Source organism: Guptibacillus sedimenti, assembly GCF_028610665.1.
GTDB lineage: Bacteria > Bacillota > Bacilli > Bacillales > Guptibacillaceae > Guptibacillus > Guptibacillus sedimenti.
In genome coordinates this window covers 1-57228 of sequence record NZ_JAQQWV010000002.1, presented here as the reverse complement: position 1 = coordinate 57228, position 57228 = coordinate 1, and the positions used below count along the sequence as shown (strand labels likewise).

Here is a 57228-nt window from a genome sequence, read left to right as displayed (position 1 = left end):
AGCGTCACCACTATACAAAAAAACCACACAATAATAACAGTGTGGTTTACCATGATTTCTACTAAGCCGGTGCTTGGTCAATCATGAAATAGTTTTCTTCTATTTGGTTCGATGGAACAGGCTTGCTGTAGTAATAACCCTGTATGCTATCACAGCCTTTTTGAGATAGAAATTCAGCTTGTTCAACCGTTTCAACCCCTTCAGCGATTACATGCAATTTCAATTGCTTGCTCATTGCAATAATGGCACTCGTAATTTGATCAGACTTCACATTTTGAGTCAGCTCATCAATAAAAGATTTATCAATTTTCACCTGATTAATCGAGAAGTCTTTTAAATAACTTAAAGAACTGTGACCTGTTCCAAAGTCATCGATTGATATACTAACTCCAAGGTCCCGGAGTGAAGTGATCATCCAAGACGAACGAGTTGAATTTTCCATTGTCATACTTTCGGTTACTTCAAGCTCGAGTAACGCTGGATCAAGCTTGTAACGGTCAAGCGTTTCTTTTACGGTTGTAATGAGTTCATCACTTTGAAATTGTTTAGGCGAAAGATTAACTGAAACGCGAAGGGAATGACCTTGATCGCTCCATTTCTTCGCTTGTTCACACGCCATATCGAGCACTTGACTTCCGAGCTCGACAATTAATCCTGTTTCTTCAGCTAGGGAAATAAAATCACCTGGGTACCTGAGTTCTCCCTCATTCACCTGCCAGCGCACAAGAGCCTCGACACCTGAGAGTGCGCCATCCTCACATTTCACCTGTGGTTGGTAATGTAAAATAAATTCCTGATTGAGCAGTGCGGTTCTTAACGAACTTTCTTCCACTAATCTTGATTCGCTTTTTTGCCCCATTGCTGTTGAATAGAATTGATATTTCTGACGGTTACGTCCCTTGGCTGAATACATCGCGATGTCCGCACGTTTCATTAAGGATTCCACATCGCTCCCATCAGCTGGCGTTACTGCAATCCCAATACTTGCTGAAGTCGATAGATCGTGTGAACCTACGCGAAACGGCTTCTCAAAAGCTTCAATAATTTGGTTCGCAAGTGCATCAGGATAGATGTCTTTAACACCATTGAGCACAATAACAAACTCATCTCCCCCAAGCCGAGAAAGGAAACCATAGGGGGACACAACAGACGCCAACCTCTCTGCTACTGCACAAAGGAACAGATCTCCTGTATTGTGACCAAGGGCATCATTGATCACTTTAAAGCGATCTAAATCAAGCATCATCACTGCCAGGTCAGCATGTTGATCACTTTTAAGGTGGCCCTCTAAGTGCTCGACAAATGACCGACGATTCGGTAAAGAAGTTAAGGCATCGTAGTAAGCCATCTGATGCGTTTGTCTCTCCGCCTTTTGTTGTCTCGTAATATCCTTAGTCATCGCATAAATCCGATCTAGTTTCTCATTTAAATAGATTGGAACAAACGTGACATTTAGCTCACTCACCTCTTTATCAAGCGTTACAATACTTGTGTTAAAACTGACCGCCTGCCTCGTTTTGTGAACTGTGAGAAAGTACTCTCGTACACGTTCAAGTTCCTTTTCTCCAAAGAAATCAATGGGGTCGATACGACTTAGCTGATTCCTTTTCACTTGAAACAACGCTTCTCCAGCAGGATTCAGCGAACGAATTCTGCCGTCTACTGTAAGTGTTAAAATCGCATCGATGCTATATGTTAAAAGAGAACGTAAACGGTAGTCATTTCCCTTTAACTCGGTTTCCTGTTTGATAAATTTACGTTCGGTGACAATACCGAAAATTAAAATAGTCTGTACACACAGCGTGCCAATGGCAATTACAATCGATAGGGCTGACGTATCTAATCCGTTCATAATGGGTTTATGATATTGCGCCATATAAAAGGTAGCAGCCTCTAGCCCAACATAATGCATGCCCGCGATCGCCATTCCCATCACACTTGCACTACCTAATTTCAACAAAATGATATGACGAATTTTCTTTGGTCTTGAGAGTGTAAAAGATAGTTTCAGCGCTCCAAAAGAAGCAACAATCGCGATTAAAGCTGATAAACTTAGTAGCCAGGGATTATAGGTGATTTCCACCATTTCCATCGCTTCCATCCCAATATAATGCATAGCGATAATAGCACCTGACATAAAAATCGTTGCAACAATGAGTCTTCTTATGGATAGTTGTTTTCCACCAATAGCCACAAGAGCGATCAATGAACCTAAGAATGCTGCTCCTATAGATAAGAAAACGAGCGGTATGTTGTAAGTCATCGGCATCTGCATAGAAAAAGCCAGCATACCGATAAAATGCATGGACCAGATTCCAATCCCCATCGTACCCGCTCCTCCAACAACCCATATCCACTTGCGTATCCCTTTAGCATAAGCTACGCGACCCGCAAGATCTAACGCGCTATATGATGCAAAAACGGCTATTATTAAAGACAGTAAAACGATCCACCAATTGTACTGTCCTGACATTTCAATCATGATTCTGTGCCTCCGACGTTAAAATCTGTTCAGTCTCTTTATCGGCATTAATGAAACAGAGGTTAAGTGTGCCCCCGAATACCAAGCTTTCTTTTCACTTCATGTAATAACGGTTGTGCTTTTGCCCTTGCTTTCTTTGCACCTTCTTCAAGGATGCAGTCAAGTTCATCCTTGTGAGACATATAGTAGCGGAACGTTTCGCGTGGTTCGGTAAGGAAATCATTCATTACGAGAAAAAGCTCTTTTTTCGCTTCACCCCACCCTATTCCTTCTTCAAATCTCTTTCTCATTTTAACCGTCTGTTCTTCACTTGCAAACTCCTTATACAGAGTAAAAACAGTCGAGTCGTTAGGATCTTTTGGATCCGTTGGTCCGGTTGAATCTGTTGTAATGCGATTGATTAACTTCTTAAGCTTAGACGGCTCTTCAAACAGTGGAATCGTATTATGATAACTTTTACTCATCTTTCTACCGTCCAGTCCAGGGAGCACAGATGTGTTTTCATCGACTATGTGATCCGGCATTGTAAATATTTCTCCAAATTGATGGTTAAAAGCTGATGCCAAATTACGTGCAATCTCTACGTGTTGGATTTGGTCTTTGCCTACAGGAACGTATTTGGATCGAAACAATAATATATCTGAAGCCATTAAGATCGGGTAAGTGAATAACCCCATATTCACTCCTTCGTCCTCTTCACGATCTTCCTTACGATTCTTATCGACAATGGCTTTATACGCATGAGCCCGATTCATCAAACCTTTAGGTGCAAAACAGGCCATAACCCATGATAGTTCAAAAATTTCAGGTACATCTGACTGGCGATAGAAAATAACTTTATCCGGATCGAGCCCGAGTGCAAGCCATGTGGCCGCAATCCCATATGATAATTCTTGCATCTGTTTCTGATCTCGAACTTTCGTTAATCCATGATAATCGGCAACAAAATAGACTGGGTCTAGTTCCTCATTACGTGCTTGCTCTAACGCAGGTTTAATGGCACCAATATAATTGCCTAAATGCACCCGTCCTGTTGGTTTAATTCCTGTTACGATCGTCTTCCGCATAAGATCCCCTCCATTTGAATACAACACAAAAAGGCCCCTCATCCTCTAAAAAAAGGACGAGAGACCCCGTGGTGCCACCTTTATTCGTTTACAGACGTAAACGCACTTATCCCCTACAGAAACCCATTTCGATAAGGTGTCTCTTGTATCGGTAAGACGCTCCGCCGAATCCTACTAAATTGTTCAGTTTCGGAAGCTCAGAAGCCCATTCATCTGTCGCACACGCTGATTTCCACCAACCATCAGCTCTCTAAAGTGTCACTCAAGATTACTCTTCTTCCTCATCGCAACGTTATTTTTTCTTATCTTAAATCTTACTGAAGAAAAGAGCAAGGCTTTTTTAACAAATATTGTGTTAATTAAAGCACTTTACTCAAAAAGGCTTTCGTTCTCTCTTCCTTAGGATGTTCAAATAGTTCAATTGGGACATTTTCTTCGACGATATATCCCCCATCCATAAACAACACGCGATCCCCTACTTCTTTTGCGAATCCCATTTCGTGCGTGACAACGACCATTGTCATACCCTCTTTGGCTAGATCTTTCATCACTTCAAGCACCTCTCCAACCATTTCTGGATCCAAAGCAGAAGTAGGTTCATCAAACAGCATAATTTCAGGTTCCATCGCAAGTGCTCTTGCAATGGCAACACGCTGCTTTTGTCCTCCAGATAAAGAGTCAGGATAAACATGTGCCTTTTCATAAAGACCTACCTTACGAAGAAGAGCAAGGCCCTTCTCTTCAGCTTGCTTGCGCTGCCACTTTCTCACTTTCATGGGAGACATCATGATGTTTTCAAGAACGGTTTTGTGAGGAAATAAATTAAACTGTTGAAAGACCATTCCTACATTCGTCCGCACTTGATTGATATTTGTCCCCTTCGCTGTTAAATCCTGATCCTTAATCGATACTTTTCCACCAGTGATCGATTCTAAAAGGTTTAAACATCTTAGAAAAGTAGATTTTCCCGAGCCAGATGGACCAATCACAACGACAACTTCTTGTGGTTTAATTTCGACATTAATTTCTTTCAAAACTTCTAAATCACCAAATGATTTCTTCAGACGTTCGACTTTAATCATGCTGTATCCAATCTCCTTTCGATGTAATTCAATAAATACGTCAACGAAAGGGTAAGGATTAAGTAAATGATTGCTACAGTTAAGTATGGTTCCCAAACGCGATAGTACTGTCCTTGAGCGGCTCTACCCCAGTACATTAATTCTGGTGCTGCGATGATCGCTCCAAGAGAAGAGTCCTTTAATAGCACAATGAATTCATTGCCAAGTGGAGGAATCATTCTCTTAAAGGCTTGTGGCAGAATCACATGACGCATCGCCTGAACATGCGTCATGCCAAGCGATCGCGCAGCTTCCATTTGCCCTCGATCGATTGATTGAATTCCTGCGCGGAATATTTCAGCAATATATGCGGTGGCATTCAAGGATAATGTAACAATAAGAGAAACAAGTGGATTAACTGATTCCATAATTAACGGGATTAAACCGAAATGAATGAGGAGAATTTGAACGAATAACGGTGTTCCTCTAAAAGCATTGATGTACCAGATAAATGGATAGCGAATCCACCATGATTTTGAGATTCGTCCAATCCCCATAAATAACCCCAAAATGCTCCCAATCAGTATTCCAGCTAACGAAGCTCCAACCGTAACCATAGCTCCCTTTAGAAAGAAAGGAAGATACTCCCGAACAATTTCAAATGAAAATACGCCCATATTCGATCTCCTTTGTGATTTTCTGCGATGGTTAACCGACAATGAACTACGGCTGTTGTATCATTTAAGCCGTAGTAAGTCGATTTAGTCGTTTATTTTGCTTGCTCAAGCAACGTATCTGTATTGGGCTCTTTTCCAAACCACTCTTCATAAATCTTAGCGTATTCTCCACTTTCGATTACTTTCTTAATCGCTTCATCAAATTCTGCTTTCAATTCACTGTCCTTAGGGAACATCAAGCCATAGAATTCAGATTCAAAGTTTTCAGGATCTTCGATTGTTTGGAAATTATCATCCGGATTATTCTTCACATATTCATTGACGACCGTATTATCCGTTACTACCGCTTCAACATCATTGTTTTTCAGTGCCATAATGGCAACAACATTGTTTTCAAACTTTTTAATACTAGAGCTCTTATCTCCCATAATCTTCTCTGCTGCTGCTTGTCCAGTTGTTCCGTTTTGAACACCTACTGTCAGCCCTTCAATATCTTTTGCCGTTTGAATATCTGTTCCTTCTTTGAACATCACCATGTGCGTTGATTCAAAATATGGGTTCGAGAAATCAAATGTTTTTTCTCGGTCTTCATTAATCGTGATTCCTGAGATTGCCATGTCTACTTCTTTCCCCTGGCGCACAGCTTCAAATAGCGGATCCCAACCTATATTTTTCGGTTCCCATTCATAACCAGCTTCTTTCATCACAGCATCAAGAAAGTCCATATCAAAGCCAACAATCTCGCCTTTATCCATGTATTCGAATGGGGCAAACGCAGCGTCAGTCCCAACAATTAACTTCTCTTTCTTCTCACTTTCCCCTTCAGAATTGCTTGTCGAACTAGTTTCATTCTGACCACATGCCGTCATGATCGCTAACAAGCACGCTAATACCGTAATCAATAACCCTTTCGTGAACATTCTCATCAAATTCCCCCCTGAACTATTTTTTTAATATTCTAATATTTTAAATTATACACAACGCTTTTATAATAACAATATTGAAATTTGAGAAAAAGTATGATTTTTCGATACTATTCTTCTTTAAAATTAGTCATATCACAAAGTTACACCTTCAAAATGGTTAATTACCTGGTGAAATATCCCACAAATCAATGAAAAAAGGCTATTTCAAAATAAATTGGGCATGCTTTATAAATGTAAAAGACATCCATCAAGACGTTAGTTTATCTCACAGGTTTTTTATTCCAAAGAACAACATCACCAATTCCACAAGTATTAGGAGGATTAAGATGGACGACCTGCATTCATTTAGCTGGTATGCTGCTAAACTTAAAAAGCTTCTTCCACCTGAAGCCTTTAAACCCGTTCCAACTAGATTATTCGGTGGACTTACATATCTCATCATCACGATTACTGTTATTTCACTCATAGGTTTGAACGATTTTCATCCACTTGTTTTGCTAATTTTCTCTATTATCCTTGGTTCCTGTTTTGCCGGCCTAGGTTTTCTTGGTCATGAAATTTTACATGGAACTGTCGTACGAAAAGCGTGGCTTCGAGACCTTTTGGGGGCAATGGCTTTTTGGCCTCTAAACACCGGACCAACGCTTTGGAGAAAATGGCACAACCTCAATCACCATGTTCATACTCAGCATGAAGAAAACGATCCTGACGCCTGGCCAACACTCGAGCGTATATCAAAAATGAGAATGTTTAAGTGGATTTATGGTCTACCTCTGTTTATCCGGTCGTTTTTTGCTTTTGCTTCACTTACAGTTCAATTTAGCGCTCATTCTTTGAAAATGTTTTTTACTTATGTAAAAGAATTCAATCGTAAAAAACAACGTGATATCTGGATGCAAATGATTTTGCCATGGATCTCTTGGCTAAGTCTGATCTTCGTCATTGGTTTTCGGAACTGGCTATTCGCTTATCTTGTCCCCCTTCTAATCGCGAACTTTATTGTGATGGCTTACATTTCAACCAATCATCGATTAAATCCATTGACTCCTGTCAATGATCCACTTGCTAACAGTCTCACAGTAACGGTGCCAAAAATTGTAGATATCTTGCACTTTAATTTCTCGTATCACACGGAACATCACCTTTTTCCTGGAATGAATCCCAAATACTATCCAATTGTAAAACAACATATTAAAGCAATGTGGCCAGAACGTTACCATGAAATGCCAATGACGGAAGCGTTGATTGCACTCTGGCAAACACCTCGTGTTTATCAAATGCACACAAACCTAATTGATCCAAAAAACCGTAAAACCTATGGCTCGCTTGGAAATAACTTAAATTTGAAATCTATTTCCAGGAACAGTGAGCGATTAAAAAAGGCTGTCCTAAAAAATCCTACAAGAAAAGGCTGACTCTATCGATATCAGCCTTCTTGCGCGTTTATTATTCAACCCTTGCTTTTTCAACAGAGTTGTTCTGCCAAATACAGCTTATGTTTTGAGAATTAGTAGCCTCCTCCAACAAAAGCTGCACCTACGATGATAAGGAGAATAAACAGCACTACAATTAGAGCAAACCCACTGCCGTAACCGTATCCCATGGAGTATGACCTCCTTTCCATCATGGATTTAATACATACTATGCAAAAACCACTCTGATGGATGGGCGTTTGTTTAGTTTTGATCGATACTTTTCAATTCCTTCTTCTCATAAGGACCAAAAACTTGTCCTTGTGGTATTGATCTGATTAAATCCCCTTGCATATATAAGCGTATGCTTATATACTGATTCAGGGAGGTGAAGCGATGGAGAAATCAGTGATCGAACTAGAACCAGCAGCTTCTGTTCTTAAACTGCTTGGAGATAAAACGCGTTTAACAATTATGGGACTATTAAAAGATGGCGAATGCTGTGTTTGCGAGTTTGTAGAAGTTCTTCAAATGAGCCAGCCAGCGATCAGTCAGCATTTAAGGAAATTGAGAGACGCTGGGTTAGTGAAGGAACGTAAAAAAGGACAGTGGGTATTCTATTCGTTAAATCCAGATCATGAAGCTATTTTACTGATTGAGCGTATTTTAACCATCATTCCTGACCAAATGGAAAAACTGAATGATCTAGAAAAAAAAGGATTGCGCATTTGTTGCGATTAATGGGGGAATTTGTTTGACCGTTACGCTAGCTATACTTATTTTTGTTTTAACTTTAGTGCTTGTTATCTGGCAACCTAAAAACCTTGGCATTGGTTGGTCTGCATGCGGGGGAGCTATACTCGCTTTGCTTGTGGGGGTTGTTGACTTTCAAGATGTTCTCACAGTAACAGGCATTGTATGGAATGCCACATTTGCATTTATTGCGATTATCCTCATCTCTCTTATTCTTGATGAGATTGGTTTCTTTGAATGGGCTGCTCTTCACATGGCGAAAGCTGCAAAAGGAAATGGGCTACGAATGTTTATCTACGTCTCATTGCTTGGAGCAGTTGTCGCAGCATTATTCGCCAACGACGGAGCCGCACTTATTTTGACACCAATCGTTCTCGCAATGGTACGAAATTTAAATTTCAAAGAAAAAATGATTTTTCCGTTTATTATGGCAAGTGGTTTTATCGCTGATACTACGTCACTACCTCTTGTTGTTAGTAACCTGGTTAATATCGTCTCGGCTGATTTCTTTAACATCGGATTCGTTGAGTATGCTTCACGAATGATTGTGCCGAACTTTTTTTCACTTGGAGCAAGCATTCTAGTGCTTTACCTTTTCTTCCGTAAAGATATTCCGGGGAACTATGACGTCAATGAGCTTCGCATTCCAAAGCAGGCCATTAAGGACATCCACATGTTTAAACTATCCTGGATCGTTCTAGCTGTTCTTCTAATCGGCTATTTCGCAAGTGAGTTTATCGGCGTACCTGTTTCAATCATAGCCGGAATCGTTGCGATCTTCTTTCTTTTAATGGCTAGACGCAGCAAAGCTGTAGAAACAAAGAAGGTCATTAAAGGGGCGCCATGGGCGATTGTTTTCTTCTCAATCGGCATGTACGTGGTGGTTTATGGTCTCCGTAATCAAGGACTAACCGATATTCTCGCAAACGTGATTCAAGCTGCTGCAGACCAGGGATTACTTGTTGGTACGATTTCAATGGGCTTTATCGCAGCGATTTTGTCATCGATCATGAACAATATGCCAACGGTTATGATTGACGCTCTTGCAATTGAAGCCACAACCACATCAGGTACGCTTCGCGAAGCGCTCATTTATGCCAATATTATTGGCTCTGACTTAGGTCCAAAAATCACGCCAATTGGATCGCTCGCAACGTTACTATGGCTTCATGTTCTTTCGCAAAAAGGTGTCAAAATTTCGTGGGGTTATTACTTTAAAATTGGCGTCATCTTAACCGTACCAACGTTACTTATTACGTTACTTGGCCTCTATTTCTGGCTACTCATAATTTAAATTTCGATTCAAAAGGAGTTCAATATGTCTACTAAAAAATCAATCTATTTCTTATGTACTGGAAACTCATGCCGAAGCCAAATGGCTGAAGGTTTTGGAAAAAAATATCTTGGTGACACGTACGATGTTTATTCTGCAGGTATTGAGGCACATGGGCTCAATCCTAATGCTGTGAAGGCGATGAACGAATCTGGAATTGATATCACAACCCAATCATCAGATAAAATTGATATGGAATTGTTAAACAATGCTGATTTCGTTGTGACACTTTGCGGCGATGCAAAAGACAAATGCCCGATGACGCCTCCTCATGTTAAACGTGATCACTGGGGATTTGATGATCCAGCGAAAGCAGAAGGAACAGAAGAAGAAAAATGGGCCTTCTTTCAGCGTGTTCGTGATGAAATCGAAGAACGTATCGCTCGTTTTGCGAAAGAAGGACGCTAATTTAGAAAAAAAGCATGCTGGATGGTCATCCAGCGTGCTTTTTTGTATGAAATAAGTCGTTTATTCCGGGAATCTCGATATTTTTTCTGCAAAAATTGAAAGTTATCCGCGATTTCACAGTTATTTCCGCGGAAATGAAAAGCGGACAACATTGAAGTTAGTCGAGCTTTTTCATTTTATATACTTCTCTACTCTCAAGCAAAGAACCAATATCCTGCCGATACTTTTCATAATGATCCGAGTTAATATGCGTCTCAATGGCTTGTTGATCTTTCCACACTTCATAAATCACGTACGTTGAATCTTCTATGGATTGATGCACGTCATACTGAATGTTTCCTTCTTCATTTCGTGAGCCTACTAACACTTCTTGAAGCACGTGTAAAACAGCTTCTTCTTGTCCTTCTTTTGGCTTTAAAATAGCGGTAACTGCAATTTGCTTCATCTGTTTCTAACCTCCAATGCTCGTTTACGAATAGGATAAGCATAGTGGCAAGAACTTATCAAAGCAATTTTTTTGCTTGCTAGGATTTTATCGGTTTGAAGATTGCTCTCTGTAGTGGCACCCCACCCATTGTTACGTTCCGTTCAATAAACATATACAGTTTCCCATCAATTTTAAACGTTCGGTCACCTAAATAGTCCACGTCTTTCCCCTGAGATCTCAGTTCACTTTTCAAGGCTCTCACGTATTCATTGTAATCCATATAGCGATCGTCCAAATCGATTTGGAGATGGTTTTTCCGATACCCCATCAGCCAATTGAATCCAGTTAAAGAAGCAACAATAACAGCGATCACAAGAAAAAAATTCCACATACAGCATCCCTCCTGTAGCTTATATTCTTAATACGAAGAAGAAACCTATGACGTTTCACTTTTTTGTAAAATAAGGAAGTTAGTACTTTCGAAGTGATCTTAAACAATAAATGTTTAAAAAATGCCAGATCAGTTAATAGTCTACTATCATGAATAAACTGGAGGCGTTGTATATGGCACTTTTAGAAATAAGCGTAACACCTGTAGGAACAAGTCAGACGAGTATGAGTCATTTTGTCACAGAAGCCATTCAAATCGCTGAGAAAGAAGGCTTCACTTACCATATTGGCCCAACTTCAACCGTTTTTGAAGGAAACGTAGATGAACTTTTTGAATTGGCGAGAGACATTCATACGAGTGCGCTTCGGAAAGGGTCAGATCGCGTAATCACGAATATTAAGATTGAGGATCGAGAAGACAAGGCACTTACAATTGATGGGCAAGTAAATGAAGTTCGAAGTTCAATTGGATAAGTACGCAAAAGGAGGTAGCGAATCATCCGCTACCTCCTTTATTTTATTTTATTTTATTTTAAGATGCCCTCTTTCTTCAATACGCCTTCCATTCCCTTACGAGCTTCATTTAGAACTGATTTCTTCCACTCTACGTCATTCGGATAAAACATTGCTTCAAATTCTCCGAGAATCCACTGAATATCTTCAACAGACTCTGCGCCTTCATGATACAAATGGTTTTCTAAAATAATCGTCATAAATTCACGAAGTTCTGCCTGTTTGTCCGTTCCAAATGTTCCAAACTCAAACAGAGCGGAAAGAAGGTATGTTTCCGGATACGCTTCTTCTTTTAGCTTATAGAAATGATTTGTTGAGTCACCTTTTACTTTTTTAGGGGTATATTTTTCGACATTCTTAAGTTGATAAGCGTCTTTTAGTTCATCAACGCTTCTGCCATCATGCTCTGAGATCACCATCGTGATTTCATTCGTTGGTCCTAGAGCCGTATGCCAATCCATATGAATCACGCTCGGATAAGTCCCTAGCATCTTTTCTTGAATACTTTTTAAGAAGACAGCTGACTCTTCAGCCGTAGATCCCCCATAATAGACGCCTCGCTCAAATTCAAATTGCCCCATTCCCTTTGCTTTTTTCAAACCGGCGTATCCTTCTTTTGCGAGTCCTTTCATTAACTGAGCATACAACTTATGCTTTTCTTCTTTTAAATCAGTAATTTTTCCATTCGGTAAAAATAAGTCACTTTCTTTCGCATAATTTTTATTCACGTCTCTGCGAATGGAATTTTCATCATAGAAATAATTTCGGTTAAGGTCGACGTTGTTTTCGGTTACGCGGCGAAAGTGGCGCATTCCCCACGGGTTAATGGCATGAATCAAGCAAATACCTGTTTTGGATGGATCAATTTGATCAAGATAATTTTCAACGAATAGTTGAATAACGGCTGCACCTGCATAGCCTTCAATTCCGTGTTCACCAGTTGTAAAAAAAATCACCTGATCATTTGAAGTTAGTGCTTCTGAATAAATCATATCAATTGTGTTATTTTCTTCTTTTCCAATCGCTTTTGTTGTTAAGGTTGCATCCGGCCACTTCTTTTGAATTTTATCGAGATGACTGCGAAATGTTACTCTGGACTCATCGTAATTTTTAGCAAAGTAATGGTCTGTATCGTTCATAGCGAATACTCTCCTTTATCATTAAGTTGTTCCGAAGCGGAATTAGTTAGCTAACCTTTACATTCCACCCTACTCAAATATCAAACTTTCCTGCTTGAATTTATTATCGTATCTGAAAACACAAAAAAAGATGAAAACCCATTTCAGAGTCTCCATCTTATTTATGCTTCTGGTTATTTTGTTCATGCTGTTGTTTATATTCAGCTAGCTCGACTTCCAAACGTTTCTGAGTCCGTTTCTTATCGACATTTAGAAATAGTGCTGCGACTGCAATGAACCCTATGCTTAACATTAAAAATTGTAAGGTTAATTCTAATGACATTCTTTCATCCCTCTCTTTGTACTGTTGTTTCGATTTCCTTTTTAGGATTTAGTGGGGGACTATATAGTTACCCGTTATTCCCGCACTCTAAACATCCGCTTCAGGCTTAATCGAAACAAAACAAAGTAGAATGGCTGCTACAGCTACAGCTGCAGAGGTATAAAAGACAATTTCATGCGATTGCTTCATAAGAATGGCATAGATCGGTGGTCCTGCTGCTACCCCAAGGAAACGCGTTGAACTGTAAAGCGATGTAATCGTGCCACGCTCTTCTTTTTTCACGCCTTCTGTTATAAGCGCATCAAGGCATGGAAGCGACATGCCTATCCCGATCCCAGCTACAAACAATATTAGTAACATGAACCAAAGTCTTTCCGTAAAAGATACACCTATTGTAGCAGCAGCGAGCAAGGAAAGACCTGCAAAGATACACCATTTCATCGTCGTTTTGTTCTCACCAATTCGTTTTCCAGCGATATAAGAAGTTAAAGATAGTGCCACAAGCGGAATGGCAATGATTGCTCCTTTCTTAACACCTACAATTTGAAACTCCTTTTCCAAAAAGCCGGCGAGGTAGAATAAAATTCCAAATAGAACAAACATGATTATGCCACCGATCGCAAATATCGCTGTCAGCCATTTTCCATCGTTATGAAAAATGTTTTTTAAACACGACAAAAAACACGAAAAAGTTTGCGGCTTCTCATTTTTCTCTGGTGACTCCACAAGGAAAATAACAAGCAATATTGAAATAAGTGAGAAAACCGGAATGGCTAAGAATGGTAAGTACCATAGAAAAGAAGCAAGCAGCGCTCCAAGTATTGGACTAAGTACTTTACCGATTGTATTCGAAGTTTCAATCAAACCAAGTCCTGCACTTACATCTTTATCACTTTTGAATAAATCTCCTACAAGCGGAAGGACAACTGGGGCTGCTCCTGAAGATCCAATCCCTTGAAGAACTCTTCCAATGAGAATCATGCTAAACGGATCTTCTAGAGACCATGATGCCCAACCCGTCACCAGTCCCCCAGCTCCTGCAATAAATAAACTGGGGATAATCACTTTTTTTCTTCCATATCGATCAGATAAATACCCTGCAATCGGAATTAATAAGATAGCTGCGATTGAGTAGACCGTGATGATCATCGATACTTCAAAGGATGTGATGCCTAGCTTTTTTTCAATAAGAGGCAGAACGGGTATAAGCATTGAATTCCCCAGCGTCATCACAAGTGGAATTGAAGCAAGAGAAATCAAATCCCACTTCTTTTTATTGTCCATGAGCATCCTCCATTAAGATCTCTACTTCATATGTAGTTTGCCTGCTCTTGTTAGTGGGTATACCCTAGTAAAACCTGGCTATAATGAAACAACACTTACTCCTACATCAACTTCGCTATTTTATTATTAGGAAAAGAAACCAAACATAGATAATCGTCAAAAATGTGTAACATAACTTACAGTCAGCGAACCACTTTTTTTAGTATACTTAACATGGAGATGAACCATGTAAAATCCGTTTGGAGGTCAAACACATGATTACACTTTATACGTCACCAAGCTGTACATCTTGCAGAAAGGCGAAAGCATGGCTTGAAGAGCACAATCTTCCTTATGAACAGCGGAACATGTTTGCAAAGCCACTCTCTGAGGATGAAATTAAAGCGATTATACGTATGACTGAAAAAGGAACAGAAGAAATCATCTCAAAGCGCTCAAAAGCGTTTGAATCACTTGATAAAGAGCTCGATGAACTGACGCTTCAGGAACTTTATAGCTTAATTAAAGAAAACCCTGGCATTTTGAAGCGACCGATCTTACTTGACACGAAACGTCTTCAGGTTGGTTTCCATGAAGATGAAATAAGAAGCTTCCTACCGAGGAAAGTTCGCGCATTTCAGCTTGAACAAATTCTTCAAGAAGCGCAATAAATGAAAGCGAGAGAGGATTACCCTCTCTCGCTTTTTTGTGGCGCTTGATATGGATCTTCATCCAATCCCTGGATCGTAAATTTCTTCATAAAGTAAAGAATAACGATTAAAATAAACCCATATCTAATAAACATATCAGCTACGTTAAAAATACCTGAGCTCCACTTTACTGAAAGAAAATCAATAACATGACCATATTGAATACGATCAACTAAATTTCCAATCCCACCACTAATCAACAAACTAAAAGCTACTTGCATGGCAAAACGTTTTGGCGTTGCACGTATATACCCGTAAATCAACAGAAGAATGATCCCTGTTTGTAGAAAGAGTAGTAAACCCGTGTATCCTTCTAATAGCCCCATCGTCGCACCAGCGTTATAGTAAAGCTGGAACCCTAAAATACCATCAATCACTTCAATCCGTTCATTGATATTTAGGACAGAGTCAATCCAACGTTTTGTTATAAGATCCATCACTAAAAAGAAGATCACTAAAGGAATCATCCGCTTCAAATCGTTCACACCCTTTTATAAAATGAGGTTGAAGCATAAAAAAACTCCTTAAACCATGTTAAGGAGTCTTTTCATATAAGAAATTCGTTAAATAAGAAGCATCTTCAGGATAAGCATGAGCTAACGCTTCCACTTCTTCCACTGTTTTCCACTCAATTTCGGTTACGTCTTGTTCAGATTTCGGAAGAGAAATCATGCCGCCAACCACATTTACTTCATAATAATAAGTCGTGACATGAAAGCCATTCACATCCTGATCTTTCACAAATAGTGGTTTTTCAATCGCAACCTTATAGCCTGTTTCTTCTTTCACTTCACGAATGCAGCACATCTCAGGCGTTTCACCTTTTTCTACTTCTCCAGAAGGAACGGCCCATTTCTCCTTCTCATTTTGAATCATCAGCAAATCCCCCTGATCATTTGTGCAAACTGCCGCTGCTCCAATCCATTTTCGCATGAACATTCACCCTTTAGTTTAAATCATTATGAACGTATTGACTTGTATGGCTTTTCACTTCTTCTTGTGCTAGTTCGTGATTCGTTCGATTCGGTGCTTTTGTTCCAAAAACTTTTTGGAAGAGAAAGCCAACCACTAGAAACGTTGCAATTGTTCCCCAAAAAAACCATCCGATCAGTGTCATCTACTCACTCCTTAATGAACTCTCTACTCTTTCTACGATTGTGCAAGCTGTTTTGTTTCACATAGTTACTAAAAAGTGCCTACTTATCAAAAAAAATAATCTGTTTTATAATGTCAAAACGCTTAGGTTTACAAAAACGAATTCAGGTGAATCATATCCATATTCATACTAGAGGAGGAATTTAGATGAAAGCTCTTTTACTGAAAGATAAAAATCAATGGGATTCCATGAAAGTGCAAGAAATGGAAACCCCATCTCCCAAAAAAGGGGAAGTTCTTGTTAACATTCACGCTGCGGGATTAAATCCCGTTGATTATAAGACGGCAACAAACGGAAACCCTAACTGGGAATACCCTCATATCCTTGGCCTTGACGGCGCTGGTGTGATCGAGGAAGTAGGCGAAGAAGTAACGGATTGGAAGCCAGGTGATCGCGTTGTGTACCATGGCGATCTCATGAAGAAAGGAACATTTGCCGAATATGCAATTGCACAAGCTCACACGATTGCTAAGCTTCCTGAATCCATTTCTTTCGTTGATGCTGCAGCACTTCCAACCGCAGGATACACTGCTTATCAGGCCCTTTTCCGCAAGCTACACATTCATCGCGGGCAAACGATTCTGATTCATGCTGGTGCTGGTGGTGTAGGTGGCTTTGCGATCCAGATGGCGAAGTATATGGGATTAACCGTCATTACAACAGCGTCACGTCATAATCACGATTTTGTAAAGAAACTTGGTGCTGACTATGCAATTGACTATAAAGAAGAAGACTTCGTGGAACGAACACTCGAACTAACAAACGGTATTGGCGTTCACGCTGTTCTTGATGCTGTAAGCGGAGATAATGCGACAAAATCACTTGAAACCTTAACATTTAACGGGCAAATTGCCTATATTGCCGGTGCCCCAGATTTTCAACAGGGTGTCTCTTTTGCTCGACCACTCTCTTTCCATCAGATCGCTCTTGGAGGCGTGTATCAATCCTCTAACTTAGCAGAACAATCGGACCTTGCTATGATGGGGGATGAAATGATTCAACTTCTTCTAGGTGGCCATCTCGATCCGATGATTTCAAAAACCATATCTCTTGAAGAGGTGCCACAAGCTTTAGTTGAGTTATCGAAGCGTCATGTAACTGGTAAGATTGTTGCGAAAGTTAGCGAATAATTTGCTCTCAAAAACCGCTCTCACTATTTGGAGAGCGGTTTTTTTATTTATTAGGATAATCCCTGTTTTGTAAATACCCCTAGTGGGTAAGGTTTGTATATAGACTTAATACTCCAAGGGGATGATACATTTGAACACACTTCAGCTTATTTCAATTCTTGCTCTTTCCATTGGATTACTCTCATCGTTCGTGATTCTTGTTGATATAATCCGTCATCCACAAATGATGCGAATTATGAACGTCGTTTGGCCAATTAACGGGTGGTTTCTTGGTCCATTTGCGATCTGGTCATATTTTAAATGGGGACGCTTGAAGGCAAAAAATCTGGATTATGACGATCATCGAGGCAAACCTGCAAAAGTGTTTATGTCTACGAGTCATTGCTCAGCAGGCTGCACTTTAGGAGATGCTGTCGGCGTTCCGATCGTTGCCTTAACTGGATTTGCTCTCCTGGGCTCTATTCTTTACACTCACTATCTCGTTGAGTTTATACTGGCATATGGATTCGGTATCCTTTTTCAATTTTATGCCATTTATCCAATGAACAAAGAAGATGGCGCATGGAGTGCGATTAAAGAAGCCGCCAAAGCAGACACGCTTTCCTTAATTGCTTTTGAGGTTGGAATGTTTGGCTGGATGGCCATCGTACATTTCGTTCTCTTTGCCGAACCTCCAAAGCCTAACTCAGCCGTATACTGGTTTATGATGCAAATTGCGATGATTCTTGGATTTGCGACAAGCTATCCAGCAAATTGGTGGCTCGTTAAAAAGGGGATAAAAGAAGCGATGTGATAAGCCAGGCCTATGCCTGGCTTTCTTCATACCATTTTGGAACCATTCGATGAAAACTATCATATGTCTCTAGAACATATCCTATTGCTTCTTCGGCAAGTGAAAGATCTTGTGGAAAGAAATCCGTCGCCCAATTCATATGATAGATAAGGATCTGGGCCATATGTACGGAACGAATTTTCCAGAAAAGTTCAGGAACTTCATCAGAAAAGTATCCTTGAATCATCCCTTTTGAAAAAGGAATGCTCAAGCGACTCGAAAACAATTCAAGCTTATCAAACTCAGAATAAGCCGTGTTTACACCACATCGGTTAAAATCAATCACACCAGCATACTTTCCATGCTGAATAATCAGGTTTCCTGCATGATAATCATGATGCGCAAATACAAGCTTACTCTCTCCAATAAGTGGCAAGTTTCTTCTTACATAATCAATTATCTCTTGATCATGTGGAATACGTGTTTCGAGCTTCAAATACCGGTCGACCGCCTTCTCAAATTTAGTTGTCACAAAAGCCATATGCTCGGATTTAGAGGCAAAGATGGGCAATTCGTGCATTTTCAAAAGATCTACGCCCGCTTCATACCCTGCTCTGTATTGTTCAGCCTCCGTTAAGCTAGGTAACGCCACCTCGCCATCTTCTCCTTCAAGAAAAGAAAAAATCGTGTAACAGAAATTTTCTTCCGGTATCACACCAAAGGCATACACTTCCTGACATCGAACACCACGCTCCCCGAACGCACGCATCTTTGCTACTTTTTCCTGTACGCGCTCACTTAAAGCGAACTCATAGATCCGAAGCAACACGCGCTGTCCTTTCCAAAGTGTTACGTATTTTAAATCATCCGAATATCCTTTTGTAATTGGAATCAGTGTCTCATCAGTCAATTCAGGGATCCTAGTGATGATTTTTTCTTTTGTAAGGTTCTTCATTTTACTACCCGCCTTTCTAAAGGAAATATTATCCTATCAAATATTCAGAAGAAAAGAAAGATTGCCTTAACTATTTTCGTATGCTACTATATTTGAAAATAAGAGGTGAGCGATATGAAACAGTCATTCATCGTACAACTTCATCATCACAGTTAGCCTTGCTATCCGATTGATAAAAAATCGCGTATAGGAAGGCTATTACTCGTAACCGCATGAATTGAGAAGAAATCTTCTCCCATTCATGCGGTTTTTTGTATTCCAAAACGAAAGGATGAGTGAATTGAAAAAGCTTAAAGATCAAAATGTGAAAGGAACAATGGATTATTTACCTCAGGATGAGCGAATACGCAGACAAGTGAGGAGAACCCTTGAAGATACGTTTATCCAATATAACTGTCTTCCATTAGAAACACCTATTCTAAATGAACAAAAATTAATGGCTTCAAAATACGCTGGTGGTGATGAAATCTTAGAAGAAATGTACACACTTAGCGATCGTGGGAAAAGAGAGCTTGCCCTTCGTTACGACCTTACGATTCCATTTGCAAAAGTAGTGGCAATGAATCCAGGGTTACGTATGCCCTTCAAGCGATATGAAATTGGAAAAGTATTTCGAGATGGACCTGTGAAACCAGGGCGATTCCGCGAATTTACTCAATGTGATGTCGATATCACAGGCGTAAGTTCCCAGATGGCAGAAGCTGAATTAATGGAAATGGCACTTGATATTTTCAATCAACTTGGACTGAATGTAACGATTCAATATAACAATCGCAAGCTTCTTGCCGGAATGCTACAGACCCTATCGATCCCCACTCCTCGATTAAATGAGGTCATTCTTACAATGGACAAACTCGAGAAAATTGGGATAGAAGGTGTTAAAAAAGAACTTCAACAAAAAGACATCTCTGCAGACGCCATTCGGAACGTTGAGCGCTACGCGCAAGACTGGAGCGGTCAAGACCTCACTTATTTCGAACAATTTGCCTCCGAGAATGAGAATGTGCAAAAAGGATTAAATGAGCTTTTTGAACTAACATCCTATTTGGATGGACTTAACGTTCTAAAGAATTGTTCCTTTAACCCATTTCTTGCAAGAGGTCTTGATATTTATACCGGAACCATTTATGAGATTTTCCTCAGTGATCAGTCCATCTCATCGAGCATAGGCAGTGGCGGTCGATATGACAGCGCTATTGCTGGTTTACTAGGCAGTGAAGAATCCTTTTCAACCGTTGGCATTTCATTCGGTCTTGATGTGATTTTCACAGCATTAAAAGGAAGGGAGTCATCACTCGTTAAGGATTCACAACCTGATTATATGATCATTCCGATCGATGCCAAGCGTGAAGCCCTAATGGTTGCCTCCGCTTATCGGAAATTAGGTTATCAAATTGAAGTGGATATGAGTGAAAAGAGAATTGGGAAATCGCTTGAACGAGCGAGTAAAAGAGGAATCGAAAAAGTCATTCTTATTGGAAACGAAGAAGTAACGAATAACAAGATTATCGTGAAGTCGTTAAATGAAGGAAAAGAAGAAAGCACCTCCTTTCGTTTTTAAACTTTTAGATGAAAACGGCGGTAAGGTTTTTACCCTTACCGCCGTTACATTCAACCTTGAAAGACGTACGGTACAGACGCTTTGAGTAACGTCTGAATACCCCCTTGATAATAAGGCATCCACTCATCCGCTTCAGTTCGATTCATCCACTTTGCATCCGCAATCGTTTCTGTGTCTTGAATGGCAATCGTGCCGTTCGTGATTCTGCCTTGAAAGGTAAAGAAGTGAGCGTGATGATTTCCTATAAATGCTTCATTAACACTCAACACGGTTCCCACTTCCACCGTTAATCCCGTTTCTTCTCTCATTTCACGACTAGCCGCCTGCACGAGCGTCTCTCCTTCCTCGACAGCACCACCAGGGAGTGACCAATTGTCATGCTTCTTATTTTGAACCATTAACACTTGATCGTCCCTTTCGTTGTAAAGAAGCGTATACACCACGTCCACTCTTATCATATGCTTCCTCCTCATCTGAATCGTTACTATTTTCTACTTCTTTAATTTAACAGATTCGCTGCTTGATTTGGGAGAAAGCGCTCGTAAATCACATTGTTTCTCCTTTTGACACTTCAGATTTTTTCGAACTCGATAAAAACCAACCTCCGATTGCAATGAGGAGCAATACTGCATAGAACGTAACTTTCCATTCGGGTGATTTCGCAAATGATTCAGGTAGAATGCTTAATTCTGGGTGAGAAAGGGTGTAAACAGACAATTTCACACCTACCCAACCAACAATCATGAAAGCAGCAATCTCCAACCCTGGCTTAGCTTTTAAAAGTTTCACAAAATAATTGGCCGCGAATCGCATCACAATTAATCCGATTAGCCCACCAGCAAAGATCACAAGAAATTTCCCGCCGTCTAGTCCACCTATTTGTGGAAGAGGTGTATTGGGAAGCGTAACGGCTAAAGCAACGGCAGCTAAGATAGAATCGACCGCAAACGCAATATCTGCTAATTCCACTTTAATGACTGTTCCCCAAAACCCAGACTGCTTTTTGGTTTTTTTCTCAACATCGCTTTTCCCCTTCTTCATCAGCTGCTTTCGAACGATATGATTAATTGCAATGAATAAAAGGTAAAGCGCACCGATCGCTTGCACCTGCCACACACCAACGAGAAAAGAAATCGCAAATAGGGAGGCAAAGCGAAAAACAAAGGCACCAGCTAGCCCGTAAAACAATGCTTTCTTACGCTCTTCCTCTGGTAAATGTTTTACCATAATCGCCAATACGAGAGCATTATCTGCCGCAAGCAACCCTTCAAGTGCAATGAGAAGTAACAAAACCCATCCGTATTCCAACAACATTGACACATCCATTACTAAATCCCCCTTATTTTTCAAATAAATGATCTTGCATAAAAAAAGACCTTTGCCGCTTGGCAAAAGGTCTTTTGAAACAAATAAAGACCTTTACCGTAAAAGTAAAGGTCTTGCTAACAACACGAGTGTTGCCAACAAAGCCGAGAGCTAACAAGCTCTGGAATGACGACTTTGCTGTAAAAGCTACTCCCCTTTAGGAGTTGCATTATTTAATTAGTTGAAATGATCATAATTCAATTCTTCATCTTTGTCAATTGTTATTTTATGCAGGATATGATTAAAAATAACGGAATACGCTGTCTTCTTTTAAACTCTTCTTCCTCTTGAAAATTCTCTCGTTGTGGCGTTCCTTCTTTTAAGCCCTGTATCGTAAATCCAGCACCCTGAAGGATAAGAAAATAGTCTTCAATCGTCCGATGGTATTTCACCACTTGTTCCCCAATCCATGGTTCAATTCTCTTCCCTGTGTCAAAATAATCATCTACAATCCAATCCGTTCGTTTTCCCGTCATACTTTTGAAAGAAGCTGTCATAACCGGATGAAGAACGCTGAAAACGAACTTCCCTCCAGGTTTTAACGTCTCATATACGTTCTTAACGATCGATTCTAGATCTTCTATGTAATGGAGGACTAATTGGGAAACAACCCGATCAAAAGCACCGGCTGGATAAGAATAGGTTTCTAAGGATGTGTGGACAACGCTTCCTTTCGTCCCTTGTAGCTTTAATTCCGCTTGCTTCACCATGTTCTGAGAGCCATCCACACCGACATATTCTTCACACTGTTTGCTTAGTAATGATTCTCCAAGCGAAGCGTCTCCACAACCGAGATCAAGAATTGTCTGATCGGTAACGTCTCCGAGTAAAGACATTAGCGCAGGATATTCAATCACCTTATTTGGGCTTTCTTCTCGATGGCGCCTAGCCATATATTGCTCATAGAAATCATTATGATCGTACACCGATGATCCACCGTATTCCATACTAAATCCCCCTTGTTTATCTATCTGACTGGCAACTTCATTTTGATTTTATCGCTTTTGTAGCAATAAACGTTTGAGTATAACGATCGATTAGGCGCCTTCCGCCAAAATCATCCTCATAGAAACCAGCGATTAGAAATCCTGCATCAATCTGTCCCTGAATTTGATCTTCTAGCGTATGGCCGAATTCAAGGGCTTGATTGCTTTCCTTGTATAGTTGAAGCTCGGTTTCACTTAATTGATCGAGCGGGGAATACGGAATGCTGTTTTTTACGTCAAGAATCCCTTTCTCCTCCTGCTCATCATCGAAAAGGTAAAGCAAAGGATTTGTAAATCCTGAAATAAGCGTGCCACCGTCTTTTAGTACTCTAGCTGCCTCTTTCCAAACGGGCCAAGTATGTTCCACAAATACATTCGAGACTGGATGAACGATCATATCAAAGGTGTTATCAGGAATAAATGATAAGTCCGTCATATCACCTTTTTCGATCGTAAGCTGCAATTGATCCCTTTCAGCAACAAAACGATCCTGCTCCAATTGTTTCTCAGAAAGATCAACAACAGTTACTTCTGCTCCTGCAGCGGCAAGGATTGGTCCCTGCTGCCCACCGCCAGAAGCGAGACAAAGAATTTTAACCCCTTTTAGCGTAGTGGGAAACCACTCACGTGGAACAGGCTTTTCCGTCGTTACGGTGATGTGCCAATTTCCATTCTTACTTTCTTCAATCATTTCACTTGTGACAGGCTTTGTATATGAAACGCCATCGGCCACTTTTTTATCCCATACAATGCGATTGTGCTCATTGATTTTCATCGATCTTTACTCTCCTTTCATTCCCCTCTCTTTCATTCTTCTTCATGTGATGAAAATCCTTTTCTCATTTATAACCTGCTAGTGACGGGGGAGGAGCATAACAGCTACGCCTATAAGGCAAATCGCACCTCCAATTACGTCATAAAGATCAGGAACCTTCTTATCAATTCCCCATCCCCAAAGAACTGACATCACGACAAACACCCCTCCATATGCCGCATACACCCTTCCGAAATCAGGATAAACTTGCCAGGTGGCAATGACACCATATAGAACCAAAGCAAGCCCTCCTGCTAAACCTAGTAAGCTTGAATATCCTTCTCGAAGCCAAAGCCATATTAGATAGCCTCCACCAATTTCAGCAAGACCCGCTAAAGTAAATAAGAGAATTGTCCTCACCCGCTATCTCCTCCTTCGTAAATAATTGGCTTATCTTATCATCCTTTTTTATAAGGAGCCATTACCCTTCACCTGATTTTCATTCCTCCTTATTTATGGTAAAAACGAACCACCCCATACAAAAGTATGATAATCTATAAAAAACGCTTCAATTTTATACTTCCAATACTTTTTATATAAAGCTATTATCATTATCACCAGGAAAAGAGGATGCCCCATGACGCAACGTGAAACGTACATCAAAAACTCAAAAACCACCTGCGAGCATGTTTACCATATGGATCCAAACTCAGTTCCTGTTCTTCACGTTTTATTAACGGAAGAAGAGTTAAATCAGCGCATGCACCATTACGAACGTGCGCTTTCCATCATTCAAACATTCATGACAAAGCTTTTAAGCTTTCTAACCGATATCCCTACTGTTATCGTAACAACCGATGATCAGGGGTTTGTATTAGATTCCTATGGAGACGAGCGTCTTAAACAAATGACAGCGTCACTCGGCATTCAAAACGGCGTTAAATTCGATGAAGAAACAGCAGGTACGAATGCTATTACCCTTGCACTAAAACACAACAAGCCCTTTCATTTAATTGGAGAGGATCATTACCATTATTGTTTTAGCGAGGTGGCGTGCTACTCGGCACCGTATCGTTATCGTAACGGAGAAGTGATCGGCACCATTTCAATTATGACACCAAAAAAGCACGCCTCACCGCTACACCTTGGCTTGCTTTCATCTTCAATCGATACCATTGAACGAGAAATCCGGGTTCATGAACAAAACGAACAGCTTCATCTCTACAATCAAATGCTGATGAGCACGACACCAATTGGCATTGTTATTTCAGATCAGGCTGGTCATATAAGAGAATTTAATCAAAGCGCCGCTCAACTAACAGGCATGAATAAGCTAAACATGATCGGGTCTCATATATCAGAGGTTTCTGTTCTAAAACCATTTTTCGATCATGTGCTTACGAAAGAAAAAGGAATCGAGGATATCGAAATCACCTTCTCAAGGATTGATGAACGCAAGTGTTTACTTGATATTTTACCTCTATATGATCACAATCAGCGGCTAAGCGGTGCTTTTGCTCAGTTCCGCGATATGACCTCTTATTATCAACTACAAGAACAGGTCATTCAATCTGAGAAACTTTCTGCTATCGGGAAATTAGGGGCTGGATTAGCACATGAAATCCGCAATCCTCTCACATCCATCATCGGCTTTACACAGCTATTGGATGTGGATAAAAAACAAACCCATTATATCGATATTATTAGAATTGAGCTTGAACGTATGAAAAACCTCGTCAACCAATTCGTCATGATGGGAAAACAAACAATTAGTGAACGAAAATCCTGCCAATTATATCCTCTCATATTTGAGACGGTTGAATTAATGAAAAGCAATGCTCACCTACATAATGTGAAGATTAACTTTCAGGCCGAAGAGGAGCAAATAACCGTTTGGATGGATGCCTCTCAAATCAAACAAGTGCTTATTAATTTTATTAAAAACGCCATTGAAGCAATGCCTCAGGGTGGAGAAATTACGGTCTCTTTATCTAAAAAAGATCAACACGCCATCATTGCAGTTAAAGATAATGGCAAGGGGATGAGTGAAAAAGAGGTGAAACAGCTCGGAACCCCCTTTTTTAGTACGAAAAGCAGTGGGCTTGGAATTGGACTTTCAATTTGCTTTGATATTATGAAAGCTCATCACGGAAAAATCGTCATTGATTCTGATGAAGGTGCCGGTACAATGGCCAATCTCTTTCTGCCACTTCACAAGGAAGAGAGCTAAGTGTCTCTTCCTACCTCTTACAACGTCCACACAATGATAAACGTAAAAAGCAAAATTCCAATCGCTAATGCGTCAATAACATACTTTTGTCCTTCTGTTAACGGTTTTCCTTTTATCTCAAGAAACGATGGATAAAAGAACCCAATCACGCGAACCAAAATAATTCCGATCATGATCACAACAGCCGCTAAAATTTCCATATAAAACCACTTCCTTTCTCATCACTTTCCCTTCTACTTTAGAACAAAACAAAGGCTGTCACCCACTTAAGGTGACAGCCTTTTTAGCCTATCCGATTAAAACATTTCAGAAACTGTTTTTGCCTGCATGTGAAGTCCAAGGTAATCTGGTCCACCTGCTTTTGAATCTGTACCGGACATTTTGAATCCTCCAAATGGATGGTACCCAACAATCGCACCCGTACAGTTACGATTGAAGTATAGGTTACCTACATGGAAGTCCATTTTCGCTTGCTCAATGTGTGCACGATTATTCGTGATTACCGCACCCGTTAAGCCGTACTCCGTATTGTTCGCAATCTCAATCGCTTCATCGAAGTTATCTGCTTTCGTTAAGCAAACAACTGGCCCGAAAATTTCTTCCTGCTGCATGCGTGATTTCGGAGCAAGATCAGCAAACACGGTTGGCTTGATGAAGAACCCTTTCGAATCATCGCCTTCTCCACCAGCAACGAGACGTCCTTCTTCTTTCCCAATTTCAATGTAGCTCATGATTTTATCAAATGATGCCTGGTCAATGACTGGTCCCATGTACACATCTGGACCTGTCGTTTCGCCTAGTGTAAGCTCATTTGTTAGTTCAACAACGCGATCACGAACCTGATCATATACCTCTTTCAAAATGACCGCACGAGAGCCTGCAGAACATTTTTGACCTGAGAAGCCGAATGCTGAGACAACGATTGCCTGCGCAGCAAGTTCTAGATCTGAATCTTTATCTACAACGATCGTATCTTTACCACCCATTTCAACGATCACTCGCTTCAGGTGTTGTTGACCTGGCTGTACTTTCGCCGCACGCTCATAAATACGTGTACCGACTTCACGTGAACCTGTGAATGTGATGATCGATGTTTTCGGGTGATCAACGAGATAGTCCCCTACTTCAGCTCCGCTACCTGGCACAAAGTTCAAGACACCTTTAGGAAGACCAGCTTCTTCAAGCACTTCAACAAACTTTGCTGCAACAACCGGAGTTGCACTTGCTGGCTTAAGAAGAACTGTGTTTCCTGTTACAAGAGGAGCTACCGTCGTACCTGCCATAATCGCAAATGCAAAGTTCCATGGTGGAATAACGAGTGCAACACCACTTGGCGTATAAACGTAACGGTTTTGCTCACCAGGGCGGCTTTCAATCGCTTTGCCTTCACCTAGCTCGATCATTTGACGCGCATAGTATTCCATGAAGTCGATTGCTTCAGCTGTATCTGCATCCGCTTCTTTCCATGGCTTACCTGCTTCGTAGACAAGATAAGCAGAGAATTCATGCTTACGGCGACGAACAATCGAAGCAGCGCGGAACAGAAGTTCAGCACGAGAGCGAGCCGACCATTTTCTCCAGCCTTCAAACGCTTCATCTGCAGACTGAATCGCGCGTTCCGCATGCTCTTTCGTTGCCTTTGATACGCGACCAACGATTTGTTCCTTGTTCGCAGGGTTAATGGAAACAATTTTATCTTCCGTGCTGACACGTTCACCATTGATGAGAAGATCGTGATCTTTTCCGAGCTCTTCTTTCACTAGTTTCAGTGCTTCTTCGAAAGCCTTCTTATTTTCCTTAACAGTGAAATCAGTAAACGGTTCGTGTTTGTATGGTACTACCATGAGTAAATTCCCCTTTCAAATATAAGAAGTTTATTTTTTAAAGATTCCATTAAAAGCAAAGGCGATGTTCGCAGGTCGTTCCGCCAACCGCCGCATAAAATACCCATACCAATCGTTCCCATAAGGTAGGTATACTCTTACCGTATAACCTTCAGCTAGAAGATCGAGCTGACTCTGGCTTCGCATGCCGTATAGCATTTGAAACTCAAATTGATCTTTCGGAATATCATGCTCTTTCACGAATTCTTTCGTAAAGTTAATGATGGCATCATCGTGACTAGCTATGGCTGTAAAATTCCCATTCAATAAATGCTTCTTAATCAGCTGCTTCAAATTATGATCCACATCTGATTTCGCTGGAAAAGCAACCTTCGCTGCTTCCTTATACGCCCCTTTCACAAGACGTAAATTCGGCTTCACTTCATTTAAATCATCCAAATCTTGGTCGGATCGGTATAAATAAGATTGAACAACCGTTCCAATATTTTCGTACTTTCTCTTCAGTTCCTTATAAAGCTGAAGCGTTGCCTCTGTTCGTGTCGAATCTTCCATATCGATCGTAACGAATACATCGTGCTTCACCGCTTCTTCCATAATCTTAACCATGTTACGCCATACAAGATCATGGCTAATATCAAGACCAAGTGAAGTAACTTTCAAAGACATCTGAGAATTTAGTTGATGAGCACTAATCATGCGAATTGTATTGATACACTCCTGAGTCCGTTCCTTCGCTTCTGTTTCAGAAGAAACAAATTCCCCAAGATGATCCACCGTGACCCGAAGCCCCTGACTATTCAAATTCTGAATAAGAGGCACCGCATGCTCAAAAGTCTCACCCCCAACAATCTTATCCGCCCCAAACTTACTACCCCATCGTTTGGCGAGCCGATCAAGCGAGGGCCTGCTAGCGAGAAAAAGGAAAAAACTCTTGTTGATGGCTTCCAACTCTACCACGCTCCTTTTCACCCTATATCTCCAATCATTCATCAAGCTTGTGTAATACCCCAAAGAAAGTTTTTGTTTTCTTGTGAAAATTATATCGATTTTAAGGGCCATCTGGCAACGTGGTCAAAGCACAATAGTTCAGCAGAGATTTTGTGGTTTAAACACAATAGGAAAAGCGGAAGTCCCCGTTTAGACACGACAGGCACTGGAAGCCTTCAACTGGAACACGCCCTTTGTGTTCTGGTTGAAGGCTGAAGTGACCAAGTGTCTGGGGACTGCAGCTGGATCAAGGGAAAAGCGGAGACTAGCGTTTAGAAACGGAGATATTGGAACTCTTGAACTAGAACACGCTTTTTGTGTTCTGGTGAAAGAGTGAAATATCGCAGTTTCTGCGAGTCAGAGCTGGATCTCAGGAAAAGCGGAGCGGGCCCGTTTAAATCCGCAGGATGTTGGAGCCCATGAGAGTGAGACGCTTTTTGTCTCATTCGATTGGGTGAAACAGCCGGAGGATTTGGCCCGAGCAGCTGGATCTCAGGAAAAGCGGAAGTGGGCCCGTTTAAATCCGCAGGATGTTGGAGCCCATGAGAGTGAGACGCTTTTTGTCTCATTCGATTGGGTGAAACAGCCGGAGGATTTGGCCCGCGCAGCTGGATCTCAGGAGAAGCGGAAGTGGGCGTTTAGGGGCGACAGGCACTGGAGACGAGCACCCCGGATTTCCGATTTGGCCAATATATTTGGGATTTAGCCAATAAATCTCGAATTTGGCCAATATATTTTGATTTTGGCTAATATATCTCAATTCTGGCCAATAAACCTAACTCGCTCACCTCAAATTAGGCTACTTAACGGATGCAAAAAACTAAAAAAGAAGTTGCACCATGTGCAACTTCTCAAATTGAGCCAATAACTAGCCAGATCTCTGCTTAACTCAGCTATTTCGCCGTACTTTTCTGATCCTCTACAGCGGAAAGGTATCGATTATAGTAGGAGGGGATGTTGTTTAACAACAACAACTCAATATAAATGTGACTTTTCATATTAAAATCATCAAAATCAATATCGGTCAGATCCTGAATTTGCTTCATACGATAATTGAGCGTATTAGGATGGATAAACAGCTCAGCCGCGGTACTTTTTCCTTTACCGTTGTTCGATAAATACACCTCGAGCGTCTTCAACAGACTTGAATGGCTAACAGAATCTTTTTCCATCAAGTTAAGCAAATTTTGATTGTAATAATGCTCCGTATTGTTCTTTTCATAAAGGGCCGCAAGATACCGGTATACCCCGAGCTTTGAGAATTCTCTTGGCATGACATCGGGTCTTGGCCCAATAAAGTCAGCGGTCTCAATTACTTCAAGTGCTTCAAGAAAACTTTTCCTCATATCAATAAGCTCCATGTATTCTTTCCCAATCCCAATTAGAAACGAATAAAACTCTTCATGAGTTAAGGCACTTTTCACGTACTCAACAAGCTCACGACTATTTTCAATTGCCGATCCCTTACGAATTTTATCACCTGAAATCACGGCAACCACTTGAAGATCCGTTTTTAGCACCTGGATTTTGTGACGCTTAAATCGAGACAGAAGCTCGAGCACTTCATTTAAAAGCGATTCTTGAGAAGGCTCTGCAATCGACATGACCAGTACAGAAAACCGCTCAGGCAATGGCAAGCTTGCCACTTGGGCTTTACGCCTCATTTGATTTTCGCTTTCATATTCATGAAGAAGCACGTTCCAAAGCAATTTTTCCTGTTTCCCCTCATGCTCTTTCCCTTTTTGATACGAATCATGAATAAGCTTGCCAATGTGAGGGGTAATTTCAGTAAGAAAATCAACCTCTTCTTCCGTAAGCGGACTATTTGTTTCTTGTACCCAGAGATACCCCATTGTCCGTTCTTCATAGATGGCTTTTACCACCACACGCTGATAAAAACCGATTTCTTCAATAGGGGCAATGCGAATGGGAGCTTCATTGCTTTCAAGCTGTTGTACGATCCCTTCTTTTTTTAAACGATCAATAATAAAAACTGGGCATTTCTTATATAAAATGGTTTTTTGCTGCGTTTGATCAAAACTTTCCGATGCTGTGCTATAGGAAATAAGCTCAAAATTTTTGTTCTCAATAATAACTGGCTTATTCGTCGCAATGCTGATCATCTCAGTTGCTTTATGAATATCCGTCGCTTCTAGAATCCGTTCTTTCGCGTCTACCATCCAATCACCCTCCCTGTACCGACAATTGCTTTGAAACCAAAGGGTTTAGCAACACCAGAATTAGTCATTTTTCATCTTCTTCTATTATATCGGTTTCTTCCTAAAAGAAAAATAATTAGGGAGAGATTCACAAAGAAAAAGAACGCAGTCAGCTGCGTTCCTCTCCACTTTATAGTGCCTTTACAAGTCCACCATCAACAACGAGTGATTGCCCGGTCATATACGTATTTGCTCCTGAGCCTAGGAATACGATCGCCTTTGCAAATTCATCAGGTTCCCCATATCTTTTCATTGGAATGGATTGCTCCGCCTGACTCTTTAATTCACCAGCATTGATGCCTAACTGATCTGCCTTGATTTGATCAAGTTGCTCCACACGATCAGTAGCAATACGTCCTGGGCCTACGGTATTGACAAGAATATTATGCTCTGCATATTCCTGTGAAAGACTTTTTGCTAGTCCCACAATCCCTGCTCGAAATGTGTTCGACAGAATCAAGTTATCTAGTGATTGCTTAATAGAAGATGAAGCAATGTTCAAGATCCGTCCCCATCCATTTTCTTTCATATATGGAATGGCTGCTCTTGACGTTCGAACGAAGCTTAATAGATTCAGTTCAAACGCATTTTGCCAATCATCATCACTAAAATCCTCAAATCCCCCAGCTGGAGGACCGCCCGCATTATTAATTAACACATCGACTGTACCATTCGTTTCTGCAGCAAACGTCATCAATCGATTAATCTCGTCCGCTTTTGTCATATCGCAAACGATCCAGGTAACGTGCTCATTCCCTGTCTCTTCGATGATATCTTCACATGCTTTTTTCAGTTCATCTTCACTTCGACTTGATAAAATAACGTGCGCACCTTCTTTCGCAAATCCAAGGGCCGAAGCTCTTCCAAGTCCTTTGCTTGCAGCTGTTACGACGACTGATTTTCCTTTTAGATTGAGGTCCATATTCACTTTCCCTTCGATTAATAGAATGAAGTCTAAGTTGATAGTGTGTTTTCAGTAGATTGTTTTTTAGATAAGAGATTCTTCGTTACTATAGCTATAAAAATCAAACCGCCAATAATATCCGTAAACATACCAGGATAGATTAATAGAAGTGCACCTATCCCAGTGATAACCCTCAAGGAAGCTGGTAAGTGCGTAAGAAAATACCCTTCAGCAGTAATCGATAATAGAAAGACACCTATTAGAGATGTAACGGCTATTAACAGTATATTCATTACCGTCGCATCTATCATGAGCATTTCGTGGGAAAAGACAAACATAAACGGGACAATAAACCCGGCTATTGCTAACTTCATAGCCTGGAAACCTGTTTTGTTCGGATCTCCACCACTAATACCCGCTCCCGCAAATGCCGCCAGGGCAACAGGAGGAGTGATATTAGCAAAGATCCCGAAGTAAAACACAAACATGTGCGCTACAAAAATCGCCGTTTCCTGAGATCCCGCAAGCTCTCGAAACAATGGAAGCTGTAGCAAAATAGGGGCAGCCATCGTACTTGTAATAATATAAGTGGGAATACTCGGAAGACCCATACCAAGTATGATAGACGTGATCATCGCCAGAATAAGTGTAATGATTAATTGAATCAATGGGCTGTTTACCATTGAACCAATACTTACGATACTATTCGCGATTTCAAGGGCAACTCCTGTTAGCGATGCTACACCAACGACAATACCGACCGCCCCACATGCAATAGCAACCGGAATTGTCGTTTTCGTTCCTTCTTCAAGCGCTTGAATACTATCCATGATACCAATTTCTTCAGCCTCTAGCTTAAGGAATCTTCTCCACAAATTGATAGAAAACGGCAATACAATAATAATCATTAATTCCCACCAGTCACCCCTTATGTTAGGAAGTGTTTGCCCTGAAAGTAAAGCTGTTACCTGTGGTTGAAAGACTAAAAATAATCCTAACAGCATGATAACAGGAAGCATTTTTCTAGTGGCAGAAATAATGACCGTTGCAATGATCGCCCAGAAAGCTGCAAAGAATGGCGTTTTCCCTGAGAATAGCAGGTAAAGTAGAAAAAGCATGGGAATAATGAGATGCCCTCGTTCAATCAGTACTTCTTTTACAGTCGGGAGCTCGCTCTTAGGTAATCCCTTCAATCCTCGTTTAGCTGCCCTGAAGTGAACTTGTAAGAGAATACCAATATAAAACAAAACCGCTGGAATAATACCCGCAAGAATGATCTTGGTATAAGGTACATTAAGATTCTCTGCCATAATAAACGCGGCAGCCCCCATAATCGGTGGTAAGATCTGTCCCCCTACACTTGCTGCTGATTCCACAGCACCAGCGAAGTTTCTGTGGTAGCCAATCTTCTTCATTAAAGGAATTGTAAAAGCTCCGGTCGTGACGACATTCGCTATAGCCGATCCGTTAATAGATCCAAGAAAACCGCTCGCTATAACCGCAACTTTCGCTGGCCCACCTTTTGTATGTCCAGCCACCGCAAGTGCAAGATCATTAAAAAGCTGTCCCATTCCAGATCTGCTTAAGAAAGCTCCGAACAAAATAAATAAGATAATATAACTTGCTGATACTCCTATCGCTGTTCCAAGGATGCCTTCTGTAATAAATACTAGCTGAGAAATGATTTGTTTAGAGACACTGAAAACGACCTGTTCAGTTAACTGAGGATAAATAGACAACTTTACATAAAAGCCGTAAATTAAGAATGCAGCTCCTAGTATCGTGAGTCCCCACCCAGTAATTCTCCGAGTAATGTCAAATAATAATATGACAATCACAATGCCAATAATAAAATCAACAGAATTAATTTGACCACCTGATTGAATAATTCGTTCTGCTGTAAAAAGCATATAAACGCCGACAAATAGAGATAGTACAAACAAGGTATAGTCGTAGATTGGTATTGATTTGCTTGCGTTCCTTTTTATAAAAGGATAGATTAAAAATCCAAGTGCCATTAACGTGTATAAATGAATGCTACGCTGTTGAATATCCACCAATGAACCTGCGTAAGAAGTATATAAATGAAATAAGGCAAGTCCTGCTGCTAAAACCGTGACGACCATTTTCATTTTAGAATGATGGATCGTTCTCACACTACTTTCACGATCATATTCAGCTGCATCTTTCTTTTTTTCCTCTGTCACAATCTTCACCTCACATAACTCGTATTTTTAATAGCAAAGCTTGAAATAGATTAAGATGATTAACAGTTATATGGTAAGAACTGTTTGCCTTAAGCTCGACGCTTTGTCCATCTACCGTTATACGGTGTTCCGTCGTCTTTCCTGTACGAAAAAAAAGACTTTTTCCAATTGAGCGATGAATACCAGTCATGTAAACCCAGCCATCTTTAATAAATGTATCTGAGCCAGCATCACTTGGAACTCCAGCTCCAAATGTCTTAAATCGGGTATCAGTTAGAAGGATTCCAGTTTCTTGGACGACAAAAAACTCCTCCCACTCTTCCTTTTCAACAGAATGTTTCCATTTTAAGCTAAAATCTGATGCCCCTAAATAAGCGCTCTTTTCCCCACCTTCTCCATCAATTGTAAGAACCTGAAAAAGAATAAGGAACACTCCAATACATAGCAAAGTAAAAATAAGAACTGTACTTCTAAAAACGAGAGCACCGGATCGATGCCCTCGCTTTTCACTATTCAAGTATTCCTTGTTCCTCATAGAATGCCTTTGCGCCCGGATGGAGAGGTGTAATAAGATCTTTTGCAATCTCATCTCGATCAAGCTGTTTTAAGACACCAACAGCTACTTCATCAGATCCAAGATATTCATAATAACGTTTGGTCATATCCTTTACTAACTCTTCATCTAAATCAGGGGACACAATAATCATATTTTGAATACCCACAGTTACAATCTCATTTTCAAGATTATACTTCGCTTCATCGCCCGCCGGTATTTTGTAGTCTTTATAGAAGGGATACTTTTCCTTCAGTGCTTCTGCTGTTTCTCCTTTAATTTCAACAAAAGTGATTTCATTCTGTTGCATCAAGTCCGTAATGTTGCTATTTGGAACACCAGATGTAAAGAATGCTGCATCCAGATTGCCATTCTTCATTTCTTGAACACTATCGGCATAACCAGTATGAGTTACTTTTGATAGATCATCATAGGTATAGTCGACTGCTTCAAGTACTTTTTGTGCACTCTGCTCAACACCAGATCCTACTTTTCCTACCCCAACTTTTTTCCCTTTTAGATCTTCCACTGTTTTGATTCCACTATCCTTGGTTGCAACAATTTGCACCACATTAGGATACATGCCTGCTAGCGCTTTAATATCAACTTTCTTGCCTTCAAATTGACCTTTCCCTTCAACCGCATCATAAGCTACATCACTCATAACAACAGCCATCTGGTTTAGCCCATCCTGGATGTTCTGGATGTTTGCTACAGAAGCTCCGGTCGATTCTACAGTAATATTTCCTACTAAATCACTTTGTTCTAAAATCGGTTTAAGCGCTCCACCGATGGGATAATACGATCCTGATGTTCCTCCAGTCCCAAAAACAAGGGATTGCGATGAGCCTGAAGATTCTTCACCACTATTCCCGCCTGCTGAATTTCCACCACCACATGCTGAAATGATCATGGCAAGTGCAAGCAATAAGGTTGCGAGCATCTTTGTTTTCATTTTACATTCCTCCGCTTCATTGTTTGCTACGTTTATGTTAACGCTTACACTTATATTTTTGAATATTTAGAACATATTGGACGTTTTGGTCTTTTTGGTCATAAGAAAAGCGCAAGTGCTCGGTTAGTCCCGACAAGCACTGGAGCTAGACTTTACTGACTTTAATAGTTTCTAGACAGAAAAAGAGCTCTTCCATTAACTCGAAGAACTCTTTAAAAGAGAATAGCGATTAAGCGGTCTGCCAACGCCTCCATATTGTATATCCAATTGTACTTTTCCTGACTTTTGAAGATAGTCTAAGTACCTTCTTGCTGTCACTCTAGCTATGCCGATTCCATCGGCTGCTTCTTCAGCTGAGAGGGGCTTGACTTGCTTATCGATATAGAGAATGATTTGTTTCATTGTCTGGTGATTTAACCCCTTAGGTATTTGATGAATGGTTATAGAATCGTTCGTTTCATCTTGTACATGAGAGAAGTGCCGATCAAGCTCTTCCTGAGAAAGCTTTCCTTCGCCACTTAACCTCGCTTTATAGTGAAGGAATTCCTGCAAGGCTTGATTCAGCCTATCAAATTTAAATGGCTTAATAATATAGTCTCTGGCACCATGATGTAACATTGTTCTTATCGTTTCACGGTCATTTGCTGCTGTGATTGCGATAACCTCAACATTGATTTCTTCCTGTCTGATTAATTTCAATGTTTCTAAGCCGCTTGCCCCTGGCATGTAGACATCAAGTATAATAAGTTCAGGCTTTAGCATTTTTGCAAGTTCAATGCCTTCTTCTCCAGTTCCAGCAACTCCAATCACATGAAAACCATCAACTCTCTCGATAAATTGTCGATTCACTTCCTGTACCATCGGATCATCTTCAATTAATAAAACGTCTATCTTCAACACTCTCATCCCCTTCGTTACTCATTGGAAAGAATAGCTCGATACTCGTTCCTTCCGCCTCTTGAGAAATGATTTTCATATCTCCTTTGCCCTTATCAACTGTTCGTTTCACTAGATATAATCCAAGCCCACTTCCGTTTTCGCCTTTTGTTGTAAAACCCTTGGTCAATATGTCATCAGTGAACTCTTTCGGAACTCCGCACCCATTGTCCTCAACCGTGATGACAATTGAATGATCATCTTGTATGATACTGATCTCAATTATTTTTTCTATACGATCAAGATTTTCAAAGGAATGAAAGGCATTTTCGATTAAATTCCCCATAATTAGAACAATGTCATGACTATCTAAAAAGAAAGGGAGTCTTTCCAATCTACTATGTTGATTAATAGAGAGAACAACCCCTAATTCCTGTGCTCGTTTCACTTTACTTATAAGCAATCCAGAAATTCGATAATCTTTAATGTTCTTACTTAGAAATAAAGACAGTTCCTCATCTTTTTGGGAAACCTCAAAAACATAATCCAACGCTTTTTCTTTCTGATCTAGCTGAATAAGTCCAGCAATTGTATGTAATCGATTCATAGATTCGTGATTTTGTACTCTGAGGGCGTCAACAAAGTTTTTTACCCCTGTTAGTTCCTCTGCCATTAGAGATACCTCTGTTCGATCTTGGAAAACAACTAAAGCTCCAACAGTTTCTTCTCCGACTCAAACTGGAACCTTACTAATCATAAGTACTTTATTTCCGAATGTCATTTCCTCACGTTCAAACGCACGGTCTTCTTTCAAGACTCTAATCAATTTAGGGCCATTAAACACCTCATTTAGTTGTTTGCCTACAACGTCTTCTACAATATCAAGGATAGCCTTAGCTTTCTCATTAAAGATGATAACCTCTCCATGCAGATCGATCGCAATGACACCTTCATTCATTGCTTGAAATGTGGCTGTCCTCTCTACTAACAACCTTGAGATTTCATGTGGTTCAAGCTGAAATGTTTCTTTTTTAATTTGCTTTGCAAGTAGCCATGAACCTACCATTCCAAATCCCAGTGCAAGTAGTACAATGAGAAGAAGTTCTGGTTTAATACTGAGAAGAACACTTGTAATGCTAGGAAGCATATTTCCTACAATGACCACGCCGATCTGTTCGTGTTGTTGGTTCATAATAGGCACGAATGATCGTATAGCTATTCCCATTTCTCCCTTGGCTTTTGACACATAACTATGTTCTGCAAATGCAGCCCCTTCATCTTTCCCAGCTGATACGGTACCAAGCTTTTCTTCAACGGGATGGGAGTATCGAATACGGTTTGTATCAAGGACAACTATATAGTCTGCTCCATTAATTGTACTAATGCGATTCACGATAGGATTTATTTGAATCCAGCCTTCACTTTCCATTAATGATTGTTGAACCTCAGGTAAATTAGCCACGATGCGTCCCGTGATTAACCCTCTCTCCCCCAGTTCCTTCTCATTTTCCTTATAAATTTTCCCAGAAGCAATGATACCTGCAATCGTGATTGAAAAAAACACAACACCAAATGAAAAAATCATTATTTTTATTTTAATTGGGACTCTTCTTGTCATTGGCGTTACGTCCTTCCACCATTAAGAATAAATCAATCCTATGTATCTTATTTCATGTATCCGTCATTCTGATCGTATCAGAAATGTAAAATGTTTGCTTTAACACGTTATAATCTATGATAAACTATTGGAAACGCTTACGGAATAGGGGAGTCTATGAAATCAATAGCAGTGATTGCAGCGTTCATACTTTTAGGAATTCTCACAGCTATCTTTTCAGGTTATAACCTTCCTGTTAGTACATCACCGATTGTTCATGATGACGAACAAGATGGAATTAGTGACCGGGTCATTATTCGCTTTAGCCATGTTGCTGCGGAAAACACCCCGAAAGGCATGGCAGCTCGTTACTTCGCAGAGGCCGTTGAAACCAAAACAAATCATGACGTGCATGTTGAAATATACTCAAACGGCGAAATCTATCAGGATCAAAACGAATGGGAAGCTTTAACGAATGGGAAAGTTGAAATGATTGCACCTGCTACTGCAAAGCTATCAACTCGTTTCCCTAATTGGCAAGTGCTTGACCTTCCATATGCTTTTCCAACTTACCAGGCCGTGCAGGAAGCATATGACGGTAAAATCGGAAAAGAATTAATGAAGGATCTTACCCAATCGAACGCAAAGGGGCTCGGTTTCTGGTATAACGGCTTCAAACAGTTTACAAATGATACACACCCTATTCTTCAACCAGAAGACATGGAACAGCTTCACTTCCGAACAATGCCCGGTCCAACAATTAAAGCCCAATTCGATGCTTTGAATACAAGTACGAGTCAACTATCGTTTAACAAAACTTATCGGAATCTTGAAGTGGACTTTATTGATGGGCAGGAGAATACCGTTTCAAACATTTATTCAAAAAAGTTTTATCAAGAACAAAAATACATGACCATTAGTAACCATGCTTATCTTGGTTACGCTGTCCTCGTTAATGAACAGTTTTGGAATAAGCTTTCTAAAACACACCAAAAGGCAATAACAGAGGCAAATAAAGAAACAACGGATTGGGTTAGAAGGCATTCAATTGAGATTAACGATAGCCATATCCGACAACTTAAAAGAACAACCGATATACAAATTGATACATTAACAAATAATCAATATCAGAAATGGGAAAAGGCCTTTTCACCCGTTTATTTTCAAGTTGAAAAATCTATTTCATCATCACTTATGAAAGAAGTCCACCGTATACAGGAAAACTATTCATCACCATAATCAGGAGGTCTTACTTATGAACACCCTTTTCGTCGCCGGCCACTCAAGACTCCCAACTGGCATGGCTGCTAACAACATTTCAGACACCTTAACCCTCACTCTTGAAGTTGATAAAAAGTATGGCGTGATCGTCGACGCATCTTGCACACTCGCAACGGAACATAGCAAGCAATTCGTCAAACAGTTGCTGAAGGGATTCAGTTTAAAAGATGGTATTACAGACCCTCTTCATCAGTTAAAAGAGGGCTATCTCGGAAAAGCCGGCAATGCTCTTGCTGCTGCTCTCAAGGATGCTCACAAGCAATACGAGCTGCATCCCGAACCTCTTAACACATAAATAAAAAAAGAGTAGAGGACAAATTCTCTTATTTGTCCTCTACTTCTCTTTAAAAAACTATGCCAGTATCTTCAGCAATTTCATCGTTTATGATCCCTATCCCTTTTATCTTATCCTCTTCCACAATCGGTTGAACAGATGGATTGGAAGGATAGTTTGCTCCATCAAATTTTAGCTGGTGATAGCCAGGCTCTATTCCTCCACCCGCCACATACATCACAATGTTCTTCCATCCGTTCGTTGTTTCATTTTGAATGATGACTGGGGTTCTGACCAAAGAAAAACGAGACTTCACCGTATAACCCCCGTTCTCTCCTTCTAACAAAAGTCCACTGCATCCTCCTGTTCCACATACCATTGAACCGACTAAATAGACAAACGTTTCAGGTACCTGATCATTGTTTAAGTCTATTTTATTGTAGTAATAACGAATGGAGTCTGTCCCTTTCGTAAGACCGAACTCTTTAGCAAACACTTCTTCAAGGGCAGCGTCTTTTTTCGTTTCTGATTTAAGGTAGGTAACCTCATTTAAATTCGTTTCTTGCTCTGCTTGAACAGGATATGCGTAATTCATAAATAGAAGCAACGCAAAAACAAGACCCACGCAACATTTTTTTCTAATCATTTCTTAAACCCGCCTTTGTTTTTCACTTAGCCTATAGTTTATCCAGTATAAAAAATCTCATCATGAAAATGAACTTTCATTCCCTTTTATTTGTATAAATATGTGAAAATATAGAAATGAAAGGTGTGAAACACATGGCAATAGGTTGGATCATGGGGTTAGTGATGGCAGGAGTTCTCGGAACCATTTTTGCAGTCTTAATTGCAACGCTTCAAAAACATGTTCACAAAACAAATGGAAGAATTGATTTTCAGAAGACAACTCTCTATTTTTATTGGTCGCGGTGGGATTATGTCATGATTGTTTCCTCAGCGTATTCTTTCTTATGTATTACAGGTTTATTTGTTTTTCTAATTAAGGGAGAAAACATTGAAAATCCATTTGTGCAGTTCTTTCTGCATCAGACCTTTGTTTTTCCACTTCTCACATTTCTCTGGTTTATTTTCCGACTCGCTTACACTTACAAAGGGATAAAAGAGCGCTGGCCAAATGAATTTTAACGAACGCGAATCGATTCCTTTCGAGAACTCATTGGCTATGACGTTCGAAACCATTTACCTTACACACAAAGATTCACTCTACCGTTTCTTATTTCGCTATACTCGTGATGAGCAGCTTAGTATCGACCTTGTTCAGGATACATTCGTTAAATTTCACAAGTATCAGGATCGCTATGATGTTACACGGGCGTCTCTAAAAACGTATCTTTTTAAAATCGGTTATCAACTGATGATTAACAAATTAAAACGAAGAGAAAAATGGCAAACGCTTCTCCCTTTTCTGATCAAAAAAGAAGAATTTTCTTTTAACGATTCTGTGGAGAAGATGACGATTCAGTGGGCGATTAAACAGCTACCTGAAAAGCAGCGAGCGGTTATCCTCTTAACCTATTATCACGACATGACTCAAGAAGACACCGCAAACATTTTAGATATTCCGGTTGGAACGGTTAAGTCAAGATTATCGACAGCAATTAAACGTTTAAGAGATTTATTGGAGGGACATTACGATGAAATCACACAATAACCATTCGCTACCGAAAGAACTGCGTGAACAACTTGATCAGTACACCGTTGACGTTCCCCCCCTTTCCTTCAAGAAGAAGAAATCAGACCGAGTAGCGGATTTTATGAGTGCACCCGTTCAAAATCCACTTGATCACCATGCTAGTACATCTGGTTTGTTACTGAAAATCCAATTAGCTCCGATTGTTCTTACGATTGGAATATCGGCAGGATTACTATTATTCATGTAAACTCTATCAATAAAGGACCTCATCCAGGTCCTTTTTAAGTTACTGATGCTTGTAATCTCTACGCCCTAGCAAAAAAGTCATGACATCGGGTACTCTATGAGAAAATGACTCATAATGATGCTTTCCATCCTTAACCACTTTAAATTCAACACTACTCCTTCTTTCCTCTAACAATCCCAAAATCCGTTCATTCGATTTCAGAAACGCTCGATCGATCCGCTCTTCTCCTGATTCCTTATCTCCGCAATCCAAATAAAGACCGTCAAATGCAACTTGTTCGGATTCTAAGATATACTGCTCTAACTTTTCCTGATTACGAAAAAAAGCGGAAGAGATCCCTGCTCCTCTTCTAAAAACAGTTGGATAGCAACATAGCGCATAGACTGTAAGCAAACCGCCAAGTGAAATACCAGCCATATAATTCGATCCCACCTGTATGCGATACGTAGCATTAATCGACGGTACTAAATCCCTCACGATAAAATCCAGATAATCCCTACCCTTCGCTTCTTTAGAATCACTTTTCCCCGTAAGTTCATCACTCATCTTTCCCGGCGCCCATAAGCGATATTCCTCCATCCGATTAGCGCCCGAATCAATCGCAATAACGATAACCTGATCATGATTCTGCTCGAGATAGTCCTTTAAACGCAACGACCTTCCCCCTACTGCATCCTTATCTTCAAACACATTTTGTCCATCGTGCATATAGAGAGCTGGATAATCTTGATTCGTTTGTTCATATGTATCTGGTAAATAAATTCTAACCGTTCTTTCTTCATTAAACACCGGAATCCAATATTGTTTCGTTACTAACATGCTCTACCCCCTCCACATCTAGAACTATTCTTCTCGTAGTAGCCTCCTTTTCCCTCTTCCATAAAATAAACCACCGAGTTTCCTCGATGGCTTTTCGTTCACGATAATCGAATCATCTTTCTCGTAGGCGAAGGCACTTTACCTGCAATGATCTTCCCAATCTCTAATGATGCTGTCGCAGCAGGAGAAGGTGCGTTGCAAACATGAATGGATCTTTTGCCAGGAATAATAAAGAAATCATCAACAAGTTGACCATTCTTAAGCAGAGCCTGTGCCCTTACTCCTGAGTGAGTTGGAACCACGTCTTCCTCTTGAATTTCTGGTACAAGTCTCTGGAGGCTTTTCACAAATGATTTTCTGTGAAAGGACCGTCCCATTTCTTTTAGTCCTTCTTTCATGTTACTTCCCGCCATTTTCCAAAACCCCTCAAATGCCAGTACATCGAGGGCATCTTTTGGATTAAATGATAGCTTATGATAGCCCTCACGCTTCAAGCTAAGTACCGCATTTGGTCCAGCATGAATCGAGCCATCCATCATACGAGTGAGATGAACACCAAGAAACGGAAAATCTGGATTTGGTACAGGATAAATTAAGTTTTTAACCAGATGACTTTTCTCTTTCTTCAATTCAAAATACTCGCCTCGAAATGGAACGATCTTTAAATCGGTATAAATATCCGCGAGCCTAGCGATACGGTCACTTTGAAGTCCAGCACAATTAATTATATACTTTGCTTTAAACGCTCCTTTAGATGTATCAACCACCGCTTCATCAAGACTTTCCTCGATATTTGTTACTCTGGTTCCCGGAAATAAGTCAACTTCTTGGTTCGATAGAATTTCCGCTAATTTCTCAGTCACTTTCTTATAATTCACGATGCCAGTAGACGGCACCCGAATCCCACCTACCCCATTTACATGAGGTTCGACCTCTTTAAGCTCCTCCTTTGTGAGCTTTTGTACGTCTAGACCATTTTCCAATCCACGTTCATACAAGTGATTTAGATTACCTTTTTCCGTTTCATTGACAGCTACGATAACCTTTCCACACACATCGTGTGCAATATTATTCTCCTGACAGAAGCGAACGATCGACTCACTGCCCCGCTTCGCTAATGTGGCTTTCAAGCTACCAGGCTTATAATATATTCCTGAATGAATCACACCACTATTTCTGCCTGTTTGATGACTAGCCCATTCCTTTTCTTTTTCAACGATTGCAAGTGTTGCATTTGGGTAACGGTGTCGAATCGAAAGGGCTGTGGATAAACCAACGATTCCGCCCCCAATCACGAGATAATCATACATGCTGTTTCCTCCAATTCAACTCAAGCGAATCGACCACGCTGGCGTAAAAGCTCTCTGTGAAGTCCAGTATTTTCTTCAAAGGCTTCTCTTCCATGAAGCCAGAATCGATTATTCAACATAATCAATTCTCCTGCTGGAAGCTCAAGTCCTTTTGTAGCAGAAGAATTCTCCATCGAACGTGATAGTTCCTGTAAATAAGTTGCCTGCGCAATGTTTTCTGGATGAACGAACTGATCGATAAAACAAATACAAGGTTCATTGTTTTGTTCATAGAACGTCGTACGAAACACTTCCTTCACCACATTTTTGCTTGGCGGTGCCTTATAGATCAATCGCTGTGATGCCATCGGGTGCTGATAAAACCGCTCAAGCTCTTCCCAATCATCAAGATGAAGAAGTCGTGAACGTCCGCCAACCGCATGTTGCTCCTCAAATTTCATCATCAACAACCAGTCCGTCGCTTCATCTACATATGTTCCATCCGTATGGAGTGTAAAAAGACGATACGCCTGACGAAGGTAGGAATCACTCGTATCCGTATGTTTCACTGAAAAACGAGCGTAGTAATTTCCGGACATCGCATCGAAATTAGGAATGCCAACAAGGTGAGAAAATGCGGTTGAAAACTTTACATAGTCCTCTGGATCAGTCGTTTGCTTGTTAACCCCAACGGTAAATCCGCCCGTCTGTCGATCATGGAGAATGGCTCGAACTGCTTTTTGAAAGTTTTTATCTAAAAGGCGTGAGAGCTTCTCTGTCAGAATAAATCGCATGTAAGGGATATACGCTAACTGCTGACTACTAATCTCACGAACGTCTTCAAAAAAACGAGTGATCACTTCTTCCTCCAGCTCCACTACATAAAGCCGTTCATGAACTGCACTCGGTTTAATCTCATACCCTTTGCCTTTTTTCACACTTCTTTCATTCTGCTTGATCCTTGTAAGTTCCATTGCATGCATCTCTCCTTTTATGGTTTTTAGAATGACAAGAAAAACAAAAAAGCCAGCACACTTCTCCCGTCTTACGGAAAAAATATACTGGCTTTAAACTGCGGACGAAACTCCTGCAAGAGCTTCAACAGTTTTATCAGTTATTGTCATTGTTATCATTCAGACGATACCCTACTGTCCTGATTTTGAAAGGGATACCTTTCTAAAGGGAAGTATGAGCTAGTAAGTTAAGATTACAATGAATCGAATTTTCTGTCAACTGCCTTTACTCTTCCTCACGTGCATCTTTAATATCCCCGTAGGTCCTTTTTGATTTAACTGAATCATTTGCTCAGCCATCTCTTTCGGTGTATAAGGCATCTCATTTTCAAGCCACCAGGAAATCATGCCTGTATAAGCAGATGCGATATAGCTTGCGATGACTTCACTTGGTAACGGGAGAGGATCGAATCTCCCTTTTGCAATTCGATTGTCATAGAAATCAAAGAAGAAGCTACGCATGTGATCAAGAAAGTTTGGCATTCCTTTTTTGATTAACATGACGTGAAAGAATTTATCGTATTCTGCAATACTTGAGAAAATATGTTCTGCGATATAACGCTGAAGTTCATCAATTGGTAAATTACCAGGAGGAATGGTCAGCGCCTCGCCAAACAACTGCCGAAGCATTTCATCAACCGTTTGAAGTAGTAACTCTTCTTTATCTTGATAATGCAAATAAAAAGTAGCGCGGTTAACCGTTGCTTCTGTTGTAATATCGGCAATCGTGATTTTCTCATATTCTTTTACTGACATCAGATGGATAAACGAATCCTGCAAGAGCTTTCGTGTTCGCGTAACGCGCGGGTCTTCCTTCTCTCTCATAAAAATCTCCTCCAAATTAAACCTTTTCTCAACAACACTTTATAACTTGTCGTTTAGACCACGTTTTTCAAAAACTTGATTATTGCCCAATTTCATGACTCTGTTAAAATATTTTACGACACTTGTTGTATAAATAACAACCGTTGTTCTTTTCGAACGATATTTATTGGAGGTTAAATTGAATGAATGAGAAGAAATTGACAAAAGCCCGGTGGATTACAATTGCAGCAACCTTTCTTGCTTTTATGGGTATAGGGATTGTCGATCCGATTCTTCCAACGATCGCAGAACAAATTGGTGCAAACCACTGGCAAGTAGAAATGCTGTTTACTGCTTACATTTTGACAATGGCCATTATGATGATTCCAGCCGGTATTTTTGCAAGTCGATTTGGTGATAAGCGCATGATGGTATTTGGTTTATTCATCGTTACGGTCTTTGCACTGCTTTGCGCTCTTTCAAATGGAATCGCAAGCCTATCGATTTTTAGAGCAGGTTGGGGATTTGGTAATTCTATGTTCTTCGCGACAGCCATGACGCTATTAATCGCTTTATCTAAAGACCCACAAAAAGCCGTTGGCTACTATGAGGCAGCGATTGGACTAGGAATGGCGGGCGGCCCCCTTGTAGGTGGTGTTCTTGGTGGTTATTCATGGAGATTCCCTTTCTTTGCAACGTCGATCCTAATTCTAGCTGCATTTTGCCTTGTTCTCTTCTTTGTGTTTGAACCAAATGGCAAACAAAAACGTAAACCTGTTGGAATGAATGAGTTAAAAGGGCTCTTTTCATTCAAACCTTTCCTAACGTCCGCTCTTGCAGCGATGCTCTATTACTACGGGTTTTTTGTAGTGCTGGCTTATACGCCGCTCATTATCGGACTTAATGCGATTCAAATTGGATTTGTATTCTTTGGGTGGGGGTTAATGCTCGCCTACGGTTCAGCCATTCTAAGTCACCAACTTGAGAAAAAGTTTCTACCGAAGAAAATTCTTCCTTATAGCTTATTGATATTTGCTCTCTTACTAGCCTTACTATTTGTTGTCCCAACGACACCACTTCTGATTACTGTGGTTATCGTTTCAGGACTTGCTTCAGGACTCAATAACGCCCTCTTTACAAGCTACGTGATGGAAGTTTCTCCATATGAAAGAAGCATAACGTCAGGAGGATACAATTTCCTCCGCTGGCTCGGTGCTGCAATTGCCCCCGTCCTTTCTGGTTTGATCGGCCAGGGAGTATCAGCTCACGCACCGTTTCTCGTTGCAGCTGTCCTTAGTGTTGGGGGGATTGGATTAATGCTAATAAAGCCTAAACCGGCTACGTTAGAAACTGAAATGAGTGCATAAGAAAAAGAGCGTAAAGCAGTGGCTTTACGCTCTTTTTAAATTATTTTTCAATTTTATCTCCGTCTTTTTCCCATGCAGCAAAACCACCGCTATAGTTCAAAATGTCCTTGAAACCAAGAGACTGAAGTAAGCTTGTTCCGATTGCTGAACGAGTTCCAGATTGACAGTGAACCACAACCGTTTTATCTTCTGGAATATCATTTGCCTGATCTTCTAAATAGCCAAGCATATGATGATTAGCGCCAGGAATATGACCGGCGTTCCATTCATTTTCTTTTCGAATATCAACAACATAAACATCTTCTTTGTCATAAACATCTATCAATTCCTCTGTTGTAACAAAAGAATAGCCTTCAAGATCATCCCATTGTGAGAGAAGCTCAGGACCAGCATATGCTTTCATCCGATCAATGCCAATGGAGTGTAACGCCTTTACGATCTCTTCTTTTTGATTATCCTCTGCAATAAGAAGCAAGTCGCGTTCATAGTCTAGTACCCAACCTGACCAATTCGTGAAGGCTTTATTGAATGGAAGGTTAATCGCTCCATCAATATGGCCATCCGCGAAATCCTGTGCTGGTCGCGTATCGACAATTGTCGTCTTTCCATTTGTTGCAAGTGCACGTACTTCATCAACGCTCTCAACCTTTTCAAGTTCTTCACCTGTTAAGACGTTCGGCCCTTCTTTATTTACTTTCTTCATCACAGCAAAGTACGTCGGAGCTTCAGGCTGTTCATTTAATAGTTCTTTGACGAATGTCTCTTCATTTTCTTCCTTCAGTGCCCAGTTATTGCGCAGTTCATAACCAACTGTTGACTGAGGAACAGCACCAAGGGACTTTCCACATGCGCTACCTGCGCCGTGACCAGGCCAGACCGTTATAAATTCTGGTAGCTCTTTAAACTTTTGTAGCGATTTGAACATTGATTTTGCTCCCGTTTCAGCTGTACCAACAGCGCCGGCGGCTTTTTCAAGCAAATCTGGGCGACCAATATCACCTACAAATACAAAATCACCAGTGAAAATCCCCATTGGTACCTCAGAACCGCCACCACGATCTGTAAGAACGAACGAAATACTTTCCGGGGTATGCCCAGGGGTATGCATCACACGAAGTTCTACGTTGCCTACATGAATTATAGAATCATCTGTTACAAGTTCTACATTCAAACCATTGAGATAACCATATTTCCAGTCTTGATCTCCCTCATCAGATAAGTACAGCTTTACGTCATGCTTTTCAGCAAGTTGTCTTGCGCCTGAGACGAAGTCAGCATGAATGTGCGTCTCTGCTGCTGCCGCTAAATGAAAGCCTTCCTTTTTCGCTGTTTCTAAATACGGTGTAACGTCTCGCGCTGGATCAATTACAAGCGCTTCACCAGTTCGTTGACAGCCAATCATATAAGAATACTGTGCCAATTTTTCATCAAAAAACGTACGTAAATACATGTCATTATCCTCCTAGTAACAGTTTTCAAATTACCCCTCGGGGTATCTATAATCATCATAAACCCTTTTTCATTTTTCAGCAACCCACACGCATTTATTGCCCATATCAGAAAGAAACTTCTTCATAAAGGTTTGGAATTCCTTTAATCGGGAACGCACTATCTCAGTGTACTATTTACGAAAAGAGCGATTATTAAACGATTTATTTGGAGGTTCTCAATGTTTACTTTAAGTGATATACCAATGTTCTTCGTGAACTTTTTTATCATATTACCCATCATCACTCTCCTACACGAAGCTGGACATGTTCTTATAGCAAGAGTTTTTGGAGGCAAAATCAAATTCTGTATTGGTACTGGGAAGACCATTTTTCATATCGGTCCTCTTGAAGTAAAAAAGAAATACTTTATGGAAGGTTGGTGCCAATACGAAGATTTAACCTATAACAAAACATGGGCTCACGTTGCCATTTATGCGGCTGGTAGTCTATTCAACATTATTGTTATTCTCATTCTAAACGCATTAATTTATGCTGACATTCTTCCAGTTGATCTCTTCTTCTATCAATTTACTTACTTCTCGATTTATTTTATTTTCTTCTCCCTAATGCCTTATCGAAATGATGCCGGTAAACCGAGTGATGGTATGGCGATTATCGATGTCATTCGATACGGAAAAGCTCAAGATCCAATCGACTAAGAAAATAGCGAAAATCAGTGGAGGCTTTCTTATAGTGAGAAGCCTCATTAGATTTATAAGGATACAACAAAGGGAGTACACTTCTCAGATGGAATTATTCTTTTGCATGCTGTTTCATACCAATTTTTAACATTAAAATAGGGGATTAGACCCTCTAGTTAACAGGATCTTCAATCTTTTTAGGACCTCTGCTTTATTGTTAAGCTTTTCCAATAGGTTTAAAATGAGAGAGGAATGAATATTCATTCCGTATTTTTTTCAGAGAGGGGCTCGTAACAATTCAAACGAAACGAGAAAGCATTATGACAAGCGCTCTTGCTCTATTTGCGGAGCGAGGGTTTAATGCAACCACAGTTCCGATGATTGCCACTTCCGCAAATGTTGGAGCAGGCACCATCTATCGTTATTTCGAGAATAAAGAGGTTCTTGTTAACACTCTCTTTCAAAATTATGTTGAAACATTTACAAATACGATTAAGGATCAATTTCCATTTCATAAGCCTATACGGAATCAGTTTCATCATATTTTTAAGGCAATGATTTTGTTTACAAACCAGAATGAACACGCGCTATACTTTATTAAAAAACATAGTGCGTCTCACTTTTTGGATCAACAAAGTCGGACTGATTTTAATCAATTGCTGAACTTATTAAGAAATTTCTTTGATACTGGTAAACAACATGCTGTTATCCGAAACCTGCCCTCTGAAGCCCTAATCGCCATTGTATATGGCGCATTTCTTGAACTTCAGAATCTTGTAAGAGCAGGAGATCTCGATCCCGATCCAGAGCTCCTGTCAAATATCGAAGAAAGCTTATGGGACTCAGTTAGATCCCATCAATGAAGAGCAAGTCTCTTCATACAAGATAATGAATGAACGTTCATTCCGATCCAAAAATTACTAATGAGGTGATTCATCTTGACTACTAAGAAATCGTTCCCACAGCCAAAAACTTATGGACCTTTAGGAAACCTTCCTCTTATTGATAAAGAAAAACCCATTCAATCGTTTATGAAACTTGCTAAAGAATTGGGCCCAATTTATCAGTTTCAATTTCCTGGACGCACCAGTACGTTTGTCTCTAGTGCATCCCTTGTCTCGGAAATAACAGATGAAAAACGCTTCGACAAAAAAGTAGGACCCGTTCTTCAAAAAGTTCGCGCTTTTGGTGGAGATGGCTTATTCACAAGTGAAACGAACGAACAGAATTGGAAAAAAGCCCACAACATCCTCCTTCCAAGTTTTAGTCAACAAGCGATGAAAGACTATCATAATAAAATGGTCGATCTTGCTACACAGCTTATTCAGAAGTGGGCACGCCTTAACCCTGATGAAGAAATTGATGTTCCCGAAGATATGACGCGTCTAACTCTTGATACGATTGGCCTTTGTGGATTCGATTTTCGCTTTAATAGCTTTTACAGAGAAACCAACCATGAATTTGTTGATGCGATGGTTCGCGCTTTGGATGAAGCGATGAATCAATCACAGCGTCTTGGCGTTCAAGATAAACTGATGGTACGCTCCAAAAAACAATTTAAAGATGATATTGACTATATGTTTTCTCTTGTCGATGGCTTAATCGCAGACCGTAAGAAGAATGGTGATCAAGGCGAGGATGACCTTTTAGCACATATGTTAAAAGGAAAAGACCCTGAAACAGGTGAACCGCTTGATGATGAGAATATCCGTTTCCAAATTATCACATTCTTAATCGCTGGACATGAAACGACAAGTGGATTGCTTTCATTTACACTTTACTACCTAATGAATAATCCAGATAAGCTTGCCAAAGCTCAAGAAGAAGTAGACCGTGTCGTTGGCGATGCTATTCCTGATTATAAGCAGGTGAAGCAACTCAAGTATGTTCGAATGATTCTTAATGAATCCCTTCGCTTATGGCCAACCGCTCCTGCCTTTTCTCTTTATGCGAAGGAAGATACAACATTGAATGGTGAATATGATGTAGAAAAGGGTGACGAGTTCACGCTCCTACTCCCCGAACTACATCGTGATAAATCCATTTGGGGTGATAATGTGGAAGAATTCGTACCTGAACGCTTTGAAGACCCGTCTTCTATCCCCCAACACGCTTATAAGCCGTTCGGAAATGGGCAGCGCGCATGTATCGGGCAACAATTCTCACTACATGAAGCGACGCTCGTTCTCGGTATGGTTATTCAGCACTTTGATCTAATCGATCATTCGAACTACCAGCTTGATGTGAAAGAAACATTAACACTCAAACCCGATGGTCTAAAAATGAAAGTGAAGCAAAGAAAGGAATCGATTTCTTTCGTTACACAAGCTGAACCTGTTGAAAAAGAAGAGAAAACAGCACCGGTACCCGTCGAAAATGCACACGGAACTCCTCTTCTTGTCTTATATGGTTCCAATCTAGGTACAGCTGAAGGAATTGCTCGTGACCTTGCTGAAACTGGCCGCCAACAGGGTTTTAGCTCTGAAGTTGCTCCTCTGAACGATTATGTGAATGAACTTCCTCAAGACGGAGCTGTTCTGATTGTTTCCGCTTCCTATAACGGAAATCCTCCAGACAATGCGGATGAATTTGTACAATGGCTTGATGAGATGGAAGATGGAGCAGTAAACGGTGTCCATTATGCCGTCTTTGGTTGCGGTGACCGCAACTGGGCCAACACGTATCAACGGATCCCATCCCTAATTGATGAGCAGCTATCAAAGAAAGGTGCTCAGCGAATTTCTGAAACTGGGGATGGGGATGCAAGCGATGACTTTGAAGGCGATTATGAGAAATGGGAAGCAATGCTATGGCCAAATCTCGCAGAAGCGATGAATATCGAACTAAATGAAAACAGCTCAGAAAACAGTTCCATTTCAATGAGTTTCGTAAGTGGCGTAAGTGATACGCCTCTCGCTAGAACACACCACGCGTTCACTGCGATTATTAATCGAAATGTTGAATTACAGCATACAGAGAGTGGAAGAAGCACACGACACATTGAATTGATGTTACCTGACGGTGTGACCTATCAAGAAGGGGATCATGTCGGCATCCTTCCACAAAATAGTGATGAAATGGTCAATCGCGTTCTTGATCGCTTCTCGTTAAATGGGCATGATCATGTGTTACTGACTGGAGATTCTGGTAAAGCGGCTCACCTTCCTACTGACAAACCAGTGAAACTCCAAGAGCTTCTTTCTTCTTATGTAGAACTTCAAGAACCTGCAACGCGTTCACAAATACGCGCGCTAGCTGCACATACTGTGTGTCCACCACATGTTGTCGAGCTCGAACAGTTACTTGAAGACGACACCTATAAAAAGGAAGTTCTTGAGAAGCGCGTTACGATGCTAGAACTCGTTGAACACTATCTAGCTTGCGAGATTCCATTTGAGCGGTTCATTGCACTACTTCCGCCATTGAAGGCTCGCTACTACTCGATTTCAAGTTCTCCACTTTATAAAGAACGAGAAGCGAGCATGACGGTTAGTGTCGTTCGTGACACTGCTTGGAATGGTAAAGGAGAATACAAGGGCGTTGCATCCAACTACCTGGCAACGCGTGAATTTGGTGACAAAGTGGCCTGCTTTATCAATACGCCACAGTCCAACTTCCAGCTTCCAGAAGACCCAGAAACACCAATGGTCCTAATTGGACCTGGAACAGGTATTGCGCCATTTAGAGGATTCATTCAAGCTCGCCGGGAATTAAGTAAGCAAGGCAACGAGCTTGGTGCAGCTCACCTCTACTTCGGTTGCCGTAATCCTGAACATGATTATTTATATCAGGAAGAGCTTGAACAGGCTGAAAAAGATGGACTTGTTACCCTTCACACGGCATTTTCGCGTTGCCCTGGACAGAAAAAAACGTATGTCCAACACCTTGTATCCGAGAATGCTTTGGATGTCATCCCATTTCTAAAAGACGGTGGACGCTTATACGTTTGCGGCGACGGTAGCCACATGGCTCCTGAAGTTGAGCAAACGATTATCACAAGCTATCAATCGATGTATAAGACAACTGAGCAAGAAGCGATTCAATGGCTAGAAGAACTTGAGCGAGACGGCCGGTATGCGAAAGATGTATGGGCTGGCGCATAATATGGGAGAAGACAGCGAACTTTAATTGGTTCGCTGTCTTTTTTATTCTTCATTTTTTTACAAGAACTGCTGACGTTACAATCGGTACTTTAAGCACCCTTAATTAATAGAGAATGCCTTTTTCTTATAAAACCCAATTTCCGCAAAAAAAGACGCTTTTGCATTTGCACAAAAGCGTCTCATAACACACATTTATAAATATTCCTCATGCGGTGCTTGCGTTGGATACAGCATGTAATACATTGGATACGCTCTCTCATACCAGAATTGAATAATCGGTCCGAGTAAAAATACGAGCGCAATTGTTCCTACACCAACTGGACCACCAATAATTAGAGCAAGTGTTGCCATGACAATGGCAACACTCGTCTGTCCCATTTGCAAACTAAGATTGAATCTTGCGCTAATCACAAGAAAAAGCTGATCAAATGGTGCTCGCGGGAATTGTGGCAATATATAGATGGCTACGCCTAACCCAATAGCGACCATTCCAGCAATTAGGACCGCAACTTTTACCATTAGTGGTGCTGCTGTTAGCTGAACGGAAGAAAACACAATTTCTAACCAGAAGTCGAGAATAAAGCTTTCTAGAATAATCGGCAAAACCGCTCCATATTCTGGTTTCTGTTTCATTAAACTCCCATTCAAGAAAATGACGAGGATTTGAAACAAGCCATACCAAAACCCAACGGTAAGTCCTGCTAAATCTGATAGCCCAATAAAAAAAGAAGTCCAAAATCCGGCTCCAAGCGTCGCATGAATGACAAGCGCGACACCAAAAAAGTTAATAAACATACCAAGAAGATAAACCGTAATTCGATAAAGCATTACGACATCCTCCCTTCCTAAAAAATAAAGAAATCCTGAGTATCCTGATTCCATCTGCTAGTCAGTCAGACCTTTGAAGACAAACCGTCTTTTCGCTTAAGATGGTAGCGTTCTTGCTTGTGGAAGAGAGGATCTTACTAAGATTTTTCGAGACCATTTTATTAGTCATTGTTTTCACCGTCAATGGATTTCACTTTTAAAAAACATTCCAATATTTTTGTTTTTTCCTCACAAAAAAAGCTGCCCGTTTTGGACAGCTTTTTCTCAATAATGATTGAGCAGATTATAAAATATGCCTGGCTAATGCTTGTTTTAACGTACTGTGCGTTTGAATGGAAGAGAAATCGATTCCGAGATGAATCATCGTTTGTGCCACTTCAGGCCTAATCCCTGATAGGATCCCCTTAACACCTAGCAGCTCTAGAGAATAAATAATATTAAAAATGTTGTTTGCAACCATTGTATCAACAATAGTGACACCAGAAAGATCGATAAATAAATGCGTTAAGCGTTTTTCAGTAGATTCTCTTAGTGCTGTTTCCATAAGAAGGCTAGCCCTATGCGTGTCAACATCACCGATAATCGGCAAAACAGCGACACCCTCAAGAATTGGTACAACGGGAACAGAAAGCTCTAGAAATACTTCTTGTGCATGGCTGAGATTATTCTTATATGAGGTAACATAGGCTGTGCTGTACGCATAAACAGCATGGTCAAGCATACGATCAACCAATTTCCCGGCTCCAAAAACACTTTGAACCGTATGGTTTGCTTCGACTGTTATTAATTCAATGACATCCCATATTGCTTGTCTAAATTCTGACGTGGTTTTCAGTGACTCATCTAGTTCTGAGCCATAACTAACCGCCAGCTCTCCAGTCTCTCTTCCCCACTTTGTAACGTTAGGCATCGTTTCTTCTATACCAATTAAAATGGTGTCGGCACACAGTTGAACAAGCTCTGTATGTAACCTCAGTGCTTCTGCATTGTCCGCACCTGGTTTGAGTAAGCTTTTTGCAATATCTAACTTTCTTGCTTCTAGCTGTTTTCCGATTAATTGAACTTCCTGATCAATGATCGATTTCTGAATTGGCATATCTTCTACCTCCGCTGATAAATCGATTCTCTATCCTATCATAGAGGAACACACTTCATTTTACATTAAAAACTTTCTCACTGCCTTATTTATATTTCTAAAGATACCTATAAACCCTAATACATCAATGCTTACGACGCCAAACAGCTTCATTCCCAGGCTCCTTTCTACAACGAAATTGGGGGAATTTCCAGAAGAGGTTTGCTTTTTTTGGGAGACATGTTATACTAAGGTTAATTATTGTTGTTCGGTACTGATTATTAAAGAGCAGGCTACTTTAGGAAGTACTTACATCTCAAATGATTATGTAGAGCAGGAATAGTAATATTTGTGCAAAATGCACTTGGAGGATACACACATGAACAAAGGTACAGTAAAATGGTTTAACGCAGAAAAAGGTTTTGGCTTCATCGAAGTTGAAGGCGGAGACGACGTATTCGTACATTTCTCAGCTATTCAAGGCGAAGGTTTCAAAACTCTTGAAGAAGGTCAAACAGTTACTTTTGACACTGAGCAAGGTAACCGCGGACCACAAGCTACTAACGTAGTTAAAGCATAAATCATATATAAAAAAGCTCTTCCCCAGCGGAAGAGCTTTTTTTGTTTATGTTTATTTAGTTGCTTTCTCGTAGTCAGATCACTTTGTTTCTATATTCCACTTATGCTTCTGTTTCTTCTGTTTCTTCTGTTTCTTCTGTTTCTTCTGCTTCTTCTTTTTCATTTAAAAACAACTCCGGATCAAATTCACCTTCAATGGCAATGGCGGTTAATCCCTTTTCCGTAGTCGTCTCATGCCATTCATCCTTATTCCAGAAGACAGCATCCCCTTCTTTTACCTTCATTAACTCATTGTCTTCTCCTCTTACCAATCCTTCACCACTTACGATTAATAATAATTGCGGCGTCACGGCCTGATGAAACCCAATCAACCCTTCTTTGTCCAGGTACATGGCACCTATATGTACGCTTGATTCCGTCTGTGTAATGCGAGACATCATAAATTGCGATCCGAATTTTGTAATTTCTTTTCCTGCCGACCGACTAAAATTATAAATTTTCATCCCTACTCCTCCTCCGTAAAACCTAATCGATGCTTACCTTTTCTTTCTAACATTTTCCTACTATTTTCACTATGTGTAATGGTTTTTCCACTTCTCCTTATTTCCAAACCTTTGTCTAGCAATTCAACACCCGTTTTACTTTTCCATCCATTCCCCTTCTAAACTATATTCGCTCTATCTAAAGTTTTCCCTTTTCCTTGCTCCTAAAAGCAAAACCTCCTTCTATTAAGGAGGTCTTGCTTTTACGTATGAAAAAGCTCTCCTTCAAGAGCTTGAAGATATCGAGTAGCCGACCGTTGAACCGCCTCATCTGCGCCAGATTCAACGATGCGATGAAAGGCGTTGTAAAGGCGATCATACTTTAGTGGCTTAACCTTCTGAGCCATTTCTTTCACCTTGCTCCCAGGTAACGGAATTAAATTAGGATAGCTATACATGAAACTAACCCATTCCTGATCAGCGACAACTTGTATAATGTCACCCGTCAGCAGTAGACCTTTCCCTCCACCCAAATCCTTCACATGAAGCACTGCACCACCAAGGAAGTGTCCGCCAAGACGATGAATGGTTAAGTGAGGGGCCAGTTCCAATGACTCGCCATTCCAGAACTCAATCCTCTCACTCTCTCTCATCACCCATTTGGCATCATCTTCATGAATATAGATTGGAACATGAAAGGCTTCTGCCCATTCTACCTGAGAAGAGTAATAATGTGGGTGTGACAGCGCAATGGCATCAATGCCGCCGAGGTCTTTAACCGCTTGAATTGTCGCTTCATCAAGATAAGAAATGCAATCCCATAGCACATTAAATCCATCACTCTGGACTAGATATGCTGTTTGACCAATTGCAAAAGTCGGAGCTGTTGTGATGCTATATAAACCTTTTTCTTCTTCAATAATTTGATTTTGAAACTGCTTTTTCTGCATGTCGATAAGCGTTGTCCATTCCTGCCCATCTGGATTAACATACTGTCTTTCTTCTTTACAAATAGGGCACGTTTCAGGATTAACCTCCATATCACAGTATTGCGTGCCGCACGTGATGCAAATCGGTCGCTTCATAATCATCTCTCCCTCTTTTTCATCCTCATGGAAATTATAACCTAATTACCCATTCAATTACTGTAGCTAATGACTTATTTTTTCTACATCTTTAGAAGGAGAACATTCTCTGAGCACTAAAAAAGCATCCCGTTAATGAAGTGACCCCCGTCAAGTAGACGGAAATTAAAAAGCATTCTTATGCAGCCTGAGCTCTATATTTATAGGGGCTCAGGTTGTTTAGTTTCTTTTGAAATCTCTGGTGATTGTAAAATCGTATGTAT

At 40.5% G+C, this 57228-nt stretch carries 62 protein-coding genes and 1 other annotated feature; of the genes, 20 read left to right on the top strand and 42 right to left on the bottom strand.

Annotated features, from left to right (window positions below; translation table 11 throughout):
- Window positions 1–61: 61 nt before the first annotated feature.
- The 5 genes from PQ578_RS08515 to PQ578_RS08495 form a co-directional block, all read right to left on the bottom strand.
- Window positions 62–2482: an EAL domain-containing protein gene (locus PQ578_RS08515; RefSeq protein ID WP_273833473.1), complete on the bottom strand. Its 2421-nt coding sequence runs from the start codon at window positions 2480–2482 to the stop codon at window positions 62–64.
- 62 nt (window positions 2483–2544) lie between these two features.
- The gene (locus PQ578_RS08510; RefSeq protein ID WP_273833470.1) at window positions 2545–3549 is read right to left on the bottom strand and encodes a tryptophan--tRNA ligase; all 1005 of its coding nucleotides are present in this window, start codon (window positions 3547–3549) and stop codon (window positions 2545–2547) included.
- 49 nt (window positions 3550–3598) lie between these two features.
- Window positions 3599–3843: a binding site (T-box leader), on the bottom strand.
- A gap of 65 nt (window positions 3844–3908) precedes the next feature.
- Complete coding sequence (locus PQ578_RS08505; RefSeq protein ID WP_273833469.1) at window positions 3909–4631, bottom strand: amino acid ABC transporter ATP-binding protein; 723 nt, start codon at window positions 4629–4631, stop codon at window positions 3909–3911.
- Window positions 4628–5287, bottom strand: coding sequence for an amino acid ABC transporter permease (locus PQ578_RS08500; protein WP_098442492.1), 660 nt, complete (start codon window positions 5285–5287; stop codon window positions 4628–4630). Before PQ578_RS08500 ends, PQ578_RS08505 begins: the two co-directional genes overlap by 4 nt.
- A gap of 92 nt (window positions 5288–5379) precedes the next feature.
- On the bottom strand, window positions 5380–6213 hold the full coding sequence (locus PQ578_RS08495) for a basic amino acid ABC transporter substrate-binding protein (protein ID WP_420541539.1): 834 nt from the start codon (window positions 6211–6213) through the stop codon (window positions 5380–5382).
- 326 nt (window positions 6214–6539) lie between these two features.
- On the opposite strand from PQ578_RS08495, the gene desB reads away from it, so the two are divergent.
- The gene (gene desB / locus PQ578_RS08490) at window positions 6540–7628 is read left to right on the top strand and encodes a Delta(10) desaturase DesB (RefSeq protein ID WP_273833465.1); all 1089 of its coding nucleotides are present in this window, start codon (window positions 6540–6542) and stop codon (window positions 7626–7628) included.
- A gap of 92 nt (window positions 7629–7720) precedes the next feature.
- Here the strand turns inward: desB and PQ578_RS08485 are convergent, their stop codons facing one another.
- Window positions 7721–7816, bottom strand: a complete 96-nt coding sequence (locus PQ578_RS08485; RefSeq protein WP_142329528.1) for a YjcZ family sporulation protein — start codon at window positions 7814–7816, stop codon at window positions 7721–7723.
- 205 nt (window positions 7817–8021) lie between these two features.
- Here PQ578_RS08485 and PQ578_RS08480 point away from each other — a divergent pair, with 205 nt between their 5' ends.
- Genes PQ578_RS08480 through arsC form a run of 3 tightly spaced genes read left to right on the top strand, consistent with a single transcriptional unit; the run spans window position 8022 to window position 10119 of the window.
- Window positions 8022–8366, top strand: a complete 345-nt coding sequence (locus tag PQ578_RS08480) for an ArsR/SmtB family transcription factor (RefSeq protein ID WP_273833461.1) — start codon at window positions 8022–8024, stop codon at window positions 8364–8366.
- 13 nt (window positions 8367–8379) lie between these two features.
- Window positions 8380–9672 carry an arsenic transporter gene (locus tag PQ578_RS08475; protein ID WP_420541538.1) on the top strand — a complete coding sequence of 431 codons (1293 nt, stop codon included), beginning with the start codon at window positions 8380–8382 and terminating at the stop codon, window positions 9670–9672.
- A gap of 24 nt (window positions 9673–9696) precedes the next feature.
- Window positions 9697–10119: an arsenate reductase (thioredoxin) gene (gene arsC / locus PQ578_RS08470; protein ID WP_273833459.1), complete on the top strand. Its 423-nt coding sequence runs from the start codon at window positions 9697–9699 to the stop codon at window positions 10117–10119.
- 157 nt (window positions 10120–10276) lie between these two features.
- Here the strand turns inward: arsC and PQ578_RS08465 are convergent, their stop codons facing one another.
- Window positions 10277–10564, bottom strand: coding sequence for a putative quinol monooxygenase (locus tag PQ578_RS08465; RefSeq protein ID WP_224882983.1), 288 nt, complete (start codon window positions 10562–10564; stop codon window positions 10277–10279).
- A gap of 79 nt (window positions 10565–10643) precedes the next feature.
- Entirely contained in the window at window positions 10644–10937 is a 294-nt protein-coding gene (locus PQ578_RS08460; RefSeq protein WP_273833455.1) for a hypothetical protein, read from the bottom strand.
- Window positions 10938–11110: 173 nt separating this feature from the next.
- Between PQ578_RS08460 and PQ578_RS08455 the strand changes: the two genes are divergently transcribed.
- Window positions 11111–11410, top strand: coding sequence for an MTH1187 family thiamine-binding protein (locus PQ578_RS08455; protein WP_098442485.1), 300 nt, complete (start codon window positions 11111–11113; stop codon window positions 11408–11410).
- Window positions 11411–11463: 53 nt separating this feature from the next.
- On the opposite strand, the gene PQ578_RS08450 is transcribed toward PQ578_RS08455, so the two are convergent.
- The 3 genes from PQ578_RS08450 to bcbE all read right to left on the bottom strand — a co-directional run bounded on the left by PQ578_RS08450 (window position 11464) and on the right by bcbE (window position 14194).
- Window positions 11464–12588, bottom strand: coding sequence for a M14 family metallopeptidase (locus tag PQ578_RS08450; RefSeq protein ID WP_273833453.1), 1125 nt, complete (start codon window positions 12586–12588; stop codon window positions 11464–11466).
- A 157-nt stretch (window positions 12589–12745) separates the two neighbouring features.
- A complete protein-coding gene (locus PQ578_RS08445) occupies window positions 12746–12910 on the bottom strand; it encodes a hypothetical protein (RefSeq protein WP_273833451.1) in 165 nt (54 codons plus the stop codon).
- An 87-nt stretch (window positions 12911–12997) separates the two neighbouring features.
- Entirely contained in the window at window positions 12998–14194 is a 1197-nt protein-coding gene (gene bcbE / locus PQ578_RS08440) for a bacillibactin exporter BcbE (protein WP_273833448.1), read from the bottom strand.
- A gap of 254 nt (window positions 14195–14448) precedes the next feature.
- Between bcbE and spxA the strand changes: the two genes are divergently transcribed.
- A complete protein-coding gene (spxA, locus tag PQ578_RS08435; RefSeq protein WP_098442482.1) occupies window positions 14449–14844 on the top strand; it encodes a transcriptional regulator SpxA in 396 nt (131 codons plus the stop codon).
- 17 nt (window positions 14845–14861) lie between these two features.
- Here spxA and lspA read toward each other — a convergent pair whose 3' ends face one another.
- The 3 genes from lspA to PQ578_RS08420 form a co-directional block, all read right to left on the bottom strand.
- Window positions 14862–15350 (bottom strand): signal peptidase II, encoded by a 489-nt coding sequence (gene lspA, locus PQ578_RS08430; RefSeq protein ID WP_273834951.1) that lies wholly within the window; start codon window positions 15348–15350, stop codon window positions 14862–14864.
- Window positions 15351–15417: 67 nt separating this feature from the next.
- The gene (locus tag PQ578_RS08425) at window positions 15418–15816 is read right to left on the bottom strand and encodes an NUDIX hydrolase (RefSeq protein ID WP_273833443.1); all 399 of its coding nucleotides are present in this window, start codon (window positions 15814–15816) and stop codon (window positions 15418–15420) included.
- Between the two features lie 13 nt (window positions 15817–15829).
- Complete coding sequence (locus PQ578_RS08420) at window positions 15830–16000, bottom strand: hypothetical protein (RefSeq protein ID WP_273833441.1); 171 nt, start codon at window positions 15998–16000, stop codon at window positions 15830–15832.
- Between the two features lie 185 nt (window positions 16001–16185).
- Here PQ578_RS08420 and PQ578_RS08415 point away from each other — a divergent pair, with 185 nt between their 5' ends.
- Both PQ578_RS08415 and PQ578_RS08410 read left to right on the top strand, forming a co-directional pair.
- Window positions 16186–17169 carry a zinc-binding dehydrogenase gene (locus tag PQ578_RS08415; protein ID WP_273833439.1) on the top strand — a complete coding sequence of 328 codons (984 nt, stop codon included), beginning with the start codon at window positions 16186–16188 and terminating at the stop codon, window positions 17167–17169.
- Between the two features lie 130 nt (window positions 17170–17299).
- Entirely contained in the window at window positions 17300–17962 is a 663-nt protein-coding gene (locus tag PQ578_RS08410; RefSeq protein WP_273833437.1) for a DUF4396 domain-containing protein, read from the top strand.
- 10 nt (window positions 17963–17972) lie between these two features.
- Here PQ578_RS08410 and PQ578_RS08405 read toward each other — a convergent pair whose 3' ends face one another.
- Window positions 17973–18896, bottom strand: a complete 924-nt coding sequence (locus PQ578_RS08405) for an aminoglycoside phosphotransferase family protein (protein WP_273833435.1) — start codon at window positions 18894–18896, stop codon at window positions 17973–17975.
- Window positions 18897–19176: 280 nt separating this feature from the next.
- Between PQ578_RS08405 and PQ578_RS08400 the strand changes: the two genes are divergently transcribed.
- The gene (locus PQ578_RS08400; protein WP_273833433.1) at window positions 19177–20457 is read left to right on the top strand and encodes a histidine--tRNA ligase; all 1281 of its coding nucleotides are present in this window, start codon (window positions 19177–19179) and stop codon (window positions 20455–20457) included.
- A 50-nt stretch (window positions 20458–20507) separates the two neighbouring features.
- Here PQ578_RS08400 and PQ578_RS08395 read toward each other — a convergent pair whose 3' ends face one another.
- The 5 genes from PQ578_RS08395 to PQ578_RS08375 form a co-directional block, all read right to left on the bottom strand.
- Window positions 20508–20915, bottom strand: a complete 408-nt coding sequence (locus tag PQ578_RS08395; protein ID WP_273833431.1) for an NUDIX hydrolase — start codon at window positions 20913–20915, stop codon at window positions 20508–20510.
- Between the two features lie 88 nt (window positions 20916–21003).
- Window positions 21004–21783: a TerC family protein gene (locus PQ578_RS08390; protein ID WP_273833429.1), complete on the bottom strand. Its 780-nt coding sequence runs from the start codon at window positions 21781–21783 to the stop codon at window positions 21004–21006.
- Between the two features lie 260 nt (window positions 21784–22043).
- Window positions 22044–22769, bottom strand: a complete 726-nt coding sequence (locus PQ578_RS08385) for a class I SAM-dependent DNA methyltransferase (RefSeq protein ID WP_273833427.1) — start codon at window positions 22767–22769, stop codon at window positions 22044–22046.
- Window positions 22770–22806: 37 nt separating this feature from the next.
- The gene (locus PQ578_RS08380) at window positions 22807–23583 is read right to left on the bottom strand and encodes a class I SAM-dependent methyltransferase (RefSeq protein WP_273833425.1); all 777 of its coding nucleotides are present in this window, start codon (window positions 23581–23583) and stop codon (window positions 22807–22809) included.
- Window positions 23584–23661: 78 nt separating this feature from the next.
- Window positions 23662–23982: a YnfA family protein gene (locus PQ578_RS08375; RefSeq protein ID WP_273833423.1), complete on the bottom strand. Its 321-nt coding sequence runs from the start codon at window positions 23980–23982 to the stop codon at window positions 23662–23664.
- A gap of 217 nt (window positions 23983–24199) precedes the next feature.
- Here PQ578_RS08375 and PQ578_RS08370 point away from each other — a divergent pair, with 217 nt between their 5' ends.
- On the top strand, window positions 24200–25792 hold the full coding sequence (locus PQ578_RS08370; RefSeq protein ID WP_273833421.1) for an ATP-binding protein: 1593 nt from the start codon (window positions 24200–24202) through the stop codon (window positions 25790–25792).
- A 17-nt stretch (window positions 25793–25809) separates the two neighbouring features.
- Here PQ578_RS08370 and PQ578_RS08365 read toward each other — a convergent pair whose 3' ends face one another.
- The 11 genes from PQ578_RS08365 to PQ578_RS22395 all read right to left on the bottom strand — a co-directional run bounded on the left by PQ578_RS08365 (window position 25810) and on the right by PQ578_RS22395 (window position 37955).
- On the bottom strand, window positions 25810–25992 hold the full coding sequence (locus PQ578_RS08365) for a hypothetical protein (RefSeq protein ID WP_273833420.1): 183 nt from the start codon (window positions 25990–25992) through the stop codon (window positions 25810–25812).
- A gap of 96 nt (window positions 25993–26088) precedes the next feature.
- Window positions 26089–27636 carry an L-glutamate gamma-semialdehyde dehydrogenase gene (gene pruA, locus PQ578_RS08360; protein WP_098442468.1) on the bottom strand — a complete coding sequence of 516 codons (1548 nt, stop codon included), beginning with the start codon at window positions 27634–27636 and terminating at the stop codon, window positions 26089–26091.
- A 30-nt stretch (window positions 27637–27666) separates the two neighbouring features.
- On the bottom strand, window positions 27667–28584 hold the full coding sequence (locus PQ578_RS08355) for a proline dehydrogenase (RefSeq protein ID WP_273834950.1): 918 nt from the start codon (window positions 28582–28584) through the stop codon (window positions 27667–27669).
- 932 nt (window positions 28585–29516) lie between these two features.
- Window positions 29517–30803 carry a PucR family transcriptional regulator gene (locus PQ578_RS08350; protein WP_273833417.1) on the bottom strand — a complete coding sequence of 429 codons (1287 nt, stop codon included), beginning with the start codon at window positions 30801–30803 and terminating at the stop codon, window positions 29517–29519.
- Between the two features lie 169 nt (window positions 30804–30972).
- Window positions 30973–31764, bottom strand: a complete 792-nt coding sequence (locus PQ578_RS08345) for an SDR family oxidoreductase (RefSeq protein WP_273833414.1) — start codon at window positions 31762–31764, stop codon at window positions 30973–30975.
- Window positions 31765–31796: 32 nt separating this feature from the next.
- On the bottom strand, window positions 31797–33953 hold the full coding sequence (locus PQ578_RS08340) for a TRAP transporter permease (protein WP_273833411.1): 2157 nt from the start codon (window positions 33951–33953) through the stop codon (window positions 31797–31799).
- A gap of 10 nt (window positions 33954–33963) precedes the next feature.
- A complete protein-coding gene (locus tag PQ578_RS08335) occupies window positions 33964–34470 on the bottom strand; it encodes a DUF1850 domain-containing protein (protein ID WP_273833408.1) in 507 nt (168 codons plus the stop codon).
- Window positions 34463–35461, bottom strand: coding sequence for a TAXI family TRAP transporter solute-binding subunit (locus tag PQ578_RS08330; protein WP_273833406.1), 999 nt, complete (start codon window positions 35459–35461; stop codon window positions 34463–34465). Before PQ578_RS08330 ends, PQ578_RS08335 begins: the two co-directional genes overlap by 8 nt.
- Before the next feature lie 195 nt (window positions 35462–35656).
- On the bottom strand, window positions 35657–36358 hold the full coding sequence (locus PQ578_RS08325) for a response regulator (RefSeq protein WP_273833404.1): 702 nt from the start codon (window positions 36356–36358) through the stop codon (window positions 35657–35659).
- Window positions 36333–37010: a sensor histidine kinase gene (locus tag PQ578_RS22400; protein WP_337958009.1), complete on the bottom strand. Its 678-nt coding sequence runs from the start codon at window positions 37008–37010 to the stop codon at window positions 36333–36335. Before PQ578_RS22400 ends, PQ578_RS08325 begins: the two co-directional genes overlap by 26 nt.
- Window positions 37011–37070: 60 nt before the next feature.
- Window positions 37071–37955 carry a sensor histidine kinase gene (locus PQ578_RS22395; protein ID WP_337958008.1) on the bottom strand — a complete coding sequence of 295 codons (885 nt, stop codon included), beginning with the start codon at window positions 37953–37955 and terminating at the stop codon, window positions 37071–37073.
- Between the two features lie 156 nt (window positions 37956–38111).
- Here PQ578_RS22395 and PQ578_RS08315 point away from each other — a divergent pair, with 156 nt between their 5' ends.
- Window positions 38112–39173 (top strand): DctP family TRAP transporter solute-binding subunit, encoded by a 1062-nt coding sequence (locus tag PQ578_RS08315; RefSeq protein ID WP_273833403.1) that lies wholly within the window; start codon window positions 38112–38114, stop codon window positions 39171–39173.
- A 16-nt stretch (window positions 39174–39189) separates the two neighbouring features.
- The gene (locus PQ578_RS08310; RefSeq protein WP_273833401.1) at window positions 39190–39510 is read left to right on the top strand and encodes a DUF3870 domain-containing protein; all 321 of its coding nucleotides are present in this window, start codon (window positions 39190–39192) and stop codon (window positions 39508–39510) included.
- A 49-nt stretch (window positions 39511–39559) separates the two neighbouring features.
- Here PQ578_RS08310 and PQ578_RS08305 read toward each other — a convergent pair whose 3' ends face one another.
- The gene (locus PQ578_RS08305) at window positions 39560–40135 is read right to left on the bottom strand and encodes a hypothetical protein (protein ID WP_273833399.1); all 576 of its coding nucleotides are present in this window, start codon (window positions 40133–40135) and stop codon (window positions 39560–39562) included.
- A 134-nt stretch (window positions 40136–40269) separates the two neighbouring features.
- Between PQ578_RS08305 and PQ578_RS08300 the strand changes: the two genes are divergently transcribed.
- The 3 genes from PQ578_RS08300 to PQ578_RS08290 are packed head-to-tail and all read left to right on the top strand — an operon-like array spanning window position 40270 to window position 41390.
- Window positions 40270–40635 carry a hypothetical protein gene (locus PQ578_RS08300; protein ID WP_224883031.1) on the top strand — a complete coding sequence of 122 codons (366 nt, stop codon included), beginning with the start codon at window positions 40270–40272 and terminating at the stop codon, window positions 40633–40635.
- Entirely contained in the window at window positions 40625–41161 is a 537-nt protein-coding gene (locus tag PQ578_RS08295) for an RNA polymerase sigma factor (protein ID WP_273833395.1), read from the top strand. The genes PQ578_RS08300 and PQ578_RS08295 overlap by 11 nt, the downstream gene beginning before the upstream one ends.
- Complete coding sequence (locus PQ578_RS08290) at window positions 41145–41390, top strand: hypothetical protein (RefSeq protein ID WP_273833393.1); 246 nt, start codon at window positions 41145–41147, stop codon at window positions 41388–41390. Before PQ578_RS08295 ends, PQ578_RS08290 begins: the two co-directional genes overlap by 17 nt.
- A gap of 39 nt (window positions 41391–41429) precedes the next feature.
- Here PQ578_RS08290 and PQ578_RS08285 read toward each other — a convergent pair whose 3' ends face one another.
- The 4 genes from PQ578_RS08285 to PQ578_RS08270 form a co-directional block, all read right to left on the bottom strand.
- On the bottom strand, window positions 41430–42209 hold the full coding sequence (locus tag PQ578_RS08285) for an alpha/beta hydrolase (RefSeq protein ID WP_273833391.1): 780 nt from the start codon (window positions 42207–42209) through the stop codon (window positions 41430–41432).
- Window positions 42210–42307: 98 nt separating this feature from the next.
- Window positions 42308–43519, bottom strand: coding sequence for an L-2-hydroxyglutarate oxidase (gene lhgO, locus PQ578_RS08280; RefSeq protein ID WP_273833389.1), 1212 nt, complete (start codon window positions 43517–43519; stop codon window positions 42308–42310).
- A gap of 20 nt (window positions 43520–43539) precedes the next feature.
- Window positions 43540–44472 carry a glutarate dioxygenase GlaH gene (gene glaH, locus PQ578_RS08275; RefSeq protein ID WP_273833388.1) on the bottom strand — a complete coding sequence of 311 codons (933 nt, stop codon included), beginning with the start codon at window positions 44470–44472 and terminating at the stop codon, window positions 43540–43542.
- Window positions 44473–44727: 255 nt separating this feature from the next.
- Window positions 44728–45336 (bottom strand): TetR/AcrR family transcriptional regulator, encoded by a 609-nt coding sequence (locus PQ578_RS08270; protein WP_273833386.1) that lies wholly within the window; start codon window positions 45334–45336, stop codon window positions 44728–44730.
- Between the two features lie 182 nt (window positions 45337–45518).
- On the opposite strand from PQ578_RS08270, the gene PQ578_RS08265 reads away from it, so the two are divergent.
- Window positions 45519–46682: an MFS transporter gene (locus tag PQ578_RS08265; RefSeq protein WP_273833384.1), complete on the top strand. Its 1164-nt coding sequence runs from the start codon at window positions 45519–45521 to the stop codon at window positions 46680–46682.
- A 40-nt stretch (window positions 46683–46722) separates the two neighbouring features.
- Here PQ578_RS08265 and PQ578_RS08260 read toward each other — a convergent pair whose 3' ends face one another.
- Complete coding sequence (locus PQ578_RS08260) at window positions 46723–48132, bottom strand: MBL fold metallo-hydrolase (protein WP_273833383.1); 1410 nt, start codon at window positions 48130–48132, stop codon at window positions 46723–46725.
- A 219-nt stretch (window positions 48133–48351) separates the two neighbouring features.
- Between PQ578_RS08260 and PQ578_RS08255 the strand changes: the two genes are divergently transcribed.
- The 3 genes from PQ578_RS08255 to PQ578_RS08245 all read left to right on the top strand — a co-directional run bounded on the left by PQ578_RS08255 (window position 48352) and on the right by PQ578_RS08245 (window position 52916).
- Window positions 48352–48831 carry a site-2 protease family protein gene (locus PQ578_RS08255; RefSeq protein ID WP_273833381.1) on the top strand — a complete coding sequence of 160 codons (480 nt, stop codon included), beginning with the start codon at window positions 48352–48354 and terminating at the stop codon, window positions 48829–48831.
- Window positions 48832–49133: 302 nt separating this feature from the next.
- The gene (locus PQ578_RS08250; RefSeq protein WP_273833379.1) at window positions 49134–49676 is read left to right on the top strand and encodes a TetR/AcrR family transcriptional regulator; all 543 of its coding nucleotides are present in this window, start codon (window positions 49134–49136) and stop codon (window positions 49674–49676) included.
- A gap of 75 nt (window positions 49677–49751) precedes the next feature.
- The gene (locus PQ578_RS08245; RefSeq protein ID WP_273833377.1) at window positions 49752–52916 is read left to right on the top strand and encodes a bifunctional cytochrome P450/NADPH--P450 reductase; all 3165 of its coding nucleotides are present in this window, start codon (window positions 49752–49754) and stop codon (window positions 52914–52916) included.
- Between the two features lie 192 nt (window positions 52917–53108).
- Here the strand turns inward: PQ578_RS08245 and PQ578_RS08240 are convergent, their stop codons facing one another.
- A complete protein-coding gene (locus tag PQ578_RS08240; protein WP_273833375.1) occupies window positions 53109–53744 on the bottom strand; it encodes a YczE/YyaS/YitT family protein in 636 nt (211 codons plus the stop codon).
- A 283-nt stretch (window positions 53745–54027) separates the two neighbouring features.
- The gene (locus tag PQ578_RS08235) at window positions 54028–54840 is read right to left on the bottom strand and encodes an STAS domain-containing protein (RefSeq protein WP_273833373.1); all 813 of its coding nucleotides are present in this window, start codon (window positions 54838–54840) and stop codon (window positions 54028–54030) included.
- Window positions 54841–55198: 358 nt separating this feature from the next.
- On the opposite strand from PQ578_RS08235, the gene PQ578_RS08230 reads away from it, so the two are divergent.
- Window positions 55199–55399: a cold-shock protein gene (locus PQ578_RS08230; protein ID WP_098442444.1), complete on the top strand. Its 201-nt coding sequence runs from the start codon at window positions 55199–55201 to the stop codon at window positions 55397–55399.
- Window positions 55400–55499: 100 nt separating this feature from the next.
- On the opposite strand, the gene PQ578_RS08225 is transcribed toward PQ578_RS08230, so the two are convergent.
- From PQ578_RS08225 to PQ578_RS22485, 3 genes are all read right to left on the bottom strand, one after another.
- A complete protein-coding gene (locus PQ578_RS08225) occupies window positions 55500–55901 on the bottom strand; it encodes a cupin domain-containing protein (protein WP_273833368.1) in 402 nt (133 codons plus the stop codon).
- A gap of 242 nt (window positions 55902–56143) precedes the next feature.
- Entirely contained in the window at window positions 56144–56965 is an 822-nt protein-coding gene (locus PQ578_RS08220) for an MBL fold metallo-hydrolase (RefSeq protein ID WP_273833365.1), read from the bottom strand.
- A gap of 178 nt (window positions 56966–57143) precedes the next feature.
- Complete coding sequence (locus tag PQ578_RS22485; protein WP_371018277.1) at window positions 57144–57224, bottom strand: IS3 family transposase; 81 nt, start codon at window positions 57222–57224, stop codon at window positions 57144–57146.
- Between the last annotated feature and the right edge of the window lie 4 nt (window positions 57225–57228).

Excerpts from the sequence above, each read along its gene's own strand:
- PQ578_RS08250 (WP_273833379.1), top strand. The coding sequence starts at position 49,134 with ATGACAAGCGCTCTTGCTCTATTTGCGGAGCGAGGGTTTAATGCAACC.
- PQ578_RS08390 (WP_273833429.1), bottom strand. The coding sequence starts at position 21,783 with ATGGATGTGTCAATGTTGTTGGAATACGGATGGGTTTTGTTACTTCTC.
- PQ578_RS08510 (WP_273833470.1), bottom strand. The coding sequence starts at position 3,549 with ATGCGGAAGACGATCGTAACAGGAATTAAACCAACAGGACGGGTGCAT.
- PQ578_RS08255 (WP_273833381.1), top strand. The coding sequence starts at position 48,352 with ATGTTTACTTTAAGTGATATACCAATGTTCTTCGTGAACTTTTTTATC.
- PQ578_RS08505 (WP_273833469.1), bottom strand. The coding sequence starts at position 4,631 with ATGATTAAAGTCGAACGTCTGAAGAAATCATTTGGTGATTTAGAAGTT.
- desB (WP_273833465.1), top strand. The coding sequence starts at position 6,540 with ATGGACGACCTGCATTCATTTAGCTGGTATGCTGCTAAACTTAAAAAG.
- PQ578_RS08260 (WP_273833383.1), bottom strand. The coding sequence starts at position 48,132 with ATGTATTTACGTACGTTTTTTGATGAAAAATTGGCACAGTATTCTTAT.
- PQ578_RS08515 (WP_273833473.1), bottom strand. The coding sequence starts at position 2,482 with ATGATTGAAATGTCAGGACAGTACAATTGGTGGATCGTTTTACTGTCT.
- PQ578_RS08300 (WP_224883031.1), top strand. The coding sequence starts at position 40,270 with ATGGCAATAGGTTGGATCATGGGGTTAGTGATGGCAGGAGTTCTCGGA.
- PQ578_RS08460 (WP_273833455.1), bottom strand. The coding sequence starts at position 10,937 with ATGTGGAATTTTTTTCTTGTGATCGCTGTTATTGTTGCTTCTTTAACT.
- PQ578_RS08285 (WP_273833391.1), bottom strand. The coding sequence starts at position 42,209 with ATGTTAGTAACGAAACAATATTGGATTCCGGTGTTTAATGAAGAAAGA.
- PQ578_RS08290 (WP_273833393.1), top strand. The coding sequence starts at position 41,145 with ATGAAATCACACAATAACCATTCGCTACCGAAAGAACTGCGTGAACAA.
- PQ578_RS08235 (WP_273833373.1), bottom strand. The coding sequence starts at position 54,840 with ATGCCAATTCAGAAATCGATCATTGATCAGGAAGTTCAATTAATCGGA.
- PQ578_RS08445 (WP_273833451.1), bottom strand. The coding sequence starts at position 12,910 with ATGTCATTAGAATTAACCTTACAATTTTTAATGTTAAGCATAGGGTTC.
- glaH (WP_273833388.1), bottom strand. The coding sequence starts at position 44,472 with ATGGAACTTACAAGGATCAAGCAGAATGAAAGAAGTGTGAAAAAAGGC.
- PQ578_RS08240 (WP_273833375.1), bottom strand. The coding sequence starts at position 53,744 with ATGCTTTATCGAATTACGGTTTATCTTCTTGGTATGTTTATTAACTTT.
- PQ578_RS08345 (WP_273833414.1), bottom strand. The coding sequence starts at position 31,764 with ATGGACCTCAATCTAAAAGGAAAATCAGTCGTCGTAACAGCTGCAAGC.
- PQ578_RS08225 (WP_273833368.1), bottom strand. The coding sequence starts at position 55,901 with ATGAAAATTTATAATTTTAGTCGGTCGGCAGGAAAAGAAATTACAAAA.
- PQ578_RS08270 (WP_273833386.1), bottom strand. The coding sequence starts at position 45,336 with ATGAGAGAGAAGGAAGACCCGCGCGTTACGCGAACACGAAAGCTCTTG.
- PQ578_RS08415 (WP_273833439.1), top strand. The coding sequence starts at position 16,186 with ATGAAAGCTCTTTTACTGAAAGATAAAAATCAATGGGATTCCATGAAA.
- bcbE (WP_273833448.1), bottom strand. The coding sequence starts at position 14,194 with ATGGACAATAAAAAGAAGTGGGATTTGATTTCTCTTGCTTCAATTCCA.
- PQ578_RS08385 (WP_273833427.1), bottom strand. The coding sequence starts at position 22,769 with ATGGAATACGGTGGATCATCGGTGTACGATCATAATGATTTCTATGAG.
- lspA (WP_273834951.1), bottom strand. The coding sequence starts at position 15,350 with ATGATTCCTTTAGTGATCTTCTTTTTAGTGATGGATCTTATAACAAAA.
- PQ578_RS08265 (WP_273833384.1), top strand. The coding sequence starts at position 45,519 with ATGAATGAGAAGAAATTGACAAAAGCCCGGTGGATTACAATTGCAGCA.
- PQ578_RS08405 (WP_273833435.1), bottom strand. The coding sequence starts at position 18,896 with ATGAAGAACCTTACAAAAGAAAAAATCATCACTAGGATCCCTGAATTG.
- spxA (WP_098442482.1), top strand. The coding sequence starts at position 14,449 with ATGATTACACTTTATACGTCACCAAGCTGTACATCTTGCAGAAAGGCG.
- PQ578_RS08465 (WP_224882983.1), bottom strand. The coding sequence starts at position 10,564 with ATGAAGCAAATTGCAGTTACCGCTATTTTAAAGCCAAAAGAAGGACAA.
- PQ578_RS08315 (WP_273833403.1), top strand. The coding sequence starts at position 38,112 with ATGAAATCAATAGCAGTGATTGCAGCGTTCATACTTTTAGGAATTCTC.
- PQ578_RS08425 (WP_273833443.1), bottom strand. The coding sequence starts at position 15,816 with ATGCGAAAATGGATTGGAGCAGCGGCAGTTTGCACAAATGATCAGGGG.
- PQ578_RS22400 (WP_337958009.1), bottom strand. The coding sequence starts at position 37,010 with ATGGCAGAGGAACTAACAGGGGTAAAAAACTTTGTTGACGCCCTCAGA.
- PQ578_RS08420 (WP_273833441.1), bottom strand. The coding sequence starts at position 16,000 with ATGACACTGATCGGATGGTTTTTTTGGGGAACAATTGCAACGTTTCTA.
- PQ578_RS08230 (WP_098442444.1), top strand. The coding sequence starts at position 55,199 with ATGAACAAAGGTACAGTAAAATGGTTTAACGCAGAAAAAGGTTTTGGC.
- PQ578_RS08220 (WP_273833365.1), bottom strand. The coding sequence starts at position 56,965 with ATGAAGCGACCGATTTGCATCACGTGCGGCACGCAATACTGTGATATG.
- PQ578_RS08305 (WP_273833399.1), bottom strand. The coding sequence starts at position 40,135 with ATGATTAGAAAAAAATGTTGCGTGGGTCTTGTTTTTGCGTTGCTTCTA.
- PQ578_RS08295 (WP_273833395.1), top strand. The coding sequence starts at position 40,625 with ATGAATTTTAACGAACGCGAATCGATTCCTTTCGAGAACTCATTGGCT.
- PQ578_RS08310 (WP_273833401.1), top strand. The coding sequence starts at position 39,190 with ATGAACACCCTTTTCGTCGCCGGCCACTCAAGACTCCCAACTGGCATG.
- PQ578_RS08455 (WP_098442485.1), top strand. The coding sequence starts at position 11,111 with ATGGCACTTTTAGAAATAAGCGTAACACCTGTAGGAACAAGTCAGACG.
- PQ578_RS08350 (WP_273833417.1), bottom strand. The coding sequence starts at position 30,803 with ATGGTAGACGCGAAAGAACGGATTCTAGAAGCGACGGATATTCATAAA.
- PQ578_RS08480 (WP_273833461.1), top strand. The coding sequence starts at position 8,022 with ATGGAGAAATCAGTGATCGAACTAGAACCAGCAGCTTCTGTTCTTAAA.
- PQ578_RS08500 (WP_098442492.1), bottom strand. The coding sequence starts at position 5,287 with ATGGGCGTATTTTCATTTGAAATTGTTCGGGAGTATCTTCCTTTCTTT.
- PQ578_RS08495 (WP_420541539.1), bottom strand. The coding sequence starts at position 6,213 with ATGAGAATGTTCACGAAAGGGTTATTGATTACGGTATTAGCGTGCTTG.
- PQ578_RS08485 (WP_142329528.1), bottom strand. The coding sequence starts at position 7,816 with ATGGGATACGGTTACGGCAGTGGGTTTGCTCTAATTGTAGTGCTGTTT.
- PQ578_RS08450 (WP_273833453.1), bottom strand. The coding sequence starts at position 12,588 with ATGAACGATACAGACCATTACTTTGCTAAAAATTACGATGAGTCCAGA.
- PQ578_RS08395 (WP_273833431.1), bottom strand. The coding sequence starts at position 20,915 with ATGATAAGAGTGGACGTGGTGTATACGCTTCTTTACAACGAAAGGGAC.
- lhgO (WP_273833389.1), bottom strand. The coding sequence starts at position 43,519 with ATGTATGATTATCTCGTGATTGGGGGCGGAATCGTTGGTTTATCCACA.
- arsC (WP_273833459.1), top strand. The coding sequence starts at position 9,697 with ATGTCTACTAAAAAATCAATCTATTTCTTATGTACTGGAAACTCATGC.
- PQ578_RS08365 (WP_273833420.1), bottom strand. The coding sequence starts at position 25,992 with ATGGAAATTTTAGCGGCTGTTGTGATCATGATCGGAATTATTTTGGTT.
- PQ578_RS08380 (WP_273833425.1), bottom strand. The coding sequence starts at position 23,583 with ATGAAAATCAATGAGCACAATCGCATTGTATGGGATAAAAAAGTGGCC.
- PQ578_RS08370 (WP_273833421.1), top strand. The coding sequence starts at position 24,200 with ATGACGCAACGTGAAACGTACATCAAAAACTCAAAAACCACCTGCGAG.
- pruA (WP_098442468.1), bottom strand. The coding sequence starts at position 27,636 with ATGGTAGTACCATACAAACACGAACCGTTTACTGATTTCACTGTTAAG.
- PQ578_RS08330 (WP_273833406.1), bottom strand. The coding sequence starts at position 35,461 with ATGAAAACAAAGATGCTCGCAACCTTATTGCTTGCACTTGCCATGATC.
- PQ578_RS22395 (WP_337958008.1), bottom strand. The coding sequence starts at position 37,955 with ATGACAAGAAGAGTCCCAATTAAAATAAAAATAATGATTTTTTCATTT.